Consider the following 54741-nt stretch of genomic DNA (forward strand, 5'->3'; position numbering starts at 1 on the left):
GCTCCTGTGAGGATCGACGGGTCCGATAACGCATGTGCAAGACTAGCAACATTGGAGCGATAGAGTTCGGACAGGTTCGGGTGTAGTCGCATCGGTGAAAACGCAGGCTCGGAGAGCGGCGCGTTCACACCACCCCCGCGGGAAGAGCTCTTCAAGCCTGGCTTGCATCTCCGGGGGTGCGAATGCCCCCTGCGATTGTCTCTTAAAACCCATTCAGTTTACGCGCCGCTTTGTCCCGCTCGGACTGTAGACGGGTCCGGGCTACCTCCGCTGTGCCTGCTTCCGCGTTGGCGGCTTCGCTGAAGGACTTGATAAAAGCTGCCACTGCGTCGGGCTGCATCAGACTCTGACGAAGCAAATCCAGAACGGCGTCTTCCAGGGCATTGCAGCGAATAGATTTCCTATGCGAACAAGTGCCGAGTTTGCGAGCGGGGCCCGGCTGTTAGGGAGATACGCTCATTGATCCTTGTCAAGATAAGCGCGGGGAAGACGTGGTACAGTCAATGGTAATCTAGGGGGAGATTCATGGAAGAGTTAATTGAAATCGGAAGATCGTTCGTCCAGTCCATGCGTGAGCGCAGAGGCCTTGGAAGTGTTGATGAAATGTATGCCGAAAACGCTCAATCGATTGAGGCAGTTGTGCCTCCGGTCAGGCAGTTCCGCGTTTCTAAGGGGCGAGAAGCCATCAAGGGGAAGAGAGAAGATTGGTTGGCCTCGCACGAAATCCAGGAACTCGACGTGGATGGCCCTTATGTCCACCCGCCCAACCGTTTTGGAGTGCGCTTCAGGGCTGAAGTGATTCAGAAGGCTACCGGAGAGCGTATGACCCTGCGCGAGATCGCTGTGTATTCAGTGGCAGAAGGCAAGATTGTGCTGGAAGAGTTCTTCATGCTGCCGAAGTAAGAAGCGCGACCGACAACATTGTCTCTTTGTTGACCTAGTCAGTGCACACGAGTCTTGGACGAAGTGAAATTCCGGACGGAGGCCGGGAATGCAACGCAGAACAGTGGCATATTTTGTAGGAGTTGATGCTGACGACGCGTCGATATTGGAATGCGTGGAAACTGCCCGTAGCCAGAACGTTCACTTGAATTGCGTAGTGATCGCAGCTTTACCTAAATTGCCTTACCTAAAGTATGGATCAAACAGGTTCGTTGAGGCGGGTCTTCCTTCAAACTGGTTGGATGTCCTTAACGCAAGAAATGCTGCCTTGAAGTCCCGCGCCACCGAAGTTGAAGCGCTTCTGGCCGCGCGGGGTGTATCGGCAAATGTAAACGCCTTTATTGGATCTGGAACAGAGTTACAGCATCTTGTGGCAGGCCAAGCCAAATGCTGTGATATCGCCTTTCTCAACGCTGAGTTGCGAAAAGATCCCGATTTGTTTCATAAGGTCGCGTACGGAGTATTGTTCCATTCACCGGTCGCCCTGATGATCAATGGAGACCCGTTTGCCCAACGTGAACGCATTGTTTTGGCATGGAATGATAGCCTGCCTGCGTCCAGGGCTGCGCATTTAGCTTTACCCTTTTTTCTGGCGGCCAAGGAAGTTGTGGTTGGGTGTTTTGATTTGCGGTCGTCTGATGACGTCGAAGGCGAAGAGCCCGGAACTGAGGTTGCTGGATGGCTCCGTCATCACGGTTGCAAAGTGACCGCGTCGCAGTTTCCATGTGGTGGGGACTCGATCGAACACTGCATTCAGGATCGCGCAACAGAATTGGGGGCCGATCTCGTTGTTATGGGCGCATATGGGCATTCCCATCTGCGTGAGTCACTCTTTGGTGGAACGACGCAAGCAATGTTGGAGCAGACAGGATTGCCAGTGCTTTTCGGACACTGATGAAGTGAACCGGCGACTGTGATTTTCTGGTAAGTACGAGAGTAGCCAGCTGTTACTAGGATGTCGCTTGAGATTGATGCTGATTGGCCCGGCCGTTTCCACCAAGGAAATCTATCACAATAGACGTTAATTCGTCCCAATCAGTAAACTCCCGCGCTCCATCTCGTGGATCGATTTTTCGACCCATCAAGACGACGTGTTTTAGGATTTCCCTCTCAAAATATCCGTAGCTTTCGGGCCTCACCGCGCCTGCGATCAATGCCGTCGCATTTGGTTCCAATCCTGTTCGCATAAGCATTTCTTTGAGATAGTCGCGCGCTTCCTCTCGACCTGAAGCAAAAGCTGCCTTTAGACCGACGGAAAGCACGAGAGATTTTCGTTTCATTAAGGCATCTCTATTTGACGCGACATAAGCCTCAAAGGACTCGGGGTGCCTACGCTCGTGGACCGGAGCCAAGAGAATGACCTTGGCCACATCGTCAAGCGACACGCGGTCGTGCATTTCGTCAGTATTGATCAGCCGTGTGTTGAAGCCGGCTTCCTTCACGATATCGCCGATGAAACGCGCAATCTTTGCCGTCTGACCTTCGACTGTAGCGAAGGCGATGAGTACGGTCATTCCGATCCTCCCATAAATCGGTCCGAATAGATTTCCAATTATGAATAAGTGGTGTGTGTTGCCCTTGATCTCCATCAAAGGCGTTACTTGGGAGAGTTGTGGTGCGTCCTGTCTGTCCAAGCAGAGCTTGTTTTTAAGGAAATTCGTAACGGCATGCATCTGCAAGAAAATCTGCCTTTTTTCGGCTGGCAATTACAAGGCTAGCCAAGGCCTAATGGTCTGTCTGGCTACCTTAAGGAAAAGGCCAAGACAGCGACAAAGATTGCAAAGTTGATAAACCACACCGCGAATTTCACCTGTTGGCGTGCGGGCAGGTTTCTAAGCAATCTAATCATAGTCGAACCTTTCAGACAAAATCCGATGGGGCGCAGTGCCCCGCGTGATCAGATGATCTTCGACGGCGTCCATCATGGCAGGCGGGCCGCAGAGAACAAAAAGCCAGCTTTCAAATTGTTCAGAAGACAAATTGCGGTCCAACAGAGGACCGTCGATTAAACCTGTTTCTCCTGACCAATCCTTTGGCGGTTCGGATAGAACAAATACTGTTTCTTCCTTGGACAACTCCCGAGGATAAACAATCTGCTCCTCCACGCGGTTGCCATAGATAAGCTTGAGATCCCGCTGTGTATCACTCAACCGTACCTGTCGCGTGATGCTCAACATCGGCGCGATACCCACACCACCTGCGATCAGAACGATGCCTTTCTCAGAACGGTGGCTGATCGACAAATTTCCGTGTGGGGCATCCAGATAGACCGGGGTGCACGGAGCAATTTGTCCGAGACTGCATGTGAAATCCCCAAGTTCCTTAATCACAAAGGACACTTCGGGGCCTTCAGCTGGTGCTGAACTAATCGAGAATGGGTTTTCGTGCAGCGAGAAAGCACTGTGGCCGACATTTAGCCAAGCAAACTGCCCTGCTTCGAAAGTTAGTCCGGTGTGACCATCGGGCTTGAGGCGCAACTCCCATTGCCTCGGTGTTAGTCGAGACACAGAAGTAACGCGCCACGGCCTTTTCCTCTGACGCAAAGGGTGAACGAGATAGACATACAGCAAGGTCCCTACAGCAATAGTGGTCAGGGCAAGCCAGAGAAACGTCATTAGCGGATGTCCACCGTAGCGCCCAGCATAGACCGTGTGGTGCAACAGCAGGCAGGCAATCACCAAGGCTCCCAGCCCGTGCAAGAGGCGCCATGTCTCGTACTTGTAATCAAGGGATTTTCGGGCAATTGCCGAGGCGACCAGAATGAACAGTAAAAAATATGCGCCGATGCCCGACGTCAGGGCAGAAAAGTCGGTCGAAATAGTAAGTTGACTTGTTTCATCCCACGGGCGGCGTCCGCCAGATGGCGTACCCTGGTACAGCAGCGGGTGTATTAGCGCGAAGCCAAGCGCTGTACGCGCCATCATCTGATGCACCCGCATGGTCACATCCATACCCAGACCGGAAGAGATGAACCTGAACCGCCCAGACAGCAAGAACTCAACTAGTATTATTGAAAAAGCAAGCATTCCAAGCCCGGACGCGAGCTCTTGATGAAATGATCGCGGTTGCCATCCCAGAGACCAGGAAAACCCCAAGGGGGCCAAGATCAGCAAAACGCAGATTAGCGCCAGATAAGGCCATTTCATACGGCTTTGCTCCAAATTTCTAAAGGTAAGCAACCCGGGCTCATTCAGAATAAACGCTAAGCTGACATGGGGCTCCGATCAAGACTACTCAGATTGGTCTGAATTGCAGCAAGACAGGGCAAGTATGTTTGCCGACTGTTCCCGTTTCTGTTCGTCCGGTCGGTACGTGCGATCTGGCTAAAGCTGAGGCTGCATGCTTGCGCAAGATCAAGGTCATTGACCGCTTTTCCTGTCATAATATTGCGCGCGCGAAATCCGACCAAAGGAGGAGGCTCAAAAAATGCTAGAAGACAAAAATTCCCCGCAACTTTTCACTGGAACGCATCCGCTCTCCGACGATTTTCGACGTGAAATGGAAACTCTGATGTCGCGGTTTTTTGGGGGAGGATCGCCTTTCCTACCCATGGAAACGGCTGCGCAACGCACGGGTTTTCCGTCTCTTGATATGACAGGCGCGATTTCTCCGGCAATCGATGTCCAAGAGACGGATTCTGCGATAGTCCTTACGGCTGAATTGCCGGGGCTCGAAGAGGATGATGTGGAAATTGAAATCAAGGATCGCAGGCTAATCCTGCGCGGTCAGAAGAAGATTGCGCATGACGAAACGGGCGATCTGCGTGTCAGCGAAAGAAGCTACGGCAGCTTTTCCAGAGCCATGTCGCTGCCGGATACTGTGGAAGTCGACAAGGTTTCAGCAACATTCGACAAGGGTGTTCTGCGTATTCAAATGCCGAAGAGTGAGCCTCAGGATCCAAGCCGTAAGATCAAGGTATCGTCGAAATAGACAGACTGTTGGCGCGATACGGTGCTTGAAAATGCCAAAGCAGAGGGCCGATCATGGATCGGCCTTCTTCGAACTGTGGTCTGATAGTTGTTTTTGGTTGAATCCGGGCAGACATCGCAGGTGCTTGTTTAAATGAGCTTTTTTCTACATTCGCGTCAAACCATGGGCTTGGTGTTGCTGCGTGGTAGAATGCCCTCACGCGTTTGGATAGGGGGCCACAATGCGCAAACCAAAAGTGAGCGACATGATACCCTCAGTGAATGGTGGTGAAGGCGAGGTGCGGGCCTTTCTGGAGAGCCTTACAGGTCCATCGCGCGGAAACGTGAACTGGCTTGTCGACAATGCCCTGACTGTCTCTGTTAGTGAAGGCAGGGTGCTAAGCCTGCGTCTTAAAGAGGACCTGCCTCCTCATGACAACGATATAGCTACCCTTCAGTGGGCTGACGATCGTTACACGATAACCGCTACAGCGGGACGCAATCTGTGGGTGAACGGGCAAAAAACTTCTTCGACGTCTCTTAATCATGGTGACATGATTGAGTTCGGAGAAAAGGGCCCCATGTCTCGGTACAGGTTGTGCGATCACTCATTTCCCGCGCACCATACAGTCGAGGATATCCTCAGCGACGCATATGCTTATACCCGAACGAGCCGTCGACCCTTCGCCAAAAAGATGTCTGGTGCCCTGCGCGACGGTGGGTGGCGGCTTGCGTCTCAAACCACGGTACTGTTCAGGATCACGGTTCTTGCAACGCTTCTTGTGATCGCGGGGTTTGGGTACCTGCTTTACCAAAACGACCGGCGCTTGGCGGAGAGTATCGAACAGGAATCCCGCAAGATCGAAGCGGTCGCGGTTATGCTCGCTCAGACGCGGGAAGATGCGCTGACACCTGATGACTTGTCTTCGTTGCGTGACGCTTTCAAGAACCAGCTTGTGACGACCGAACAACGTCTTGGAACCTTGGAACAACAGGCAGGAGCGCCCACGCGGGTGATAGCTGCCTCTACCCGATCTGTCGCTTTCCTTCAGGGGGCTTACGGTCTGCGCCACGTTGAAAGCGGGAAGATTCTACGGCACGTTGTGGGGCCAGACGGCGAAAACCTTAAAACCCCGTTTGGCCAGCCTTGGATCGAACCGGATGGGACCGGCGAACCTGCAGAATTTCAGTTCACCGGAACAGGATTTTTGATTGCTGGGGTACCGTTGATGGCCACCAACCGTCATGTTGCGTTGCCGTGGACATCAGGAGACCGAGAGAAGGCGCTGAGAGACGCGGGTCTTGAGCCAGAGATGTTGAGGCTGCTGGCCTATTTGCCTGATCAGACGGAACCAATAGAGGCGCGGCTGCTTCGGTTCAGCGAAGCGGCAGACTTGGCGATTTTGGAAGTTGAGCCAAGCCGCGTTCAGGACCTCGGAATTCCGTTAGCGGATGCCACGTCGCGCGTAGGTGAAGAGCTTTATCTGTTGGGATACCCAACGGGTTTGAAAGCATTGATCGCGCAGGCTGGTCCCGGCTTTTTAGAGGGATTGGAGGCAGACGGGACGTTGAACTTTTGGTCGATCGCGTCCCGGCTTTCCACACAAGGCAAGATTCATCCGCTAGCAAGCCGTGGGATCGTCGCGCGGACAAGTGAGAGCGCCATCGTTTATGACGCTGAGACCACGACCGGTGGGAGCGGAGGACCGGTATTGAACCGGCGTGGTGAGGTCGTTGCCATCAATGCTGCGATCCTGCCCGAGTTCGGTGGTTCCAACATCGGCGTCCCGGTCTCACACCTCAGAGCTCTGCTGGAAGAGGTGGAAAGTCAGTGATCATTCGCTCGTTCGAAAACGCGAGATTTGAACAAAAAACACTGTAGCGAGTGGAACGATCACTGAGATCAGTGCCACGCAGATCAGCAGGTATCCAAGTTGACTGTAGTCCGCGGTTGATGTGATCTCACTGGTCTCAGGGTTGGTAACAGCGCGTGTGACGACAAATGTCTGGTTGAGATACTTGGTGCTGAGGCTGCTGGCCGACAATGCCATGTTGGTAAACGATGCCATCACTGCAAAAAAAGTGGCTTTCAACTGAACGGGTGCATTGCGGGCGATCCAGGCCAACATCGGGACCATGGCGATCTGCCCGAGCGGGGACTCAACAGCGGTGTCGAGAATGGCAATGAACCTTGCATCGACAACTCCGCTGGTACGCGCTGCCGTCCATTCATGCACGCCGTAATATAGGGCGAGGTTGGGCAGGGCGAGTATGCCTGCGGCGATCGTCAACAGTACCACCACATGTGCAATGGAGCGATTGGCCATAAATGGCCGGAGAACGATCAACCCCAATAGTGCCAGCAGCGAAGTTAATAGTGCCAGGATTGCCAGGAACTGTTCATCGAACCTAAGTTCATCGATTTCAAACCAAGTCAGGCCTGGTCCTGGTAGCGGCATGGCACGGAAAACAAAAATGATTGTTGCTGTCCCGATCAGGGCCTTGGCTTGGGCTGGTTCCAGCTCCTTCAGCAGACGCGACATCAGGTACAGAATTACCGTCAAAGAAACTGCAAAAACAGTCTCTTGCGCAAATTCGAAATCTGCGGTCCCCAGCACGATGCTAAGCAAAACGAATGCAAAGCCACCCAGCAAAATGGACCATTTGACTTCTGTGACTTCATCCGGTGTGTGGGGCGGATGACCCCGCCTGGCAAGTTGACGCTGGATCAAGCTGTGAAGAACGACCCCGCTGACCGACAACACCGGGATGGCCAGAGCTATCAGGTACACTTGGCCATAAAGCGCAAGGCGCTCGGATTTTTGCAGACCTTCAGTTCCAGAGAAAATCCAGATGTTCACAGCCGCAACCGCCGCAAACCCGGAAATGATCGAAACTCTGCCCAAGGTTTGCATTGTCGTGTGCTGTGCACGGGTTTCTTCAGGCGTAAACGGGAGGCCGTGCTGGTTAAACTTGGGGACCGCTTCGACCGTCATGGCATCCGCAACTACGTCTTGAATGGCATAGCCTGAAGGCGCCAGCAGCAGGGCTAGGACATACCAGTCTTCCAGTGGCATGAAATTGGACATCACGGCAGGCGCGGTCACGAGACCGTACATTGTGAGCAAAGACAACGTGATCAGGGATGCGCCAAACAGGATCAGCAGGGACTTCCAGCGCCAAAACAGGTCCACGACATGACCAAGCGGCATTTTGAGGATCCAAGGGATGCCGGCCCAAAATGCCAGTCCTGCAACGAAAGAGGCGGATAAATCGAGATAGTCTTTTAGGAAAAAAGCGCCGACGACCGAGGTCAGGCCGGACACGCCGGCCGCGAAATAGACCATTAATGGCGGCAAATAGGACCATTGCAGCTGCTGAACCAGATCCACAAAGGTTCTATGCCACCAGCCCGAGAGTTTTGATCTTATGGAAGTTTGGTCGGTCGTCATATGCCGTGGTAGCTCTTGGAAGCCTTTGGGTCGATGTATTTAGTTAGAGAAATCCAGATCCGAAAAGCAATGCACTGGTGATCACTCCAAGTATCGGTACCACAAGAGGAACGCGGAAGTGCTTGACAGCCTCGTCCGGCCGCATCTTCAGCAGGATCAGAGAAATGTTGACGAGCACAAAGACGCCCAGAACGATCTGGGATGTGCGCTCTGCCAGAGTACCAATCGGCATAGTTTGGGTCAGCAGTACGATGATCGCGACGACCAGCAAAGTAGCGACAACTGGTGTCTGCGTTGCTTTCGGGACAATCGCCAGAACCTTCGGCAGATGGTCACGGTCAGCGAGTCCGTAGATCACCCGCGAGGCCATAATCATCTGGATCAGTACGCCATTGACCGTCGCTACAATCGCGACCGCGGAAAAGCCCTGTTTAATCATCTCAGGGGCGTTTGAGAACACAAGCGCGAGAGGTGCTGCGGACGTCGAAAGAACATCAATCGGAACAACAAGTAGGACCGTCATTGAAGTTCCCAGATACAACACGGTTGCCAGAACGAGCGTTAGCAAAATCGCTTTTGGGATGGTGTGCACTGGGTCTTTCACCTCTTCCGCGACATTGGCCATGTCCTCGAAGCCAACAAATGCAAAGAAGGCGAGAAGCGATGCCGCGAAAATACCTCTCCACGCGTCGAGTTCCAGCGGGGGAAGCATCGAACTTACCCCGTATCCCTGCGGATCCTGAATCGACATGCCCCAGCCGATCACAAAGAGAAGACCTGCGATCTCGATGATCGTGATGACAGCCGCAACAAAGACTGACTCGGTGATCCCCCAAAGCGCGATTAGACCCATGACCAAAACGACGCTGACGGTCAAAACAGGGATCGTAAAACCGGTCAAAGCATGAAGGTATGATGCTGCGCCAATTGCAACGGCAGAGGCGGAGATAACGCCCGAGGCTGCCACCGCAAGCCCAACGAATACTGCCATCCATCTTTTCTGAAATCCCGCTTCAACATAGGCCGCTTCACCTGCGCTCACAGGAAATCGAGTTGCGAGTTCTGCATAGGAAAGCGCAGTGAGTGATACGACGAGCGCGGCTACGACGAACGACAAGGCCGCAAACGGTCCGGCAATGTCTGCTGTTGCACCGACTAAAACGTAAATACCCGCTCCGACCGTTACGCCAAGTCCATAAAGCGTGAGCAACGGGGTAGTAAGAGCCCGTCTGAGTTTCTGTTCGTTTGGATCAACAGAGTTCATAAGTGATTCCAACAACTGCCGATTCAGAACATCGCCAGTGGCGTCCTTCTCGTTTTCGTCCGCGATTAGCGGAACGGATTAATCCGATGGTCAATGCTGCATCGAAGGCCTTGTGTTTCAATGTCTGGGCGCGTTGGGCACCGATCGATTAACTGGGGGCTCGCCACCACTCCTGCCGAGCCCCCTTGGGTGGAGCTTCTGCTCCGACAAAATTCCGTTCACCTTTGTGTTTGCTTGGGGACAGGTCGGTGAACGTAGACACGTTAAAACATTCGTATTTCACTATGTGATTCATTTTGGTGCTTTGATCTATGTCAACCAACTCGGGGGGGCGGGTCTGCGAGGCTGAGTGCAAACCACCTGTCGTTTGCCGTCGGACTTAAAGGCAAAGCAAACACGTTAGGCGGTTTGAGATTTAGGGTGGAAAGCAATTCGTGATGTTCTGGAACCTGTTACCGGCCTTAGGCGGCATCGGCCTGTTCCTTGTCGGCATGCTGTTGATGACCGACGGTTTGAAGACTTTGGCAGGGGCGAAATTGCGAGATATTCTGGGCCGGTTCACGTCGACACCGTTTACCGGGGCTGTAACAGGCGCAGTCACGACAGCTGCAATCCAGTCTTCCAGTGCGACCACCGTTGCGGCCGTTGGATTTGTCGCGTCTGGTCTGCTCACGTTTCCCCAAGCGCTTGGGATCATCTTTGGGGCCAATATCGGAACGACCATGACAGGTTGGCTCGTCGCGCTCTTGGGGTTCAAGCTGGACCTGGGGCAAGTGATGTTGCCAGTTGTTTTTTTTGGGGCTTTGCTGGCGCTTTCAGGAAGAAAAGCGGTTTCCGGCCTTGGGTTGGCATTGGCCGGGTTCAGTCTGATTTTCATTGGGATCGAACAACTCAAATCCGGGTTGGACGCATTTCAGGGCGTAGTTACTCCTGCCGATTTTCCACCAGACACACTGCTGGGCAGGTTGAAGCTTGTACTGATCGGCGTCCTCATCACGATGGTGACGCAGTCTTCGAGTGCTGGCGTTGCAACGGCGTTAGCTGCGTTGAGCGCCGGTGCTGTGAACTTCCCCCAAGCGGCGGCTCTGGTCATTGGAATGGACGTGGGGACAACTTTCACCGCTGTTTTGGCAACCTTTGGCGGTGGGACGATGGCGCGCCGCACCGGTTTTGCTCATGTGATCTACAATGTGATGACAGGGGCACTGGCATTTTTCCTGCTGGGGCCGTTTACTGCAGTCTTTGTAAGCGGGTCGGGGGCTGGAAGCTCTCTGACTGCGCTTGTCGCTTTCCATAGCTTCTTCAACGCCATAGGCGTGGCGCTGATCCTGCCATTCGCGAAACCCTTCGCCAGATTTGTCGAGGCCCTCGTACCCAACAAAGGGGCTGAGTTGACGAGATCTTTGGATCCTCTCGTCCTCGGGATGCCAGAAATAGCTGTGGGCGCAGCAAAAGTTGCAGTCGAACAAATTGTAAGGGCCGAAGTGGCGCACCTTCGGTCATGTATCGGGGCATCTCAGCCAAGCGGACCCGATTATGGACGGGACAGCATTCAGACTGCTGTATCGGAAGCGCGCTCGTACCTAGACAAGATTGAACTGCCCAGCAGGTCCGACGCAGAGATATCCAGCATCAAGGGTATGTACCATGTCCTCGACCATCTTGACCGACTGCTTTACCGGTGTAGGCAAGATGATCGGATAAGCGAGTTACCAAAAGACCAGCGTTTGAAGCGGCTTGCTTCGGTGTTGATTGCAGCAACTGGTAGCTATTTGGAGATCGACAATCCAGTGCAGTGCGAAAACACGCTGAACCGCGTTCGCCGTTTTTTGCGACGACAGAGGAAACTTCGCAGAGACCTGCTCATCTCCGACGCTGCAACTGACAGTCTACCGGACGATGTGGTGTGGGCTCGGCTGGATGCTCTCAGATGGTTGCATCGTGTGTCTTATCACCTCTGGCGAATTCGCTGGCACATGAACGCACTGGAAGGAGTGCCGTCAGGGCGCGATAGTGGTGAGGTCAACGAAGAAATGGCGTAGATCGCGGCTGGCCTGGATTAGACTCGGCGCGTGCAACATGAGCAAGGTCAAAGACGTTCCGTAACTGTGCTGTCTAATAGGATCATCATTTGTGGCAGCGATTTGGAGGAGAATATGCGGTCGTATCGAGGGATTTTACTGGCACTGTTCGCCACGGGGCCTGCACAAGCGCAGGAGGTCAGCGTCAGCGAAGGAAGTGAATTGTACCGAACGTATTGCTGGCAATGTCACGGTTTCGAAGCAACCGGAGACGGGCCAATGGCCGAAATGCTGGCTATTCGAACACCTGACCTTACCAAATTGGCTGGTGAGAACGGCGGTGTGTTTCCGATAGATCGCATAGCTGAACAGATTGATGGCCGTTTACAATTGCTCGCTCATGGCGGCGAAATGCCAATCTTTGGTGCGGTGTTTGAGACAGACCAACAAATTGCGGTGGCTTTGCCTAGTGGGCAACCAATGATGGTAGGTTTGCCGTTGGCGAATTTGCTCGCCTTTCTTGAATCGATCCAGTCTGAATAGTCACGGACCAATCGGTTCATCCGTGTCAGCCGTTCGTCTGATTGACATAAGTGTCAAAGGCGGCCCCAACACCTCGAAGGCAACTGTACTGGCCAGGGTAAAGGCCATGATCGACGCGGCCCAATTCGGAAATTGCTCTCCGGCGACAAGGGCCATTCCGACCGCGACACCGGCCTGTGGTAACAAAGCGGGACCAAACCAACCGGCCTGACGGCTAGGCAGGCCGCCAAGTCTCGCTCCGCAGTAACCTCCGACAAGGCGGGCTACGGCGCGCAAGATCAGGAAAAGTGCACCAGCCCAGCCCATTAAGCCAAAGGCTTCAATATCCAACGTGGCACCCGCCAACAGAAAGAACAGGATCATGAATGGCCACTGAATGTGCTCGATCTCGTGAAAAGCACGGTCGTGATGGCGGGCAAGATTCCCGATCACTGCGCCCGCAACCATGCCTGCTACCAAGAATGAGACCTCCAGCCAAAGCGCGAGGCCCGCTGTCAGAAAGACTATGCCCACTGCTTCTGCCTGCATTGGCTCTCCCGGTTTCAAGCGGCCGGTCAGGTAAGCGGATGGCACGCCTAGTGCGAAACCCAACAGTATCGCCCCTCCGAAATCCCACATCGCGGTGGTCGCGACGGTGGCCCAACCATCCGAATGACCGGCCAGAACCAAGGCGATGCTGAAAACGATCAGACCCCAAGCGTCATCAATTGCGACGACGCCCTTTAATGTCTCGGTAAAGCTGTTGGATACCCTAGATTGTTTGATCACGTCTGTCATGGCAGCCGGAGCTGTAGCCGTAGCAATTGCCGCCAACACCAATGCCAGCCCGAAGGGTACGCCGATTGCGGTCAATCCAGCAGACACAATAACAAGGGTTGCAACCACGATTGAAATAGAAATCGTCAGGATGGCTCGGCCATGCCGGGCCAGGTTCTCGCGGGTCAAAGAACCTCCAAGAAGAAACGCGACCATCGTCAAGGCCACAATAGAAATTTCGTCGAACCACATTGCAATGTCGAGTGGGATCAAACCCATTCCGGCGTTCCCGGCGACCAGACCGAGGAAAAGTAAGGTTGTAACACGAGGAAGATGCGTGGCCCGGCCAAGTTGGTCGGCCGCCAATCCGGCAAGGAAGAGGATGCCAAGGGTAATCAAAAAGCCGGCAATATGCATAGAAAACCAAGCGTTAAGTTCTTGTCTAGACTACTCTAACTCCAACACGGCCTGCTAGGAACCGGTGTCGGAGAGAATGCCAATGTCCCGTCGCAGCCCAAGCCGAAGATCCTAAAAAAATGGGGGATATTGATTTGTATTAAGGCGAAAGCGCGCCGCAGATGGCACAATAGCTCATTCAGGAAATGAGGAGGAACTTTCGATGCCGACAAAGAAATCTAGCACATATAGCCCGACCTCACTTGTGGATGTTTTCAAGCAAATGCAGCCGCCCATGTCTGGCAATCCGGCCTTTGGCGCCCAGATCGAACAATTTTGGGACGCGCAAGAAAAATTGCTCGAAGAAACAGAGGCCTTTGCGCAGCATTGGTTCGAACGGCGTCATGAGGCGGTTCGGACGGCTCTACAAGCTGCACGCAAAGTGTCTTCCGCGAACCCGTCCGATCCAACGAAAGCGCTTCAGAGTATGACGGAATGGCAGCGCCATTCGGCTGAGCGGTTGGTTGCTGACGCGCAGGAATGGTTCGAAACTGTGTCCCGCTGTGCATCTTATGTCACTGAAACCGAAGTTGCAGCTGTTGAGAAAACAGTTGATGACGTTGCAGCCGCTACAAAGAGCGCCGGGAAATCTTCAAAGTCCGAACCTGTTTAGGGTTCGTGCTGCCGAAAAACCAAACTGAAATCATCGGAGCAGTAGATAGGAGGTCAAATGTACAAGAACATCCTGATCCCGGTTGCTCTGGACCAAGAACACGACACACAAGCGTCCTTTGCAGCCGCGCGCCAATTGGCCGATGCAGACGCTGTTTTTACCGTGGTACACGTTCAAGAGCCAATTCCCGCTTATGTGGGATCTCAGATTCCCAGCGAAGTACTCGAAAATACACGGCATGAAATCTTGGAAAACCTGCATCAGACTGCCTCTGAAATTCCAGGCGCGAAGGCTCGGCTCATCTCTGGGCAAGCGGGCAGGGCCATTGTCGACTTTGCAAACGAGTGCGATGCAGATTGCATCGTCTTGGCATCGCACAAGCCTGGTTTTGAGGACATATTCTTGGGTTCCACTGCGAACAGAGTCGTGCATCACGCAAGGTGTTCGGTTCATGTAATTCGTTGATCCAAAGTCAGCGGCGTGACGTCCTTATTGGCTGGCCCAATACTTAGTGAGCCAAATCAGATCGAAAGAATTGGCAGCTGAGCCAAAGAACCCTCGGACTGCAGCGACATGTTTTTTGCAATTTACGTGCGGTTTCGAATTTGTTGGAGCGCTGGATTACTTTATTGCGAAGAGCAGTTGCCGATCGGTCGTTAGGAGACTTTCGACACTTGGGTTGTCTCAGCGCCAAAGACTTCGCCTTTCTTGACGCAAAGCTGTTTGATGAAGGCCAAATCCTGCACCCACTACCAATACTCCAGTTCGAATATCTAACGTTTAGCCTCGTACAGCGCCGGGGCCTTTTACGTTCGCGCCAACACCACCAGAAGAACAGTGGGTCGTGGTTGACGCTAGTGAAGACTGGGCGGTTTACATTCAGTTGCTGACTCGGTCTTTCAAAAAAGACGATATCTACACTGATCTTCTGCAAGTGCAATTTTTTTACTAAGCTTTCAGGCCTTATGCATTGGTCAAGAAGAACGCCGCTTCCGCGCGATTTGGGCAAGGTCCATCCGGGATTCGACATAGTCAATATCCCGACCAGAAAAACGCCCTGCGATCAGAAAACACTAAACCATGCCCCTTCGCCACCGTGCAAAATTTTGCTACACCCAATTTGAGTGTTGAAATTTGCACAATAGGCAAGATGCAATGGAAAACTGGGACGAAGTGAAAACCGCCTATCAGGTGGCGCGAATGGGTACGGTTAGCGGTGCGGCGGACGTGCTGGGCGTGCATCATGCGACGGTGATCCGTCATATTGATGCGATCGAAGCGCGGTTGGGGGTTAAGTTGTTTCAGCGTCACGCGCGGGGCTACACGCCGACCGAAGCGGGTGAGGATCTTTTGCGGGTTGCGCAGGCGACCGAAGATCAGTTCAATCAGTTGGTGGGGCGGATGAAGGGGCGTGGTGACGACGTTTCGGGCGAGTTGGTGGTTACGTCACTGTCGTCGCTGGCGCCGTTGATCGTCCCGGTGCTGAGCGCATTCCAGAGACTGCATCCCGATCTGATTGTCCGCTACCTGACCGGGGATCGCTTGTTCCGACTGGAATATGGCGAGGCGCATGTGGCTATCCGCGCGGGCTCGGCCCCGGATCAACCGGACAACGTGGTGCAGCCCTTCATGCGGCAAGAGGTCGGACTGTACGCGAGCACCTCCTATCTTGAGCAACATGGAAGGCCCGCCGGGATTGAGGATTTCCCTAACCACTATTTCGTCAGCACGGATGATGAAAACAGCCGGGCGCCTTTTTCAAAATGGTTGCGTGAAACCGTGCCCGTCGAACGGATCACATTTCGCTGCACGAATAATTTCTGCATACGCGAGGCAGTTCTGTCCGGTGCCGGGATCGGCTTTATGGCCAGGTGGGAGGCTGCGCGTGATCCAAACCTTGTCGAGGTGATTGAACCGTTGCCCGAGTGGTTCGGCAATCTGTGGCTGGTAACGCATGTGGATTTGCACCGCACCACCAAGGTGCAGGCATTTCTGTCCTACCTGAAAGAGCAGTCCAAGGATTGGCAAACATGAGCCCACAGGCACGGGGCCATCTGGCCATGCTGACATTCTCGGCACTGGTCGCTGGCAGTTTTTCCCTTGGGGCAATGATCGCAAACCAAATCTCGCCTGTCGCGGTTACAGCGGCGCGGTTCGCAATTGCAGCGCTGGTGATTGGTGCCGCTGCGTTGGCCACGACCGGGGTGCCCCGATCTGCTGCGCGGGCCCCGTGGCGGTACCTTGTTTTGGGCGGGTTGTTCGGCACCTATTTCGTATTGATGTTCGTCGGTCTGAAAACTGCACCACCGGTTAGCGCTGCGGCGGTCTTTACGCTGACCCCGGTTCTTTCGGCCTTGGCGGGCTGGGTCTTGTTACAGCAGGTGACGACCCCACGTATGGCACTGGCGCTGGTTATCGGAGCAACAGGAGCGTTGTGGGTGATTTTCCGAGCCGACTGGCAGGCCTTTATGGCGTTTCAGGTCGACCGGGGCGAGATCATCTACTTTTGGGGTTGTGTCGCTCACGCAATCTATACGCCGATGGTGCGAAAGCTGAACCGGGGTGAGCCTGCTGTGGTCTTTTCCTTCGGCACTATGGTCGCGGGTTGCCTCTTGCTGTCGCTATACGGCTGGAAGGACATAGCGGCGACGGATTGGGCAAGCCTGTCTTTGTTCATCTGGTTGGTCATTCTGTATCTGTCTGTCTTTGCCACGGCAGCCAGTTTCGTGCTGGTGCAATATTCGGCGCTGCGTCTGCCCTCGGCCAAGGTAATGGCCTACACCTATCTCGTACCAAGTTGGGTCATCTTGTGGGAGATTGCTTTGGGCCAGAAAGCCCCCGCCTTGCTGGTCGGGGTAGGGGCCGTGCTGACCGTTGTCGCGCTGGTTCTGTTGCTGAAATCCGAAGAAACGCAGGAGGCTGCGCTCGTTACCAAATGACTGTTGTGCTTTGAACAAGATATGAGACTGTAGAGCGGATACAGGTCAGATCAGAGGCACCTTGATGAAAGCGTTTTTCCCGTTCGCTGCAATGGCGATACTGACTGCGTGCACGCCGCCGCAGCCCCCCAGCGGCGTCATCAGCGAAGCCGACCTGCAAGCCAGTTGCGAGGCGCTGGTCGCGGCGGAATCCGGCATACGAGCAAGCGGTATTTCTGCGCGTCCCACTCAGTTTGAGGCGACAGGTTCGATCACCTTGGTAGATGTTCAGGGGGTATCTGCTCCTTGGCTGTGCCTTGCGGATGTGACGGGTGTGGTGACAGGTGTTGAGCCGGGCGCCTAGGCCTGCCGGTGCCCTTTGAGGCAGATCAAAGTTGTTACATTCGAATTTCCCTATGCTTTGAGCAGAGGAGGAATTCACTATGTATGACCACATCATGTTCCCAGTTGATCTGCACCTGCCGCCCACGGTTCAGAAAGCTGCCGAGGTCGCCGCAGCGGTCGCCAAGTGGCAAAGCGCCAAGATTACTGTTGTCAGCGTCACCGGAATTCAACCCGGTGACCCCGTGCAGCCTGACGCGATGGTCAACGAAGATCTGCGCAACTTTGCCGATCAACTTGCTGAAAAGAGCGGAGCCGAAGTTGACTTTCGCAACATCCACTCGGTCGATGTCGGTGCTGAATTGGATGGCGACCTGACGCGCGCAGCGGATGAGATTGGTGCGGACCTAATCGTGGTGGGTACGCATGCGCCACGGATCATGGACTACATCTTTTCCAGCCATGCCGGCTATCTGGCAACGCACGCCTCAATTTCAGTCTTTGTTGTCCGTTAGGCAGTTCAATCCTCGCCCGAGGGAAGTTCGACTTCCAGAAACCGTTCGAACGCGTCCAGATTGACGGGTTCGAACTGCCCAAAGCCTTGCATCCATACCGAAGCCGCCCGCAAGGCATCCGGTTCCAGTTTGCACCATTTCACCCGCCCCCGTTTTTCCTGGCTGATCAATCCCGCCTTGGTCAGGATCCCCAGGTGTTTCGAGATCGCCGCAAGCGACATCTCGAACGGTTCGGCCACGTCGGTCACGGCCATATCGTCCTCCAGCAACATCGCAAGGATGGCGCGGCGGGTCGGGTCGGCGAGGGCTGCGAATACTGTGTCGAGATCGTTGGACATGTCTTCGCTGAACCACAGCGTCAAGGTTTGGTCAACCATTTGGTTAAATATGCGGATTCAGGCGTATCCGTGCCGGACCTTTAACCCACTCCCGTTCTGGGTCTGACGGTGGAAAGATTTTTGCAATAAAAATCTGATAGTTAAGTGAGTTTTGAGTGCGGCCTATACACCGTTGACTCTGTGCCCGCATCGCCTTAGCACCCTACCCAAGACTGTGCGAGGGAAACGCCCGTGACTGATGATGACCAAAAGCAGCGTATGGCGCAGCTGGAGGCCAAGATCGACGCGGCGAAAAAGGCCAAGCAGCCCCCCAAACGCGCAGACAGTGACATATCCGGCGGCGAGCTTGCCTGGAGGATGGTCATCGAAATGGTATCCGGTCTGGGGATCGGATTTGGCATCGGATACGGGCTGGACAGCCTGTTCGGGACGATCCCGATCTTTCTGGTGCTGTTCACATTGCTGGGCCTTGTCGCGGGCGTGAAGGTTATGCTCCGCAGCGCGAAAGAGGTCCAAGAGAAACAAACGGCGGCGGCTGCTGCCGAGAAGGACGAGAGGGACTGAACGTGGCAACCGAGACCACCGCAGCAGAAGGCAGCAGCCTGGTATTCCACCCGATGGACCAGTTCATCGTCAAACCGTTGTTCGGCGACGGCGCAGTGGGCATGTTCACCATTACCAACGTGACGCTGTGGCTGTTCTTTGCGATCGTTGCGATTGTTCTGCTGCTAATCGTGCCGACCTCGAAGCGCGCGATTGTTCCGACCCGGATGCAGTCGGTGGCCGAACTGGCCTATGGCTTCATCTACAAGATGCTGGAAGACATCTGCGGCAAGGAAGGCGTCAAGTTCTTCCCCTATGTCATGACCCTGTTCATGTTCATCGTGACCGCGAACTTCCTGGGCCTGATCCCGACCTCGTTCACAACCACATCGCATTTCGCCGTGACCATCCCGCTGGCGCTGGCTGTCTTCCTGACCGTCACCATTCTGGGCTTTGTCAAGAACGGCGCGGGCTTCCTGAGCCTGTTCTGGGTCTCCAGCGCCCCCATGGCGCTGCGCCCGATCCTGGCGATCATCGAGCTGATCTCGTACTTTGTGCGTCCGGTCAGCCACTCCATTCGTCTGGCCGGTAACGTCATGGCGGGCCACGCGGTGATCAAGGTGTTCGCAGGTTTTGCCGCGATTGCCGTGATCTCGCCCGTGTCGGTTCTGGCGATCACCGCAATGTACGGTCTCGAGGTCTTGGTGGCCTTTATCCAGGCCTACGTATTCACCATTCTGACCTGTGTTTACCTTAAGGACGCTCTGCATCCGCATCACTGATTGGGTATTGCACCCAGCACAGGAACGATAACCCAACATCGAAACTTCCAATTCGTAAGGAGATACATCATGGAAGGCGATCTCGCACACATCGGCGCAGGCCTGGCAGCAATCGGTTCCGGCGCAGCCGCAATCGGGGTGGGCAACGTTGCAGGCAACTTCCTGGCCGGCGCCCTGCGCAACCCTTCGGCGGCTGCTTCGCAGACCGCAACCCTGTTCATCGGTATCGCATTCGCAGAAGCCCTGGGGATCTTCGCATTCCTGGTCTCGCTGCTGCTGATGTTCGCCGTCTAATCTGCGGAACCTGATCCTTACGCGCAGGTGGGTCCAAGCCATAGCGGCCCACCTGTTGTAAAGACAACGTTCCGACGGAGGACATCATGGCGACTGAACCCCTAGCCAAAGAAGTAGCAGGCTCCTGTGTTGACTCGTATGGGTCGGCCATCGGGATGCCGCAGCTCTGCTTTGATTGGTTCCCCAACCAGATTTTCTGGCTGGTCATCACGCTGGTCGTCATCTTTCTGGTCCTGTCCCGCGTGGCTCTGCCCCGCATCGCGGCAATCCTGGCTGAGCGTCAGGGGACCATTACAAATGACCTGGCTGCGGCCGAAGATCTGAAGGCCAAGGCGGTCGAGGCCGAAGAGGCCTATAACAAGGCGCTGGCCGATGCCCGTTCTGAGGCACAGCGTATCGCAGCGGAAGCCCGCGCCGAAATCCAGTCTGGTCTGGATGACGCGATTGCCAAGGCAGATGCGGAAATCGCTGCAAAGGCGGCTGAATCGGAAAAGGCAATTGCCGAAATCCGTGCCGGTGCGCTGGAAAGCATTCAAGTGGTTGCCAAGGATACGGCAGCTGAATTGGTTACAGCACTGGGCGGCGAGGCGGATGCCAAAGCCATCGACGGTGCCGTTGACGCGCAGATGAAAGGATAAGTGACATGCGGAATACTCTTGCCCTTATCCTGACCCTCGGCGCTGCCAGCCCCGCGCTGGCCGCAAGTGGCCCGTTCTTCTCGCTTGGCAATACCGACTTTGTGGTCCTGTTGGGCTTCATCGTCTTCATCGCGGTTCTGTTCTACTTTAAGGTGCCCGGCATGATCGGCGGCGCACTGGACAAGCGGGCCGAGGGCATCCAGTCGGAACTGGACGAAGCCCGTGCCCTGCATGAAGAAGCGCGCAGCCTGCTGGCCTCGTACGAGCGTAAACAGCGCGAAGTGCAGTCTCAGGCGGATGCCATCGTGGCAGCGGCCAAGGACGACGCGGTACTGGCGGCGGAACAAGCCAAGGTCGATCTGGAGAAATCCATCGCTCGCCGTCTGGCGGCTGCGCAAGACCAGATCGCATCGGCTGAGGCTTCGGCCGTGAAAGAAGTGCGCGATCAAGCCATCACTGTTGCTGTTTCTGCAGCAAACGCGGTTCTGGCCAAGCAGATGACGGCTACCCAGGCCAACAAGTTGATCGACGCGGCCATCGCGGATGTAGGCGAAAAGCTGCACTGAAATCTGGACAAAGTTTGAACTTTGACCCGAAAGCTCGCTTTCGGGTCAAAGTGTTTTAGAAGACCTCTTGCCTGAATTGCTGGACTTCTTATGAACATTCTCGGCGTCGTTCGAAATGGTGGAGAATCTCTGACCGAAACGCTCTTGCGTATCGAACAACTACGGGCGCAGCTAGACAGCAGTCGCGTGATTATCGCGACCAACGATAATTCAGACAACACCGATGATATCCTGCAAGACTACGCGGCTATGAGCGCGGGTGTTGATATACTCTTTCTTGATAGTATGGCCGGCCTCTTCGAAGAACGTGTGGAGCGTATTGCTGCAGCCAGAAATACAGTTCTTGAGCACCTTCTAACCAGCAGTCCGATCCATCCACTGACCCTGGTTCTTGATATGGACGGACCCAACACGCAGATGGATCCGAGTCAGGTGTTGAACGCGGCGGTGCGTCAGGTGCCACAGTGGGATGCTGTGTTTGCCAACTCATTGCCCGCCTACTATGACCTATACGCGCTGCGATGCGCAGGCTGGTGCGAACAAGACCCGTGGCGAGAGCTTGCGGCGCTAAAGCGGCCCAGGATGTTTCGCGGTGTCTGGTGGCGACGGATGCAGCGCAAAATCATTTATAGTCGCCAATACTCGATGCCGCCTGATACGCCAATGATTGAAGTGGACAGTGCGTTTGGTGGGTTGGGCCTGTACAAGACCGAAGCTTTGCATGGTGCCACGTACCGGCCACGGGATGAGACCGGCCACGTCACCTGCGAGCACACAACCCTGCATCTTTCGCTGCGCAACGCGGGAAAGCGTCTTTTCATTGACCCCGGTCTTACGACTTTGGCACAAACCGAGCATATGGGCCCCGGCAGCGGAAAGCGCATTCCAAAGAAGCTGTTGCAATGATCAACTTGTCAGTGTTGATGCAACCGGACAGAAACTCTGTTGCTGCGTCAACGCAGCTCGGCCTTGGGTAAAAGGATTATGCATGGCGAAAATGCCCAAGATAAGTCTGGTCATTCCAAACCTGAACTGCGCCGATTTTCTCGAGCAGACCATTACGTCAATTGTCAGCCAATCTTATCCTAATCTTGAGCTGATCTTGTCGGATGGAGGCAGCACAGACGGGTCGCTTGATATTGTCGAAAGATATCGCGGGGCATTCGCACATATCATATCCGAGCCGGATACAGGGCAGGCCAACGCTGTCAACAAAGGGTTTTCACGCGCCACTGGCGAGGTGATGGGGTGGATAAATTCCGATGATGTCCTGATGTCAGGGGGGCTGGGGCTTGTTGGGTCTCTTTTTGCGCTAAAACCAAAGTTGGATTGGGTGACGGGCAAGCTCACGACGATAGATGAAACGGGGCATGTTCTGGCCTCTCGACGCCCAAGGCCGATTTCGTACCAGCGGCTTCTTGCGGGCGACTATCAATGGGTGCAGCAGGAATCGACGTTCTGGCGGCGCAGCTTATGGGATAAAGCCGGTGGACAGCTTGACGAGCGCCTGTCCTTGGCTGTCGATGGTGAGCTTTGGCTGCGGTTTTCGCGCTGCGCCGAACTAATAGCAGTTCACGACAAGATCGGTGCGTTTCGGTTCCGCAAAGGCCAGCGCTCAGAGGCCATGGACGCCTATCATGCAGAAATGCTAGCTGTGATAGCCGCTGAAAAGCAGAAAGCAGACAGCGCGGACGCAGTTACGAAATCCATTGTGGCCGCGCCCACCATACTGCGGAGCCGGTCGGAAGCTGACAGCACCTTTCCCGGACTGATCGACTACGATCCTAAACCGTTGAAGCACTTGAGCCTTTGGAGACACCGGTGTGAACGAGCTATTCGGAAGCTTTGAACCTCGCTGACATTCAGGCGGTCCATCATGTCAGATCAACGCGTTTCATGATCCAGTCGTTGCCGCGCGATTTCTTCGTTCCGTAAAGCCTTTTGGTGATCTTGTGTGCATTGTTGAACGAAGTTCAGGTGTTTCTGAACAGCCTCGCGGGCGCCTTCCGGGTCGCGCGCCTGTAGCGCGGTATTGATTGCACGGTGCTGATCCAAGATGGCTTCTCGGGTTGTGCGTTGATTGAACATCATTTGACGGTTGTAAAAGACGCCTTGGCGCAACAGGTCGAACATCGACCGCATCATATGCAGCATTACGACGTTATGGCTCGCCTCGATAATGGCCATGTGGAATTGCGCGTCCAGATTGGCCTCATCTTTCGGAGCGTTGCGGGCATGGGCGGCCTCCATCTTTTCAAAGATCGTTTGGACCACTTTCAGGTCGCTTTCTGATCCCATTCTCGCTGCACGCTCAGCCGCCAAGCCCTCCATGTCCCGACGGAATGAGAGATAATCGAAAACTGCTTCTGGATGACTGCCAAAAAGGCGGATCAGGGCGGGTGAAAAGGCAGAGCCCAACACCTCGGCCACATAGATCCCGGATCCGGCCTTGGCGGCCAAAAGACCTTGCTCCTGAAGCTCCGAAATCGCCTCGCGCAAGGATGGGCGCGACACGCCCAACCGCTCGGCGAGTTCACGTTCAGCGGGCAAGCGTTCGCCGGGGCGTAGAATGCCGCGCAGGATCAGCAGCTCGATCTGCCGTACCACTGCGATTGAGAGCTTCTCGGTCTGAACTTTTTGGAAGGGCATAGGGATGTCGTCGCTGAAATTGGTCAATTCATATGACCATGGAATGCAGGCGGGTACAAGAATGTCGCGGCCTTGAGGTGAGAATAGGTCAGAATTATTGACTTTAAAAAATTCCTCGATACGCTGCCCATGTCCGAACAGGGAGGGGGCACATGTCGACACAAGCGCTGTTCGCTACGCGTGCATCGCGAATGAAAGCGTCCGAGATCCGCGAGTTGTTGAAACTTCTCGATCAGCCCGGAATCATTTCCTTCGCTGGCGGTATTCCCGACCCGGCCTTGTTCCCGAAAGAAGAATTTGCGCAGGCGTTCCAGACCGCAATGACCGCAGATCACGGTGACCGCGCGCTGCAATATTCGGTCAGTGAGGGCTATGGTCCTCTGCGTGAATGGCTGGTCGATCATATGCGGGGCAACGGCATTGATTGTGGGGCTGAGAACATCCTGATCACCTCGGGGTCACAACAGGCGTTGGACTATCTTGGCAAGCTCTACCTATCGCCCGGGGATACCGCCTTGGTCGGTTGGCCAACCTATCTGGGGGCGATCAACGCGTTTGACGCCTATGAGCCGCGCTTCGACAGGCTGCACCTGAACGGCAACCAAGGAGCGGCGGAGTACGCCGCGGCAGAGGGCGAAGGGCGGGTAAAATTTGCCTATTTGTCACCGGACTTCGCCAACCCGACAGGTGAGACCGTTGACTTGCGCGCACGAGAGGGCCTGCTGGATCTGGCTGATGCGCTGGATATCGCGGTGATCGAGGATGGGGCCTATCAGGCGTTGCGTTACGAGGGTGATGCGATCCCGCCCATTCTGGCACTGGAGCAAAAGCGTAAGGGCTCGATCGAGGCGTGCCGGACGATCTATTGCGGCAGCTTCTCGAAAACCCTTTCGCCGGGCTTGCGTGTGGGTTGGATCGTGGCCGCGCAGCCAGTGATCCAGCAGCTTGTTCTGATCAAGCAGGCGGCTGATCTGCATTCGCCAACACTCAACCAGATGGCGACCGAGCAGGTGGCGCGCACCTGTTTCGATAGCCACATCCCGATGTTGCGCCGAACCTATGGCGCGCGCCGAAACGCGATGTTGCAGGCGTTGGAGGACCATATGCCCGACGGGGTAGAATGGACCCGGCCCGAAGGCGGGATGTTCATCTGGCTGACCTTGCCCGAAGGGGCCGACGGCGCCGCGTTGTTGGCGCGGTCGCTGGAGACAGTCAAGCTGGCCTTTGTACCCGGTCGGGCGTTTTTCCCCGATGGTAGTGGGGCGAATACCGTGCGACTTAGCTTCTCGAACTCTGATGAGGCGACGATCCGCGAAGGGATCGCACGATTGGGGCAGGTCCTGAAAACCCAGATCGGGTAAGGTTTCATTAACGGTTTGCCCGCAACACTGGGCGTATGATCCGGTATCTGTCTCTCCTGGTGCTGGCCGCATGTTCGGCCGGCACGCCCCATTTTCGCGATGTGCCAGCCACGCGCGTGGCGGTGAATGGCAGTGTCTTTGACGTGCGCGTGCGTGGTGAACTGGCCGAGGCGGTGCGGATCAACATGCAATACGCGCCGCGGCTTGGTCCAATCCGCGACCGCGCAGCGTTGGCAATGGCACAGGTGTCGGGGTGTCCGATTCTGGATGTGCTGGGGGATGCCGCAGTCACCGTTGGTGTACTGGGCTGTGATCGAGAAATGGCCGAGCGCCTTTTGCTGACTGCAATTTCGCGCCCGAACTATGAATGCGTAGATACGGGCGTCTTCGACGATATCGGCGGCGATTACGGCTATCAGGTGTTTGAATGCACGCCCTACTGACCTGCGCGTAATCTTGCGTATTTGAGCAAGATGTTGTGGATAACTCGGGTCGAATTCCCATATCCTGCGCAACTGCGTTGACAGGTCCCCAATCCCTTGCGCAGACTTCAAGCATATAGGAATCACGGGACTCATTGCCTTTGCGCTTTAGCAAACTCAAACTCACCGGCTTCAAAAGCTTTGTCGATCCGACCGATTTGATCATCGCGGATGGGCTGACCGGTGTGGTGGGGCCAAATGGTTGCGGCAAGTCCAACCTGCTTGAAGCGTTGCGCTGGGTGATGGGCGAAAACCGTCCCAAATCCATGCGCGGCGGGGCGATGGAAGATGTGATATTCGCGGGGGCGGCCACGCGTCCCGCGCGCAACTTTGCCGAAGTGGTCCTGACTATGGACAATTCGGAACGGTTAGCGCCTTCGGGGTTCAACGACACGGACCAGTTGGAAATCATCCGCCGCATCACCCGCGACGTCGGCAGCGCCTACAAGACCAACGGCAAGGACGTACGCGCGCGCGATGTGCAGATGCTGTTCGCGGATGCCTCAACCGGGGCGCATTCGCCAGCGCTGGTGGGGCAGAACCGTATTGCCGAGCTGATCAACGCCAAACCCCGTGCCCGGCGGCGTATTCTGGAAGAGGCGGCTGGAATATCGGGCCTCTATCAGCGGCGGCATGAGGCCGAGCTGAAACTCAAGGGCACCGAATCCAACCTGACCCGCGTTGATGACGTGTTGGAACAGTTGGGCACGCAGCTGGCGCAACTTGCGCGTCAGGCCCGTCAGGCCGCGCGCTATCGCGAGATCGGTGAACAATTGCGGCAGGCCGAGGGAATGCTGCTCTACCGTCGTTGGAAAGAGGCCGATATGGCCCGCCAACAGGCCGAGGAGAAGCTGCGCGATCGGATCACAGAAGCCTCGCGTGCTGAGGCAGAGGCCCGTGCCGCCGCCGCAAAGCGCGCCGAGATCGAAGAAACCCTGCCGCCGCTGCGTGAGGAAGAGGCCATCGCCGCCGCCGTGTTGCAGCGCCAGCAGGTGCAGCGTGACCAGCTTTCTGATCAGGAAACCCGCGCCCGTCAGACCATCGAAACGCTCACCAACCGTATTCAGCAGTTGAGCAATGATATCGAGCGTGAAACCGGCCTGAACCGCGATGCGGGCCAGATGATCGAACGGCTGGAATGGGAAGCCCGCGAGCTGACAAAGGCCGCGGAAGGTCATGATGACAAGGTGGCCGAGGCGGCCGAAATCGCGCGCGAGGCGGCGTCGGTCTTGCAGGATCGTGAAGATCACCTGTCACAACAGACCGAGGATATGGCTCGTCTGGTCGCCCGTCACCAATCGGCGCAACGTTTGGTCGAAGACAGCCGCAAAACGCTGGCCCGGTCCGAGAGCGAAGAGGAAAAAGCGCGCGGTGCTGTGAATGAGGCGCACGAGGCGCTGACTCGCGCCGCCGAAGCATTCGAAGCCGCGCAAGAAGGCGAGGAAGAAGCACGCGAGGCCGCCGAGGCCGCCGAAGAGGCACTGGCCGCCGCCGATGAGCTGCGCAACGAAACTCAGGCGCGCGAGGCCGAGGCTCGGGCCAAACGCTCCGAGGCTGAAGGTGAATTAGGCGCGATCCGGGCCGAAACCACCGCGCTGGCCAAACTGGTCGAACGCGACACCGCAGAAGGCGGACAGGTGCTGGATCTGCTGCGCGTGGCACCGGGATACGAAAAGGCGTTGGGGGCGGCTTTGGCCGATGACCTGCGCGCGCCTCTGGTTGAAGGCGACGGGCCATCCGGTTGGGTGCAGGTTGCAGGCTATGACGCCGATCAGCCGCTGCCCGAGGGGGCCGAACCGCTGGCGCTGCATGTTTCCGGCCCCGACCGCCTCAGCCGCCGCATTGCGCAGATCGGTCTGGTCGGTTCGGATCAGGGCGCGCGTCTGCAGGCCTCGCTGAAACCCGGTCAGCGCTTGGTCTCGCGCTCGGGCGACCTGTGGCGCTGGGACGGGTTCCGCGCCTGGGCCGAGGATGCCCCAAGCGCCGCCGCCCTGCGCTTGGAACAGCTGAACAAGCTGGAAGCGTTGAAACAGGAACTCACCCGGACCGAGGCGCAGGCAGATGGCGCGCGGGCGGCGCATGAGGCGCTGTCGCAGCAACTGGCCGACGTGACCGAGGCTGACCGCCGTGCGCGCGACGCCCGACGGGCCGCCGATCAACGTATGGCCGAAACTGCACGCGCGCTCAGTCGGGCCGAGGCGGATCGCAATCTCGCGCAGGGCAAGCTGGAAACCCTGACGCTGGCCGTCGACCGCCATAAGGAGGACGCCATGTCCGCCCGCGCCCAACTGCGCGAGGCCGAGGGCGCACTGACCGGGCTGGGGGACCTCGACAGCGCCCGCGCGCAGGTTGAGGACATCAAACAAACGGTCGAAGCTGCGCGGATCACCATGCTGACCCACCGCTCGACCCATGACGAATTGCGCCGCGAGGGCGAGGCGCGGACCCGCCGCAGCCAAGAAGTGACAAAAGACCTCAGTGGCTGGAAGCACCGATTGGAGACGGCGGAAAAGCGCATCTCGGAATTGGTCGAACGCAAGGAAAGCTCGGAGGAGGAGCTTGCCGATGCCATGGCCGCCCCCGGTGAAATCGCCGAGGCGCGCGAAGAACTGAACGAATTGATTGAAGCCGCCGACGCGCGTCGTGCCGAGGCTGCGGACAAGCTGGCCCAAGCCGAGGCTCAGCAGCGCGAATGGGTGATGGCCGAACGTGATGCTGAACGTCTGGCCTCGGAAGCGCGCGAAAGCCGGGCCGCCGCCGAAGCGCGCTCTGACGCCGCCAAAGAAAGCGTAACCGCCGCTGCGGAACGCATCGCCGAGGATCAGCAGCTGACGCCGAACCAGTTGCTGAACCAGCTGGACGTGAACCCCGACCAGATGCCCGCCGCCGACGCGCTTGAGGCCGAGGTCAACCGCCACAAACGTCAGCGCGACGCGATGGGTGCGGTGAACCTGCGGGCCGAAGAGGACAGCAAAGAGGTTCAGGAAGAATTCGACACGTTGAACAGCGAAAAGGCTGATCTGGAAGAGGCGATCAAGGCCCTGCGCAGCGGTATCGCCAGCCTCAACCGCGAAGGGCGGGAACGTCTGTTGACGGCGTTTGAACAGGTGAACTCGAACTTTGCCATGCTGTTCAAGCATCTGTTTGGTGGTGGAGAGGCCAATCTGGTCATGGTTGAAAGCGACGATCCGTTGGACGCGGGTCTCGAGATCATGTGTCAACCGCCGGGCAAGAAACTCTCGACGCTCAGCCTGCTCTCGGGCGGCGAACAGACCCTGACTGCAACCGCGCTGATTTTTGGTGTGTTCCTTGCCAACCCCGCGCCGATTTGTGTGCTGGATGAGGTCGACGCGCCTCTGGACGACGCCAACGTGACGCGGTTCTGCGACCTGCTGGACGAGATGTGCCGCCAGACCGACACGCGGTTCCTGATCATCACCCACCATGCGGTGACGATGGCGCGGATGGACCGGCTGTTCGGCGTGACCATGCAAGAACAGGGCGTCAGCCAGTTGGTTTCAGTCGACCTGAAGAAAGCCGAACAGATGGTCGCCTAACCTTTCACTGCAACGTTATGCCTGTTGCAGAGCAGTTCGGTTTAGACTGTTCCCATGACGCGACTATTGATCCTCGCCTTGCTGACCGCTGGCCCCGCCCTTGCCGCCGAATGGCCCACGAAACCCGGAGACGTCCCCCTGTCGCCCGAAGAACTGGACGCTTTGGCCGGACGCACGCTGACATTTTTTGACGACGGTCAGGCAAAATTCTCGGCCGGAGGGGCCTATTCCTACACCTACGCCAGCGGAGACGCCGCCTTTGGCACCTATTCCATCGCCGAGGACGGCAGCGTCTGCATCGCCTATCGTAATGGGTTCAGCAGGTGCGATCTGTATGTGCGCAGTGGTGAGCGGTTGGTGCTGATTGACGAAAAAGGGGATCGTTATCCGGTGAAGCCAGAGTAACTGATCCATCAGGAAAGCGCGGTCTCCAAAAGTTTTAGCGAACTCGGGGGCCACACTTCATCGAATTTGTAAAACTCCTCAAAGGCGGGAATGTCTTCGCTAAGTGGTACCCAAGCTTGTTTGCTGTTCGTGAAAATCTGCGCATCCGGAGGACACTGATCCGGGTTGTCCAATGTTCCAACACGCACGTACTTTAACTTGCCAAGACGGATCATGTAGCTGCTGAACACGGCGACGCCGCAATTCTTGCAACGCGTGATAATCTGACCTTTGCCGCTTGGGGTGGAAAGTTCATGTTCAGTGGTCGGCCCCTCAAGCTCTACGCGGTCAGCCTCAATAATGGCGTTCAAGACATAAGCCGCTCCGGTTTGTCGCTGGCATTCGCTACAGTGACAGCAATGGACGAACATAGGTGGTGTCGTCATCTGATACGTTACGGCTCCGCAGCCGCATTTCCCCTTGATCATTGCTTCCCCCAAGTTGTCGTTTGAATTCACGCCATCGTCTCTAATCGACCAGCTCATAGTGTTTGATCGAACGCTACTCGACCAATTCGGCCTCCGCGGGGTCGATGTGAGGACTCTGGTAGTCTTCGCCGACAAACGCCTTAAGTGACTCTAATTTTTCCCACACCATGACAAAGCTGAAGTCTCGGGGTGTGTCGGTGCGCGCGGCCCCAGGAAATATTTGAACGATGCCCTTGGTGCCTCTCATCAAGGGGATCGCTGTTTCATGGAAGAACTTGCTGAACTCTTCCTCTTTCCCCGGCCGAGTCACGACCTGAAAAATGCGCATGATCATTCTTCCGTCCTCCGTAAAGTTCGGTTCCTGCATGCACAATCGCCTCTGCTCCTAGGAGCATATCATTTTGCAATGACTTTGTCCGCTTTGGACAAACCAGACGCCGCTTCACAATCGACCCAGCAGCTCCACTGTCGGCCACGCATCTGCTGGCAGACCCAGTCGCTGTTGCTCAGCCTGCACCGCCGCCCGTGTTCCGGCTCCCAGAATGCCATCGATCTTGCCCACATCATGGCCGCGTGCCTGAAGTTTGCTCTGTAGCTGCTTCATCTGCGCGCCCGACAAGCCCTGCGCCGGGTTGCCCGCGTCATAGATCTGTGCGCCCTCAAGTCGGGTGCCGAAATAAGCGGCGGTCAGGACGTAGGTAAAGCTCTGATTCCATTCGAAATAGACGTCGAAATTCGGATATGCCAGAAAGGCGGGCCCTTTATGCCCCTGCGGCAGGATCAGCGAGGCGGGCAGGTTGGACAGCGACCCGCTGCGGGCCTGAACGCCCATCGCTTGCCACTCGGACACCGGGCGCGATTTGCCTGGGCCGGACAGGGACCAATCCATTTCGCTGGGCACAGTGACCTCTTGCAGCCAAGGCTGACCCGGTTGCCAGCCCAGATTCGACAGCATCTTGGCCCCCGACATCAGCGCATCCGGAGCCGAGGTTTTCAGCGAGACCTTACCGTCCCCATCCCCGTCCACGCCGTTCTCAAGAATATCGCGGGGCAGCATCTGGACCATGCCGATTTCTCCGGCCCAAGCCCCGGTGGTGCGGGCGGGGTCGAAATTGCCCTGCTCGTACAATTCGATAGCAGCGAAGATTTGCGGACGGAACAGCTCGGGCCGACGGCAGTCATGGGCCAGCGTCACGAGCGCATTGCGGGTGTTGAAATCACCTTGAAAGGCGCCGTAGTCGGTTTCGAACGCCCAGAAGGCCAGAAGTACGCCGCGTGAGATGCCGTAGTCGCGCGCGATCCGGTCAAACACGGCGTCATATTTGCGCGACATAGCCTGCCCGCGATCAATGCGGTTTTGCGAGATCAGGCGGCGCGAAAACTCGATGAAAGGCTTTTGAAACACGCCCTGCGCACGGTCGGCTTTAAGCACCGCGCCGTCTTGTTGCACGCCTTTGAAGAACGCGTTGACGGTCTCTGTATCGAACCCTTGCTGGACGGCCTCGGATTTCAGTCCTTTGACAAAGGCGTTGAACCCGCCTCCGCATTGGGCAAAGGCGGGTGACACGAAAAGAGCGGCGGCTATAAGGCCAGAGAGCAAACGCATGAAACGGGTCCGTCAGAAAATGAAGCTGACCCCAACCGACACCGACACGAGGCCAAGCGCAAGCCCCCAGACCCGCCAGAGCATGTCGCATGCGCGGAAAACCTCTGACGCGCCAATCTCGCGCGGGGCATCGCCGTTGACCCAAGCCAGATCGCGCAGCTGCCCGTCATAGCTGCGCGGTCCAGCCAGGGCGACGTTCAGGGCGCGGGCCATGGCGGCCTCAGGCCAGCCGGCATTGGGCGAGATATGGCGGCGGGCATCCGCGACCATCTGAGGCCAGCGCGCCCATTGGCCTGACAGAGCCACGATCATCACGCCGGTCAGGCGGGCGGGGATTAGGTTCAGTACATCGTCCAACCGGGCCGAGGCCCAACCGAAGTCGCGGTATTTTTCGCTGCGGTAGCCGATCATGCTGTCGGCGGTGTTTACTGCCTTGTAAACCAGCAGACCGGGCAGGCCACCGACCAGAAACCAGAAAGCGGGCGCGATGACCCCGTCGCTGAGGTTTTCAGCCGCGCTTTCGATCGCTGACCGCGCGACCTGCGCCTGCGTCATGTCGCGTGTATCGCGCGAGACGATCATCGCCACTTTCCCCCGCCCGTCTTCCAGCGAGACGGCCAAACCGGTACCAACATCGCGCACATGGCTGACCAATGACTTCTGAGCCAGCAGAATGGCGCAGGCGATTATTTCGACTACGGGCCCGAGAAGGGTCAGCGCGCGCCCAATGATCAATGCGCCGCACACCAACAAGGCGACAACCGCGACACCTTTCAGAAGCCGTTGCGCACCGTGGTTGAAGCGTTTGTCAAGCCAGCCAATAAGGTTGCCGATCACGACGGCAGGGTGTTTCACCCGCGACCACAACCAGTCGGGTTCGCCCAGGGCCGCATCCAGACAGAGGGCGCAGACCAGAAGGAAGGCGGTGCTCACAATGCCGCCTCAAGCCGGGCCCAACCGTCTGCTGGTGGCAAGCCCAGACGCAGGTAAGTTGTCGAATAGGGAAAGATGCGGCTCCAGATATGGGCGCTGGCCAGACGGTCCTGCCATTCGGCGGCGTCTTCGACGGAGTAAAGGCGAAAGAGCGGTGTACCCCCGACCAAACTGGCACCCTGACCCGTCACGAGGGTATCCAGCCGGTCCGCACCTTGCTGAAGATACCGTCGGGTGGCTGCGGCCCAGCCCGTGTCCTGAAAAGCCCGCGCGCCAATCCGCAAGGCGGGACCCGAGACCGCCCATGGGCCTGTCAGATCGTTCAGCCGCGCGATCAGCTTTGGGTCGCCGACGGCAAAGCCAAGGCGTAATCCGGCCAGCCCCCAGAACTTGCCAAAGCTTTTCAGGACGATAACGCCCGGCCGGTCAGCCAGATGGATCAGCGACGCTTCGGGGGAAACATCGCAGAAACTTTCGTCAATGATAGTCAGCGGCGCATTGGCGTCGGCCTCGGTCCAATAGCGACCATCGGGATTGTTGGGGTGAACGATCACACGCGCGTCGGTTGGACCTTCGGGCTGAACGCTCCAGCCTTGCGCGGAAAAGGCGGCGGCGTGCTCGTTATAGGTTGGCGTCGTGATCTGAACCCGCCCCTGCGGTGCCAAGGCCGGAATGCGGGCGATCAAAGCCGAGGCGCCGGGTGCAGGCAAAATCGCGGTGTTATCAGGTACGGACCAGAATTGGCGGGCCGCGTCGGTCAGACGCTGGAACGTGCCATGGTCGGGCAGGGCGGTCCAATCCTCGGCACTCAGGTCGGACACCGGGTAGGGCTGCGGGTTGATTCCGGTCGACAGGTCCAGCCAGTCTTGCCGCGATCCGCCATAGGCTTGAATGGCGTCATCCAGCCCTCCGCCATGGTCGCGGCGCGCGCGCGGGTTCAAGTTTTTGTCAGAGCTTGTCATTAGGGTCTCGCCGGAATCGCCGATTTCGGCCCGTTTCAAGCGGATTTTCGCCATTTACACAAGCGAATCCGTGCTTCGGCGGCAACCGGAAAACAGCGTTAACCCTTTGTTAAGGAATTGGCGTGATCACAAACTCAGGGGTCGGCACCGTTCACCACTTCATGTGCCGAGGTTGTTACTTATGAATGTTTTGATTGTTGAGAGTAATCCCGACCTAGGTCGGGTCTGGAAGCGGCACCTTGAACGTCAAGGCGCTGAGGTCACGCTTGTCGCCGGGCAAGAGGCCGCGATCCTCGCGCTTTACGGGGTCGCGTTTGACATTATCGTGCTGGATTTGGTGCTGGAGGCAGGCAGCGCGCTGGCCGTGGCTGATTTCGCCAGCTATCGCCGCCCTGAGGCGCGGGTGATCTTCGTCACGAACACCACCTTTTTCTCGGACGGGTCCATCTTTGCCCACAGCCCCAATGCGTGCGCCTATGTGCAAAGCGGAACGCCGCCAGAGGATCTGGCGGCGATGGTCGAACACTACGCGGCGGGTCGCTGACCGCGCCCATGCGGTTCTGCGTAATCCAGCACTGGATTGGTCGGGATGATGCGGTGCGGATTGATGCTTTCATGGCTGTAGTGGTAGTGGCGCACGATGTGCTCAATGTTCACTGTGGGCGCGACGCCCGGCCATTGATACAGCTCGCGCGTATAGGCCCACAGGTTCGGATAGTCGATCAGTCGCCGCCGGTTGCATTTGAAATGCAGGTGATAAACCGGATCGAACCGGATCAGGGTCGTGAACAAGCGCCAATCGGCCTCGGTGATGCGATCCCCCATCAGATAGCGGTTTTGGGACAGGCGATCTTCGAGCCAATCCAGCGTATCGAATAGCGGCCCAACAGCGCTGTCATAGGCGGCCTGGCTGGTGGCGAAGCCGGATTTGTAGACGCCATTGTTCACGTCGGAATAGATCCGGGCGTTGACCGCTTCGATGTCATCGCGCATCGTCTCGGGCCAGTAATCGTCGTTATTGCCCGTGATGCCATCAAAGGCCGAATTGAACATACGGATGATCTCTGAACTTTCGTTCGAGACGATCGTTTCCTGTTCCTTGTCCCAAAGGATCGGCACTGTGACACGGCCGGAATAGGACGGGTCCGCCTTGGTATAGATTTGATGGGCATAGTCCAGCCCGTACAGATCATCCCCGGTTGCGCCTTTGTCGTCTGGCTGAAAGTTCCAGCCCTTGTCCAGCATATCCGGATGCACGACCGAGACAGAGATCAGATTGCTTAGCCTCTTGAGTTCCCGGAAGATCAGGGTGCGATGCGCCCAGGGGCAGGCGTGGCTGACATAGAGGTGATAGCGTCCAGCTTCCGCCTTGAACCCGCCCTTGCCCGAGGGGCCCGCGCTGCCATCGGCGGTCAGCCAGTTGCGGAACTGCGCAGCGCTGCGTTTGAACGCGCCGCCGGTGGATTTGGTGTCATACCAAGTGTCGTGCCATTTGCCGTCGACCAACAGGCCCATCTTTGTCCCTCCGAAATCCGATTTCGGCAAACATAGGGTGTCGCTCGGGTCGGTTCCATGCGAGGGCGCGCGCATCTTGCCTGCGTCATTGCACAGGTCGATCCGGGATTTCCGCGCAACAGATTGAAATCGGTTTGTTTCAGGTTCTCAGCTTCATTGGATTTTTACGAAGAGTTGCTCACAATAGTATGTACTGCGGGGGAAAATTGTTATGACGACCTATGTTTCTAAGGAAATAAGCGCCGAATTGGATGCGGCGCGAATCGCGGGGTTGAAAAAGACCAGCCGCCTTCGTGTCGAAATCGGCGACAATACATATAAAATTCTGAGATTGTGGAAAGACGGCTTCACGGTTGAGGCCGCAACGACGCCGAAATTGCGCGGGTTGGTCGATATCTATGACGGTGCGAACCATCTGTACCAATGCCTGATCATCGCTGACGAAGATGAGGCGGGTGAGATGCGGTATGAGTTCAAGCGTAGCACTGCCGCCTCGGATAAGGCTCCTTTGGATTTCTACCGTGCGCCGGATGCGCCCATCGCGCTGCTAGGCCATAAGGACTAACGGGATGCCCGACGGACAGACCGCCGGGCCTTCCGATCACTGCAAATCTGCAAAAGCACGCTTCAGCCGGGCGCATGCGTCCTCGACACGGCTGCGCTGAGTAGCAAGGTTGAAACGCTCGAAGGTTTCTCCGCCTGCTCCGAAGCCGGGGCCGGGTGAGGTGGCGATTTTGGCATCTTCTCGCAGACGTCGGGTGAACTCGGCATGGTCCATGCCTGTGCCCGAAAAATCGACCCAGGCCAGATAAGTGGATTGCAACGGCATTGACCAAAGGCCGGGGATTTCAGCAATCGTCGCGTCGAACAGTTTGCGGTTTCCGTCCAGATGCGCGACCTGCTGGTCGACCCATGCGGCACCCTCGGGCGTGTATGCGGCGGTGATCATCGCCACACCAAGCGCGCTGGGGTCATAGTCCAGTGCCTGAATGCGATTGCGCATGTCCGCCCGCAGTTTGGGATCGGGGATGATCATATTCCCGGTGCGCTGCCCGGCAATGTTGAAGGTCTTGGAAGCCGCCGTAAGCGTCACCGTCCAAGGGCGCGCATCAGGTGCTGCAACATCCATCGGCACAAAGGTGCTGCCGGGATAGACCAGATCATGATGGATCTCATCCGACACCAGGATCAGCCCGTTCCGTTCGGCAAACGCCGCGACTGCGCGCAGCTCGTCCGGTGTCCAGACCCGGCCCGAGGGGTTCTGCGGTGAGCACCACAGCAGCATCTTTTCCGACCCGTCCAGTCGCGATTGCGCATCCTCGAGGTCAACGGCATAACTTTCACCATCACGCACCAATGGGCATTCGACCACGCGGCGGCCGGATTTGTTCACTTTGTGCGCGAACTCATGGTAAACAGGGGAGAAGATCACAATCCCGTCGCCCGGCTGAGACCAGACATCCAGACACAGGGCGATCGCGTTGCCCAACCCCTGCGACGTCAGGACCCAATCTGTGTCAATCTCCCACCCGTGGCGATTTACCATCCACCACTGGACCGAAGCCAGATAGTCCGGATGCATCCAGGAATAGCCGAACACTCCGTGATCGACGGCCTGTTGCACGGCATCAATCACGCAAGGCGCTGTGCGAAAATCAGAATCCGCGGTCCACATGGCCAGCCCGTCATCTGGCGAAATGCCATAGAGGCGCTCCATCTTGTCCCATTTTGAACTGTTGGTGCCCCGGCGGTCGGTGAGGTCGTTGAACGTCATGTCATCTCCATCTGTCGCGACGAAAGCTAGTTACAATCGCGGCAGGTGCAAGGGGGGCGTTGCGGCGGGTCGCGCGATGGCCTAAATCAACTTCATGAAACGCACTATTCTGATCCATCCCGACCCCCGCCTGAAAAAGGTCTGTGCCCCCGTGGCCGATCTGACGGATGAGCTGCGCAAGCTGGCCGACGACATGCTGGAGACGATGTATGACGCGCCCGGCGTCGGGTTGGCCGCGCCGCAGATCGGTGTGCTGGATCGGTTGATCGTGCTGGATTGCGTCAAGGAAGAGGGCGAGGCCCCGCGCCCGTTGATCATGTTCAACCCCGAGATCATCGCGTCGTCCGACGAAACGAATGTGTACGAGGAAGGTTGCCTGTCGATCCCCGAGCAATATGCCGAGGTCACCCGTCCCAAAGTCGTGGATGTGGCCTGGATCGACCGCGACGGCAACGCGCAGCAGGAAACCTTCGACGGCCTTTGGGCCACCTGCGTTCAACATGAGCTCGACCATCTGAACGGGAAGCTGTTCATCGACTATCTCAAACCTCTGAAGCGCCAGATGATTACGCGGAAGATGCAAAAGCTGAAACGCGAAAAGGCTCGCGCATGACGGTCCGCACCTGTCTGCCGTGGCCTGACAAACGCCTGCGCACCAAGGCGGAAGACGTGGCAGAGATCACCGATGAAATTCGCGCCATCTGGAACGACATGATCGACACGATGGAGGCGATGCCCGGCGTTGGCCTCGCCGCGCCTCAGATCGGGGTGATGTTGCGGCTGGCCGTGGTGGATGGCTCGACCGAGCGAGGCCGGGCCGTGCGTCTGGCGAACCCCGAAATCCTGCACAGTTCGATTGAGCTACGTGAACATGATGAGGCCAGCCCGAACCTGCCCGGCGTCTCGGCCAAGGTGAAACGTCCGCGTGCGGTGACGGTGAAGTTTCTGAATGAACAAGGCATGATCGACCGTCGTGACTTTGTGGGGATCGAAGCCACCAGCGTACAGCATCAGATCGACCATCTGAACGGTCGGATGTATTTCGACCGGCTCAGTAAAATTAAACGTGACATGCTGCTGCGCAAAGCCAAGAAACTCGGGTAGCCCGGGGCGTCTGCCCTGCATCCCCAGCTCCGGAGGACCCTCATGCGTATCATCTTCATGGGAACGCCCGACTTCTCGGTACCGGTGTTGGATGCTCTGGTTGCCGCCGGACATGAGATCGCCGCTGTCTATTGCCAGCCACCACGCCCAGCAGGGCGTGGCAAAAAGGACCGTCCTACCCCGGTTCACGCACGGGCCGAGGTATTGGGGTTCGACGTTCGCCACCCGGTCTCGCTCAAATCGCCCGACGAACAAGCGGCGTTTGCGGCCTTGGACGCAGATGTCGCTGTCGTTGTCGCCTATGGCTTGCTGTTGCCGCAAGCCATCCTGGATGCGCCGAAACATGGCTGTTTGAACATTCACGCCAGCCTGTTACCGCGCTGGCGCGGGGCTGCTCCGCTTCAGCGTGCGATCATGGCGGGCGACGCTCAGACGGGTATCTGTATCATGCAGATGGAGGCCGGACTGGATACCGGCCCGGTCCTGTTGCGTCGGGCTACGGATATTGGGTCGCTGGAAACCACAGCGCAGCTTCATGATCGATTGTCAGAAATGGGCGCTGCGATGGTGGTTGAAGCGTTGGAGGAGCTGCCGAACCTGACCCCTGAGGTTCAGCCTGAAGATGGCGTGACCTATGCTGCGAAGATCGACAAATCCGAGGCGCGCGTCGACTGGGCGCGTCCTGCCGCCGAGGTTGACCGGCAAATCCGGGGCCTGTCCCCGTTCCCCGGCGCCTGGACCGAGATCGAAGGCGAGCGGGTCAAGCTTTTGTCCTCTCGGCTGGCCGCTGGGCAGGGCGCTCCGGGAGAGGTTCTGAATGACACACTCCGCGTGGCCTGTGGCGACGGCGCGGTTGACCTTTTGCGGCTGCAACGGGCAGGGAAAGGGGCGCAGGATGTTGAAACCTTTTTGCGGGGGTGGCCTGTTTCGTCCGGAACGCGGCTCTGTTCGGAGTAAACCAGATGTTCATGATATTGATGGGCACCGTCGTGATTGCCGGGATCGTGGGGTATCTGGCTGAAAAAACCGGATTTACCCACAATGGATACCTGCCCTCGATCATCATTTGCGTGGGCGGCGCGTTCCTGTTCTACTTTGTGCGCATCATGTTTGGCATCAGCTTCGGCCCGCCCGGACTGGACGCGGTCCTGTCATCCATCGGGGCGCTGATCATCGTGCCCACTCATTGGAGGAAATAACTTGCCCGTTATCGCCCTTATCATCATCGGAGCCGCCGCCGGGTTTCTGGCGACACGACTGATGCGGATCGAGGCCGATATTCCCACAACCATGTTGATCGGCATCGTTGGCGCGCTGGTCGGCGGGTTCCTTCTACGTGCATTGATCGCCGTAGCGGGCTGGCTGTCGGGCTTTGTCGGTGCGGTTTTGGGTGCGTTGTTGGTGATCTGGATCTGGCAGACATACCTGCGCCGTTGACCTCTTGACCTTTCGGAATCAATTCGGCCAGATCGCCGCAGAATTTATCTGAAAGGTGTTCCATGCCACAGGATCTGAACCCAGGTGACGTCGCACTTATGGGGGTGCCTCTGGATCTTCATTCCTCGTTTCTGCAAGGGCCCGCCTTTGCCCCTGGTCGTATTCGCGAGGCTCTGCATTCCGGAGCCGCTAACCTGACCGCAGAGGATGGCACAGATCTCGGCGCGACCGACCGCTTCAAGGATACAGGCGACCTGGATGTGTTCGAGATGATCGGACAGGAACCTATCGACCGGATCGAAGCCGGTGCTGCTGCGCGGATTTCAAGCGGTGCGCGACTGTTATCTCTGGGAGGGGACCATTCGGTTGCCTATCCGCTGATCAAGGCGCATTCGGAACGGTATGAGGGGTTGAACATCCTGCATATCGACTCGCATCCCGACTTGTATGACAGTCAGCAAGTCGGTCCGCTGGGCCATGGCTGCCCCTTCGCGCGGGTAATGGAGACCTGCGCAATCAACCGTCTGGTGCAGGTTGGTATCCGTACCATGAACAAGCACCAGCAGGAACAGGCCGACAAGTTCGGCGTCGAAGTGATCGACATGCAAAGCTGGCGCCCCGATCTTGAAATCAGCTTTGATGGCCCTGTTTACCTCTCCCTGGATCTGGATGCGTTGGACCCTGCCTTTGCGCCCGGCGTGTCGCATCATGAACCCGGTGGGTTAAGCACCCGCGAGGTGATCAACCTGATCCGCCGTTTCAAGGGGCAGTTGGTCGGCGCTGACATCGTCGAATTGAATCCTCATCGTGACCCGTATGGGATGACGGCCATGGTGGCTGCGAAATTCGTCAAAGAGATCGGAGCCAGGTTGCTGTCACGCTGAGGTCATCGTGCGTCGCAGGTTGCGGATGATCCAAGTTGCGGCACATTACGGGTCGTGAGGGCGAACCGTTCAACTTCGGTCGCGCTCATCCAGTGCATGTCCTCGGCCGAGGCCGCGTTAAGCGTGTACCAGTAGAAGGCCGGGTCAACACCGATATCGGCATAGTAGTCCAGGTACCGGTCATGCTCTGGGTCGTCTTTGGGGATTTCGGTGGCCACGATGTTCCAGCCGCCCCAGCTGTGCACGCCAACGCAGGCATCAGGTTCCAGAACGCGGCGGTTGCCTGCCAGAAACAGGTCCGTGCCGCCCGACGCCACCATGCCGTCCGACGGAACAATCGTGTCAAACCCCAGTTCCCGCACGACACGCGAGAAGACGACATTTGCGTCATCGTCCACGGAGCCTTCAATATATTGCAGGACAAGGGTTTTAGCCTGCGGATTGCTGCGGATGACCTCCTGAAAGGCATGCAAGGACGTGTGGTCGATAGTGCCCGAGGCGACAATCCGGTCGCTCTGTGCCTCAAACCGCAGGGCGTCGTAGGATGGGGTACACCCGGCCATAAGGGCGAAACTGACTGCAAAGCAGAACTGTGGTTTCATGGCAGGTGTATTCCTTTTGGCGCGCCGTCTAGGCCCTTGCTTTCTTGGGCTTGAACGGGGCCATGCCCGTCCGTGCCAACTCGTCGGCTTTTTCGTTTTCAGGATGGCCCGCGTGACCTTTGACCCATTCCCAGGTCACGTCATGGCGGGTTTGTGCCTCATCCAGCCGCTGCCACAAATCTACATTCTTAACAGGCTTCTTGTTCGAGGTCTTCCAACCGTTCCGCTTCCACCCGAAAATCCACCCCGTGACGCCGTTTTTCACGTAGGCGCTGTCAGTCACAACGGTGATCTTCGAGGCCCGCTCCAATGTTTCTAGCGCGCTGATCGCAGCCAGCAGTTCCATCCGGTTGTTTGTGGTTTCGGCCTCGCCGCCGCTGAGTTCCCGTTCTTTCAGGACATTGTCGCCATCCATCGCGCGCAGCAGAACCCCCCAGCCGCCGGGGCCCGGATTGCCGGAACATGCGCCGTCCGTATAGGCGAACAGCTCAGGCATGGGCCAGCACCAGAATGAAACCGTCATATGAACCCGCAAGGCCGGCACCCACGCCCGTCGTGATCCGGTCGATGGTGAACCCGGACTTTGTCATAGCCTCCTCGATTTCAGTTTGTGAAAAATAGGTGTAGTAGCGATCCAGATCGTCGCGATGTTCACCGGTGCCCAGTTTCAGGCCCAGAAAAAAAACACCGTCGGGTTTCAGCGCTTTGTGGATGGCGGACAGATGACGCGCAAAATCCGCGCGCGGGGCGTGCAGCAGGGAAAAGCTGGCATAGATGCCGTCATATTCAGCCTCTTCCGTCACGTCGTCAAACGTGCCCAGACGCGCGTCAATCCCGTTCTGCTGCGCATGTTCGACAAAGGCGGGCGTGGCATCAAGGGCACGGACACGCAGCCCTTCGCGTTGTAGAAAGGCGCTGTCCGATCCGGGGCCGGAACCGAGATCCAGCACATAACCGCCTTCCGCAACCGCTTCGGCAAAGGCCATGCGGGCTTCGATCTGTTCGGGGGGCAGGGGGATGCTCAGATATTCGGCCACGCGGGCAGTGTAGGCGTCAATCGTTCTCTTGTCGGTCACAGGTACACTCCAACGGCTAAGCAGGCCAGAACAACGGCCGTCAGCATCATGCGCAGACGCATCCACCAGACCGGCGTCAATCGCCAGTATGAGAACACAGCGTCCAGCAAAAGCAACCCGGCAAAACCCCACATCAGGTTGGTGCCTGCAGCGACCGGCCCGCCGCCCGTTTTCGCAAAGGCCCAAAGTGCGGGCAGAACCGAGAGCAGATAGCAGGTCGCCGCCTTGCTACCAGATGTCTTGGTCGAAAAACCCCACAGCACGCCGGACATAAAGCTGAGGATGACTGAGCCGTAGAACAACTGCACGTAAGGCCCCACAAAACGAGCCCCAAGCGCCTGAGTACCCCAAGCGTGCAGATCGTCATTCAGGTAGGTCAGTGCGCCCCAGAGAAAGGGGATCAGCCCGGCCAGCCCCAGAAATAACGGGGCTCTTGGTATGCCGCTCATGCCGGTTCGCGCAGCACGCGCGGGACTTTGAACTCGACGTTCTCAACAGCGGTTTCGACCATCTCGACCGTCACGTCGTAATGGTCGCGGAATGCGTCGATCACCTCGTTGACCAGAACTTCTGGGGCCGAAGCACCGGCGGTGATGGCAACCGAGGAAATCCCTTTCAGCGCCCGCCAGTCGATATCGGTGGACCGTTGCACCAGTTGGGCATAGTCGCACCCAGCACGCGCGGCGACCTCGACCAAGCGGCGTGAGTTTGACGAGTTTGGAGCGCCCACAACCAACAGGGCGTCGGATCTGGGGGCGACGGCTTTGACGGCCTCTTGCCGGTTTGTGGTGGCGTAGCAGATATCTTCTTTATGCGGGCCGACGATGGCGGGAAACCGGGCTTCAAGCGCGGCTATGATATCCTTGGTGTCATCGACTGACAGGGTGGTCTGAGTGACAAAGGCTAACTTTTCGGGGTGGCGCACCTGAACGGTGGCGACATCTTCGACCGTTTCGACTAGCAGAACTTCGCCCTCGGGCAGTTGCCCCATCGTGCCGACGGTTTCGGGATGGCCCTTGTGGCCGATCATGATCATCTGCAACCCGGCCTCAGCATGGCGCTGCGCCTCGACATGGACCTTGGATACCAGCGGGCAGGTGGCGTCGACATAGATCATTTCGCGCTGTGCGGCTGTGGCCGGGACGGATTTTGGCACGCCATGGGCCGAGAAAATCACCGGGCGATCATCGGGGCATTCGTCCAGTTCCTCGACAAACACCGCGCCTTTTTCGCGTAAACCGTCGACCACGAACTTGTTGTGCACGATCTCGTGGCGCACATAAACCGGCGCGCCCCATTTTTGCAGGGCCATCTCAACGATTTTGATCGCCCGGTCCACGCCGGCGCAAAACCCGCGCGGGGCGGCAAGATACAAGGTCAGCGGGGGCTTGTTCATGTCACATACTCCTTACGGCCACAGGTAGGTCTTTTCCTCGCCATGGTCCAGACAGGACTGTGTCATTCAACTGACATGAATCAGTGTTAGCAATCAGATGTTTCAGCACCTGTTCCTAGTTTAAGCAACGCGGTCAGGGCATTTGCCCTGACCGCGTCGATTTTTAAACCGAACTGACGGGGGCGGTGTTACTGCCCACTTGCCGCGACGCTGCGCGGCTCCATCGGGACGTCACGCGGAGGGCGGCCGATTACGTCGCGCAAATCCTCCAGCTCGATGAAGTTGTCGGCTTGGCGGCGGAGCTCGTCCGAGATCATCGGCGGCTGGCTGCGGATGGTCGAGACGACCGAAACGCGCACGCCCTGACGTTGCAGGCTGGCAATCAGCGGGCGGAAATCCCCATCGCCCGAAAACAGCACGATATGATCAACGCGCGGTGCCAGTTCCATGGCATCGACGGTCAGTTCGATATCCATGTTCCCTTTGACTTTCCGACGTCCCATGCTGTCGGTGTATTCCTTGGCGGGTTTCGTCACCATGGTGAAGCCGTTGTAATGCAGCCAGTCCACCAGGGGTCGGATCGGGGAATACTCGTCATTTTCCAGTAGCGCTGTGTAGTAGAAAGCACGAAGCATCTTGCCGCGACGCATGAATTCTTGGCGCAGCAATTTGTAGTCGATGTCAAACCCCAGTGCTTTTGCGGCCGCATAAAGATTCGAGCCGTCGATGAACAGCGCTAGCCGTTCGTCTTTATAAAACATAAATAGGTCCTTCCGGTATCTACCAGAACGCCGGGTGTTACGTGAGTGAGCTTAGGAAATAGGCGGCGCGCTGATACGCCTATAATTAGTGTTTTTAATGTGTATCGCAAGTATGCAATTCACCGAATATAGGGAGTAGAATGCGCAAGATTACGTCAGAATCGGTGATCGCACTGGGTGCAAATCTCAATTTGAGAGGTGATGGGCCCAAGGTGACACTTGAGAAGGCTCTTGACGCACTAAAGCGTCAGGGGGTGGTGATTCGCGCGGTCAGCCGCTTTTTTGAGACACCGTGTTTCCCAGCCGGCGCGGGGCCAGACTATGTTAATGCCGCAGCTTTGATTGAGACAGAAAAGACGCCGTCCGAATTGCTGCATCTGCTGCATGAGGTGGAGAAGGAATTCGGGCGCGAGCGGATTCAGCGCTGGGGGATGCGGACGCTGGATTTGGATCTGGTGTGTTTTGGTGACGGCGTATTGCCCGACCGGACGGAGTACGAACGCTGGAGGACACTGCCGCAAGATGACCAGATGCAACGCGCACCGGACCAGTTGATTCTGCCGCATCCGCGGCTTCAGGATCGCGCATTTGTGCTGGTTCCGATGGCCGATATCGCCCCGGATTGGGAGCATCCAGTCTTGGGTCAGAGCGTTCGGGAAATGCTGGCGCAGCTACCTGCCAATGAAATTGCCTCTGTCACCCCTTTGTGAAGGGTGCATTTGCAGCATTTCTTGCTTGTCAAGGCGGGGATTCGCCCTTAGATAAACCTCTTCCTGACATGGATTCAGAAACGGAGAGCGCCCCATGGCCCGCGTGACGGTAGAAGATTGCGTAGACAAGGTACAAAACCGGTTTGAGCTGGTGATGCTTGCCGCCCATCGTGCGCGTGAGATTTCAGCCGGTGCCGCGATCACCGTGGACCGCGACAACGACAAGAACCCGGTCGTGTCGCTGCGCGAAATCGCCGATGAAACCCAAAGCGCTGATGAGCTGCGCGAGCGCCTGATCGAGGCCAACCAGACCCAGATCGAGGTTGACGAGCCTGAAGAGGATCAGATGGCTCTGCTGATGGGTGCGGAATCCGACAAGCCCGCCGATGACGACATGTCCGAAGAGAAGCTGCTGCGCGCTCTGATGGAGGCTCAAGGCCAGGGGTAATCCCCAAAGACGAAGGTGCGGACCGGATGATTTCTGCTGAAGACCTGATTGCGCTGGTCCGCAACTACAACCCCAAGACAAATGCTGACCGCATAACCCGAGCTTATGAGTTTGGGAAACAGATGCACGAAGGTCAGTTTCGCCACTCGGGCGAGCCCTATTTCACTCATCCCGTTGCCGTTGCCGCCATCCTGACCGAACAGCGTCTGGATGATGCCACGATCATTACCGCGCTGCTGCATGACACGATCGAGGACACAAAAGCCAATTACAGCAAGGTGTCCGAGCTGTTTGGCGATGAAGTGGCCAAGCTGGTCGATGGGGTCACCAAGCTGACCAACCTGCAGCTGTCCAGCCGCGAAACCAAACAGGCCGAGAATTTCCGTAAACTGTTCATGGCCATGTCCAAGGATTTGCGGGTCATTCTGGTCAAGCTGGCCGACCGTCTGCACAATATGCGCACGATCAAGGCGATGCGCCCGGAAAAGCAGATCGTCAAGGCGCGCGAGACAATGGATATCTACGCGCCGCTTGCCGGCCGGATGGGGATGCAATGGATGCGCGAAGAGCTGGAGGACCTGGCCTTCCGCGTGCTGAATCCCGAAGGCCGCCAGTCGATCATCCGGCGGTTCATCACTCTGCAACGTGAAACCGGCGATGTGATCCACCGGATCACGGGCGACATGCGGTTCGAGCTGGAAAAAGCCGGGATCGAAGCCGAGGTCTTTGGCCGCGCAAAGAAACCCTATTCGATCTGGCGCAAGATGCAGGAAAAGGATCAGGGGTTCTCGCGCCTGTCCGACATATACGGGTTCCGCATCATCACCCAGACGGAAGAAGATTGTTACCGGACGTTGGGCGCAATCCACCAACGCTGGCGTGCGGTGCCGGGGCGGTTCAAGGACTATATCAGCCAGCCAAAATCCAACGGATACCGCTCGATTCACACCACAGTGTCGGGGCGCGACGGTAAGCGCGTCGAGGTGCAAATCCGTACCCGTCAGATGCACGACGTGGCTGAGACGGGTGTGGCGGCGCATTGGTCTTATCGGGATGGGGTGCGGTCGGAAAACCCGTTTGCAGTCGATCCAGCCAAGTGGATCGCGAACCTGACCGAGCAGTTTGATAGTGAGGATGACCACGAGGATTTCCTCGAAGCAGTTAAGCTTGAGATGTATTCGGACCAGGTGTTCTGCTTCACACCCAAGGGCGATGTGGTGAAACTGCCGCGTGGGGCGACACCAATAGATTTCGCTTATGCGATCCACACACGGATCGGTCATGCCTGCGTTGGCGCCAAGGTAGATGGTATCAGGGTTCCGCTATGGACCCGGATCAAGAACGGCCAATCGGTTGATGTCATCACCGCGGACGGTCAGACCCCGCAGGTCACTTGGCTTGAGATTGCTGTCACCGGCAAGGCTCGCACCGCCATCCGGCGCGCTCTGCGAGAGGTGGATCGCGAGCGCTTTATCAAGCTGGGCAAAGAACTGGCGCGCTCGGGCTTCGAACATGTGGGGCGCAAGGCCACAGACAAGGCGCTGGAGACGGCCGCTAAACACTTGCGCCTGAAGGATCGAGACGAACTGTTGGCCCGGCTAGGCAGTGCCGAACTGACCGCCCATGATGTGGTCAGCGCCGTTTACCCGGAACTGACGCAGGACGAAGGCGACGCCATCCCGTTGCGCCGTGCCGTAATAGGGCTTGAGCCGGGGCAGAAATTTGACCGCGCGCCGTGCTGTCAGCCTCTACCTGGTGAACGCATCGTCGGCATTACCTATCGCGGCAAAGGCGTGGTGGTTCACGCCATCGACTGTAATCGTCTGACCGAGTTCGAGGGCGAGCCCGAGCGGTGGGTTGACCTGCATTGGCATACCGGAACCCATCCGGCGGTCTACGGTGCAACGCTGGAGTTGACCATCGGGAATGATGCGGGCGTACTGGGGCGTATTTGCACATTGATTGGCGAGAAAAAGGCCAATATCTCAAACTTGGAATTCGTTGATCGCAAACCGGATTTTTACCGATTGTTGATCAGTGTCGAACTGCGTGATCTCGAACAGCTGCATTCGCTGATGCTGATGCTTGAAGCCGAAAGCGACGTAGCGGCGGTTGAACGGTTCAGGGACAGGTCCAAGACCGCCGTGGCGGCTGGCTGAGAAGGGGTGATCAGGAGTGGTATTCAAGCGCCGAGATCGACGCTCGCCTGTCCAGATCGCATCTGAATTCGTCTACCCCCGTGGCGGATGGACCCGAGCCTTTCACTATGTCAAACACCGTGTACGCCGGTTGCCCGATTCCCCGGAACGTATCGCGCGTGGGATCGGGGCAGGGGTGTTTGCTGCCTTCACGCCCTTTTATAGCCTGCACTTTGTGGTTGCCGCCCTTCTGGCGCGGTTGATTAATGGCAATATTCTGGCTGCGCTGAGTGGGACATTCTTTGGTAATCCGTTGACATATGTCCCGATCGGCGTTGTCAGCCTGCAAACCGGCCACTTCATTCTGGGTACCAAATTCGAAGAAGGTGACACCCACGGTCTGATGGGCAAATTCGCTGGTGCGCTAGGCGATCTGAAGAACAATTTTCTGGCGATCTTCACCGACCGCATGGCCGACTGGTACGGGCTAAGGATCTTTTATGATGAGGTGTTTTTTCCCTATCTGGTTGGGGGGATTCTGCCCGGTCTTGTCGCCGGGGCTGTGTGTCACTACCTGAGCCTGCCGTTGATCCGAACCTATCAGCAGCGCCGCCGGGCCAAGATCAAAGCCAAGTTCGACGAAATCCGGCGGTTGGCTGAATCCAAGCCTGCCGTTTCGGTTCCAAAACCACTAGGCTCGGGCCAGAATTCGGCAAAGGAATCAAACGATGTCTGACAATATCCTGCGTCTGGGCGTGAATATCGACCACGTAGCAACCGTGCGCAACGCGCGCGGTGGGGCGTACCCTGACCCTCTGCGCGCCGCCAAGCTGGCGGAAGAGGCCGGGGCTGATGGCATCACGGCCCATCTGCGCGAAGATCGCCGCCATATCTCGGACGCCGATATCGACGGGCTGATGGAGGTTCTGTCGGTCCCGCTGAACTTTGAAATGGCCGCGACGCCCGAGATGCAGCAGATCGCCCTGCGGCACAAACCGCATGCGGTGTGCATCGTTCCCGAAAAGCGCGAGGAACGGACCACCGAAGGCGGTTTGGAAGTCGCGCGCGAGGAAAACAAGCTGGCCCATTTCATCGCTCCCCTGCGCGACGTGGGCTGCCGTGTGTCCATTTTCATCGCCGCCGACCAGCGCCAGATCGAAGCCGCGCACCGTATCGGTGCTGAGGTGATCGAGCTGCACACCGGTGCTTATTGCGACGCCGTCTCCGAGGGCCACACAGACATAGCCACCCGCGAGCTGGACAGCCTGCGCCAAATGTCCACCTTTGCGCATTCCCTGGGCCTAGAGGTCCACGCGGGCCACGGCCTGACCTATGACACGGTGCAGCCTGTCGCGGCTTTCCCCGAGGTGCGCGAGCTGAATATCGGCCACTTCCTGATCGGAGAGGCCATCTTCCGCGGCCTCACACCCGCCATTGCCGAGATGCGCCGCCTGATGGATGAGGCGCGGGCTTGAAACAGTGTCGGGCGAAAACCGTAGCAAAAGGTAGGGTGAAACTTGATTACATTACCTATTCTGCGCTCGTATTTTCGGTGTTGTCCGCACTCTATCTGATCAAACGCACTTTCGATTTGACCGAACCTTCGTTCCCTTTTTCCATGGGATTGGCACTTGTTCTGGCATCACTTTTCTATGGGGCGCGTAAAGGCATACGCGGCAACCGATGTGGGCCGTCTTGGAAGAGTTGGGTGCTTGCTGGAAACATGGTCTTTACCGGGCTGTTAACCATAGCCGGAATTGTTCTTGTCGCTGTTCTAGATCTCGGTTTTCCGGAAATCTCGGTGAATGAAGGCTATCTGACACGTTTTGTTGTTCAGGTGATTCTCGTTGGTGTGGTCTCCTTTATTTTGTGCCGATATGCGTTCATTTTGGGTGTAAAAAGAGGGTATTCGATGTTTTTGAAGAAGATGGGTCGAAACGCATGATCCTCGGCATCGGCACAGACCTCGCGAATATCGAGCGTATTCAGGGCACGCTCGACCGGTTCGGCGACCGGTTCCGCAATCGTGTCTTCACCGACATCGAACAGCGCAAGGCCGAACGTCGCCATGACACGGCTGGCACCTATGCCAAGCGCTGGGCCGCGAAAGAGGCGTGCTCCAAGGCGCTGGGCACCGGTCTGCGCATGGGCATCGCGTGGAAGGACATGGCCGTCACCAACCTGAACACCGGCCAGCCCGTGATGCATGTCACCGGCTGGGCCGCTGAGCGTTTGCGTGAGATGACCCCCGAAGGTCATGAGGCAATCATCCACGTCACCCTGACCGACGACCACCCTTGGGCGCAGGCTTTCGTGGTGATTGAGGCGCGCGCCATCACGAACGCAGCGGCCAGCCTTGACTAACCTCTCTGCGCCCCGCATGTAGCACCCCAACAAACCAAGGACCGGAGAGCAGTATGGCCGAGGACGTCAAAACCGGAAATCCCGTATGGGAGACGATCAAAACCATCGTCTACGCTTTGCTGATCGCAGGCGTATTCCGCACACTGTTCTTTCAACCTTTCTGGATCCCATCGGGGTCGATGAAACAGACCTTGCTGATCGGGGATTTTCTGTTCGTCAACAAGATGGCGTATGGCTATTCCTACGCCTCCTGTCCCAGCCTGATCATTCCCCGCTTTGGCCTCAACATCGATGCCGAGGATATCTGCGGCTGGCTACCGGGCGATGAAGACACGCGTATCTGGGGCGGTGAACCCGAGCGCGGCGATGTGATTGTGTTCCGTCACCCGGTCAATGGTCGCGACTACATCAAACGTCTGATCGGCTTGCCGGGTGACCGAATTCAGATCCGCGGGGGTCAGATCATTCTAAACGGAACGCCGGTTCCGCAACAACCCGATGGTGTGTTCACCGAACTGGCCGAGCCTCAGGGTTCGCAAGGGTTGCGCCCGCGCTGTGAAAATGGCCCGGTCGGGTTTGGCGGTCGCTGCGAAAAATCGCGGATGATCGAAACTCTGCCCAATGGAGTCTCGTATGACGTGCTGAATATCGGCAACCAAGGGTCGGACAATACCGGAATCTACACTGTGCCTGAAGGCCATTATTTCTTCATGGGCGACAACCGTGACAACTCCAGCGACAGCCGCCTGCCGCAATCCGCGGGCGGAGTGGGATTTGTCCCTTATCAGGACTTGATCGGTCGGGCCGACCGGATCATGTTCTCGTCCGCTGGCCGGTCGATGCTCTTCTTCTGGACCTGGCGCGGGGATCGGTTCTTCAAGGCGGTGAATTGAAACTTTCGGCCGAGATAAAAGCGTTTCAGCACCGTTTGGGGTACCAATTTTCCGACCCTGAATTGCTGCTGCGCGCTTTGACCCATGGCTCGGTGTCCTCGCCGACGCGCCCCGATAATCAGAGGCTCGAATTTCTGGGCGACCGTGTGTTGGGTTTGGTCATGGCCACCGCCCTGCTGGAAGCCGACAAAAAGGCATCAGAGGGGCAATTGGCACCCCGTTTTAACGCGCTGGTGCGAAAAGAGGCCTGCGCCGATGTCGCTCGCCAGATCGATTTGGGTGCGGTGCTGAAACTGGGTCGGTCAGAAATGCTGTCCGGTGGCCGCCGCAAACAAGCCCTATTGGGCGACGCGATGGAGGCGGTGATCGCCGCCATATACCGCGATGCCGGGTTCGAGGCCGCCCGCGACGTGATCCTGCGCCTCTGGGGCGACCGGATCCACAAGGTCGAGGCCGACGCGCGCGACGCAAAAACATCACTTCAGGAATGGGCGCAAGCACGCGGCCAAAAGCCGCCCTCTTACGTTGAAATCAAACGCAGCGGCCCCGATCACGCCCCGATCTTCACCATCGCGGCCCGTCTGCAAGACGGTGCCGAAGCGCAGGCAACCGCAGGTTCCAAACGCCAAGCGGAACAAGCAGCGGCCAAGGCCTTGCTGGACAGCCTACCTAAATAGTCCCACTCGTTTCTGCCCGGATCCCCTTCATCTGGCCAAAAATATCCCGGGGGTGAGCCCGGACAAAATCCGGGCGAGGGGGTTGGCCCCCTCCCGGTCGGATTGGCGCAGCCAATTCGAAGCACACAGGCGCGATGATCCACACACGCTCACCTTGACAAAACCCTCTGGCCCGCCGGTGCTTTCTGCTATAGGGGTGCGCACTTGCAAACAGGATCGCAATACACATGACCACACGTGCCGGATTTATCGCCCTGATCGGAGAGCCCAACGCGGGCAAATCCACCCTTCTGAACCGCATGGTCGGGGCCAAGGTCTCGATCGTGACGCATAAGGTACAAACAACCCGCGCCCGCATCCGGGGCGTGGCGATGGAAGGCGACGCACAGTTGGTTTTTGTCGATACGCCTGGCCTGTTCAAACCCCGCCGCCGTCTTGACCGCGCCATGGTCGCCGCAGCCTGGGGCGGGGCAGCTGATGCGGATGTCGTCGTTCTGATGATCGAGGCCCATCGCGGTATCACAGAAGGCGTTGAACGTATCCTCGAAGGGCTCGAGGAAATTGGTCAAAGCCGTACCGTCGCGCTTGCGATCAACAAGATAGACAAAGTGCCTTCGGAAAAACTGCTGGCGCTGACGAGCGACTTGAACGCACGCTATTCTTTTTCCGAGACTTTTATGATTTCCGCAGAAAAATGTCACGGTGTCGACGACCTGCGCCAATGGCTGGCACGCGAACTGCCCGAAGGCCCATGGCTCTACCCCGAAGACCAGATTGCTGATCTGCCGCTGCGCATGATCGCAGCCGAGATGACGCGTGAAAAGCTAACCCTGCGCCTGCATCAGGAACTGCCATACCAACTGACCGTCGAGACTGAGAATTGGGAAGAGCGCAAGGACGGCTCGGCCAAGATTGATCAGGTCATCTACGTCATGCGCGACGGTCACAAGGGCATAGTGCTGGGCAAGCGGGGCGAGACGATTAAAGCCGTCAGTCAGGCTGCCCGCGCTGAACTGGAAGAGTTTCTCGACCGCAAAATCCATCTGTTTCTGCAAGTGAAAGTCCGGCCTAACTGGCTGGAGGAATCCGAGCGGTATTCGGAAATGGGTCTGGATTTCAAAGACGGCAACGCATGACACGGGCTAAGAATGTTCGACGAAAATTCTCGGCGCTTGTCGATGGACGGCGCACATGGCCCGTCTGACCGCAGAGTTTTGGGTTCACGCCTATCTGGCCCGATTGCGGTTTCAGGAAATACCCGCTTTTGTCGTCGCACATGGCGATGATACCGCAGGGGCCGTCCTGATCAAGCTGAACACGCTGGACGGGCAGGCCACAGCTTTTCACCGCAGCTTCGATCTGTTGAGCGGCGAGCGGAAATGGGTCGAGCTAACCTCGGGGTCCGAAAGGGATGTCGATGCTGCCATCGCGAAACAACGTAGTTTTGATCCTGACCTTTGGGTAATCGAGGTCGAGGATCGGCAAGGGCGTCATCTGCTGGGGGAAGAGGGGTTGCTATAGGCCCACGGAGCCAAGCCGTTTTTGTGTTTGGAAAGCAACAATTTCTTGGTTGATTGGTGCTGACCCCGAATGAGTGATTTCTTCTTCACTCAGGCTCGGCATCCTATTTTCTTAGGTGTGTGCGATGCCGCTGCGATAAAAAAATCTATTGGTATTGACGCAGTTTCTCTAAAAAAAAGGAAATCGATTTGAACTTCCTGAAGACCTGCTTTTTGGGTTTAGGCCTTTATTTGATTGTCGCATTGCAATTACCTTCGATAGCGATTGCTCAACAACCCTTGGGGGCGCAAGTGACAGTAGGCCTCAGAAGCAGTTGAGCGCAAACGACGTGCATTTGATGATATTGCACTTCGGATCGGGTCAAATGCCATTTGCCGGTGGCGTGTTTTGTCCTGTTAAGAACGGGACTACAAAAAAGTGCAGGGGGGATAACGGCGGTTACGTAATGGGCCCATTTGGCTTCAACATAAATGCAGAGTGGATATCGCGGAAAAAGAAAAGCGGTGTTCCTGGCGCTATGTTGGATAGTGTTCCTGTTCATTCTGGTGGTCAATTCGCGTTGTTTGAAGGTCAAAGAGGAGGTAACTTCAAAGTGCTGCCGAACGGGGGGACATAAGCATTTGTGGCGAAGCGGGGGGGTGGTGTATGTCATTCCCGCCAGAACGCAGACAATGGAACAGGCTGTAGATTCAGCCCGAGCTATTTTAACTTCTCGATACGGTAAGCAGTCAGACAGACTGCGAGTCGAGCCGATTGCAGCGGTGGAGTACAATTGCTCTAGCAAGCGGCGGAACCGTGTCTGTACCGTGGGAAAACAGCTTGATCCAAGATCGTTGGTGGCGCGTCGAAACTAGAATAATGGTGAGTATCTTTAACAAACGTTTTGGATAATAAATGTACGACGGGCTCAGCCTTTTTCGATTTTTCTCAATCTGCGTTCCTGCCTGGTAGCAAAACAGTGGACTGGCGCGATCACGGCATACTCTTGACCACTCGCCGACATGGTGAGACGGCGGCGATCATTGAGGTATTTACCCAAGCCCATGGTCGGCATGCGGGCGTTGTGCGAGGTGGGACCAGTCGCAAGATCGCGCCAATCCTGCAACCAGGCGCGCAATTGGATGTGTTGTGGCGGGCGCGGCTTGAAGAACATATCGGGACGTTTCAGGTCGAGCCGCTCCGATCTCGCGCGGCCGCGGCGTTTTCAGGGCGTCTGGCGCTGGCCGGGTTGAATTCGGTGGTCGCCTTGCTGTCCTTTTGCCTGCCTGAACGTGAGCCGCATCCGGCGATTTACAAACATTCGGAACAGTTGATGGATTTGCTGGGGCAGGATGAGGTCTGGCCTTTGGCTTATCTGCTCTGGGAATTGGCGTTGCTGGAAGAGCTTGGATTTGGGCTGGATTTGTCTAGTTGCGCTGTGACCGGATCGACCGAGGGGCTGGTCTATGTCTCGCCCAAAACCGGGCGCGCGGTCAGTGCCCAAGGTGCAGGCGAATGGGCGGATCGGCTATTGCCGCTTCCACCTTGTTTACGGGGCGAGGGATCCGCGCCGGATGAGGAGATCGCGCAGGGGCTGCTCACGACAGGCTATTTTCTTGAGAACCATTTGGCCCCGGCGCTAGGGCATAAGCCAGTGCCCGAAGCGCGAACCCGGTTTGTCGAGCGCTTCACTCGGCGGCTGTGAACACCATCTCATGCCCGTCTTCGTTGCGCAGGATCAGCACATTGCCGGAGACCTCAGATTGGGTCATCGCCAGCAGAGCGGCAAAATACATCCCTTCAGCTTCCAGTCCCGCGCAAGCCGCACGTGTTGCGCTCAGGCCCTGGATTTCGAACCACGGGTAGGGGGCGTTCAAGGTGCCGCTATAGCTGTTGCAGGGCGCGTGACCGCTGATCTTGCCATCCCCATGGAACTGCAACTGCGCGCTCGCGGCAAAGGGTTGGCTGTCGATTTCCTTTAAGGTCCAGATTTGATCCGCTGCACCATAGCTGGCGACAGTTTCATCTGTGCCGCATTGAAACAGAGCCAGCAGAGGAAATGTCAGGATCAATCTTACCATGAGAGGTTTCTGCCTCGCTGTTGCCGCCGTGGGAAGCCGGGTTCAATAGGGGTTCTCGCCACTGATCA

Annotated in this window: 65 protein-coding genes (1 of these 65 only partly in view); 43 read left to right on the forward strand and 22 right to left on the reverse strand. The window is 57.2% G+C overall.

Annotated elements, in window-relative coordinates; all coding sequences use genetic code 11:
• Positions 1-525 precede the first annotated feature (525 nt).
• Together ACR0CA_RS18665 and ACR0CA_RS18670 are read left to right on the forward strand one after the other, a co-directional pair.
• Positions 526-903, forward strand: coding sequence for a SnoaL-like domain-containing protein (locus ACR0CA_RS18665; RefSeq protein ID WP_480552690.1), 378 nt, complete (start codon positions 526-528; stop codon positions 901-903).
• 88 nt (positions 904-991) lie between these two features.
• Positions 992-1837: a universal stress protein gene (locus tag ACR0CA_RS18670; protein ID WP_480900646.1), complete on the forward strand. Its 846-nt coding sequence runs from the start codon at positions 992-994 to the stop codon at positions 1835-1837.
• A 55-nt stretch (positions 1838-1892) separates the two neighbouring features.
• Here the strand turns inward: ACR0CA_RS18670 and ACR0CA_RS18675 are convergent, their stop codons facing one another.
• Together ACR0CA_RS18675 and ACR0CA_RS18680 are read right to left on the reverse strand one after the other, a co-directional pair.
• On the reverse strand, positions 1893-2456 hold the full coding sequence (locus ACR0CA_RS18675; RefSeq protein WP_480900648.1) for a flavodoxin domain-containing protein: 564 nt from the start codon (positions 2454-2456) through the stop codon (positions 1893-1895).
• A gap of 327 nt (positions 2457-2783) precedes the next feature.
• Positions 2784-4088 carry a ferredoxin reductase family protein gene (locus ACR0CA_RS18680; RefSeq protein WP_480900650.1) on the reverse strand — a complete coding sequence of 435 codons (1305 nt, stop codon included), beginning with the start codon at positions 4086-4088 and terminating at the stop codon, positions 2784-2786.
• 280 nt (positions 4089-4368) lie between these two features.
• Here ACR0CA_RS18680 and ACR0CA_RS18685 point away from each other — a divergent pair, with 280 nt between their 5' ends.
• A complete protein-coding gene (locus ACR0CA_RS18685) occupies positions 4369-4872 on the forward strand; it encodes an Hsp20/alpha crystallin family protein (protein ID WP_480900652.1) in 504 nt (167 codons plus the stop codon).
• A gap of 673 nt (positions 4873-5545) precedes the next feature.
• Positions 5546-6685: a S1 family peptidase gene (locus ACR0CA_RS18690; protein ID WP_480900654.1), complete on the forward strand. Its 1140-nt coding sequence runs from the start codon at positions 5546-5548 to the stop codon at positions 6683-6685.
• Here ACR0CA_RS18690 and ACR0CA_RS18695 read toward each other — a convergent pair whose 3' ends face one another.
• Positions 6686-8302 (reverse strand): MFS transporter, encoded by a 1617-nt coding sequence (locus tag ACR0CA_RS18695; protein ID WP_480900656.1) that lies wholly within the window; start codon positions 8300-8302, stop codon positions 6686-6688. It lies immediately after the preceding gene.
• A gap of 43 nt (positions 8303-8345) precedes the next feature.
• A complete protein-coding gene (locus tag ACR0CA_RS18700) occupies positions 8346-9566 on the reverse strand; it encodes an APC family permease (protein WP_480505683.1) in 1221 nt (406 codons plus the stop codon).
• Positions 9567-10003: 437 nt separating this feature from the next.
• Between ACR0CA_RS18700 and ACR0CA_RS18705 the strand changes: the two genes are divergently transcribed.
• Both ACR0CA_RS18705 and ACR0CA_RS18710 read left to right on the forward strand, forming a co-directional pair.
• Positions 10004-11608, forward strand: a complete 1605-nt coding sequence (locus ACR0CA_RS18705; protein WP_480900658.1) for a Na/Pi cotransporter family protein — start codon at positions 10004-10006, stop codon at positions 11606-11608.
• A 114-nt stretch (positions 11609-11722) separates the two neighbouring features.
• Positions 11723-12130, forward strand: coding sequence for a c-type cytochrome (locus tag ACR0CA_RS18710; protein ID WP_480900723.1), 408 nt, complete (start codon positions 11723-11725; stop codon positions 12128-12130).
• Here ACR0CA_RS18710 and ACR0CA_RS18715 read toward each other — a convergent pair whose 3' ends face one another.
• Positions 12131-13303, reverse strand: coding sequence for a cation:proton antiporter (locus ACR0CA_RS18715; RefSeq protein WP_480900660.1), 1173 nt, complete (start codon positions 13301-13303; stop codon positions 12131-12133).
• 202 nt (positions 13304-13505) lie between these two features.
• On the opposite strand from ACR0CA_RS18715, the gene ACR0CA_RS18720 reads away from it, so the two are divergent.
• From ACR0CA_RS18720 to ACR0CA_RS18745, 6 genes are all read left to right on the forward strand, one after another.
• Positions 13506-13955 carry a phasin family protein gene (locus tag ACR0CA_RS18720; RefSeq protein WP_480900661.1) on the forward strand — a complete coding sequence of 150 codons (450 nt, stop codon included), beginning with the start codon at positions 13506-13508 and terminating at the stop codon, positions 13953-13955.
• A gap of 57 nt (positions 13956-14012) precedes the next feature.
• Entirely contained in the window at positions 14013-14420 is a 408-nt protein-coding gene (locus ACR0CA_RS18725; RefSeq protein WP_480900663.1) for a universal stress protein, read from the forward strand.
• 690 nt (positions 14421-15110) lie between these two features.
• The gene (locus tag ACR0CA_RS18730) at positions 15111-15989 is read left to right on the forward strand and encodes a LysR family transcriptional regulator (RefSeq protein ID WP_170787338.1); all 879 of its coding nucleotides are present in this window, start codon (positions 15111-15113) and stop codon (positions 15987-15989) included.
• Positions 15986-16894, forward strand: coding sequence for a DMT family transporter (locus ACR0CA_RS18735; protein ID WP_170787336.1), 909 nt, complete (start codon positions 15986-15988; stop codon positions 16892-16894). The genes ACR0CA_RS18730 and ACR0CA_RS18735 overlap by 4 nt, the downstream gene beginning before the upstream one ends.
• 64 nt (positions 16895-16958) lie before the next feature.
• Positions 16959-17237, forward strand: a complete 279-nt coding sequence (locus ACR0CA_RS18740) for a hypothetical protein (protein WP_480900664.1) — start codon at positions 16959-16961, stop codon at positions 17235-17237.
• Positions 17238-17316: 79 nt separating this feature from the next.
• Positions 17317-17730, forward strand: a complete 414-nt coding sequence (locus ACR0CA_RS18745) for a universal stress protein (RefSeq protein WP_170775255.1) — start codon at positions 17317-17319, stop codon at positions 17728-17730.
• A 5-nt stretch (positions 17731-17735) separates the two neighbouring features.
• Here ACR0CA_RS18745 and ACR0CA_RS18750 read toward each other — a convergent pair whose 3' ends face one another.
• Positions 17736-18068 (reverse strand): ArsR/SmtB family transcription factor, encoded by a 333-nt coding sequence (locus tag ACR0CA_RS18750; protein WP_170787361.1) that lies wholly within the window; start codon positions 18066-18068, stop codon positions 17736-17738.
• 231 nt (positions 18069-18299) lie between these two features.
• Between ACR0CA_RS18750 and ACR0CA_RS18755 the strand changes: the two genes are divergently transcribed.
• The 7 genes from ACR0CA_RS18755 (at position 18300) to ACR0CA_RS18785 (ending at position 22740) form a co-directional block, all read left to right on the forward strand.
• Complete coding sequence (locus tag ACR0CA_RS18755) at positions 18300-18632, forward strand: AtpZ/AtpI family protein (protein ID WP_170787330.1); 333 nt, start codon at positions 18300-18302, stop codon at positions 18630-18632.
• Positions 18633-18634: 2 nt separating this feature from the next.
• A complete protein-coding gene (locus ACR0CA_RS18760) occupies positions 18635-19393 on the forward strand; it encodes a F0F1 ATP synthase subunit A (protein WP_170356118.1) in 759 nt (252 codons plus the stop codon).
• A 69-nt stretch (positions 19394-19462) separates the two neighbouring features.
• Positions 19463-19687, forward strand: a complete 225-nt coding sequence (locus ACR0CA_RS18765) for a F0F1 ATP synthase subunit C (RefSeq protein ID WP_005981269.1) — start codon at positions 19463-19465, stop codon at positions 19685-19687.
• Positions 19688-19773: 86 nt separating this feature from the next.
• On the forward strand, positions 19774-20325 hold the full coding sequence (locus tag ACR0CA_RS18770) for a F0F1 ATP synthase subunit B' (RefSeq protein ID WP_480552668.1): 552 nt from the start codon (positions 19774-19776) through the stop codon (positions 20323-20325).
• Positions 20326-20330: 5 nt separating this feature from the next.
• The gene (locus tag ACR0CA_RS18775) at positions 20331-20891 is read left to right on the forward strand and encodes a F0F1 ATP synthase subunit B (RefSeq protein WP_480900665.1); all 561 of its coding nucleotides are present in this window, start codon (positions 20331-20333) and stop codon (positions 20889-20891) included.
• Between the two features lie 90 nt (positions 20892-20981).
• Positions 20982-21797, forward strand: a complete 816-nt coding sequence (locus tag ACR0CA_RS18780; RefSeq protein WP_480900667.1) for a hypothetical protein — start codon at positions 20982-20984, stop codon at positions 21795-21797.
• Positions 21798-21888: 91 nt separating this feature from the next.
• A complete protein-coding gene (locus ACR0CA_RS18785) occupies positions 21889-22740 on the forward strand; it encodes a glycosyltransferase family 2 protein (protein ID WP_170775267.1) in 852 nt (283 codons plus the stop codon).
• Positions 22741-22775: 35 nt separating this feature from the next.
• On the opposite strand, the gene ACR0CA_RS18790 is transcribed toward ACR0CA_RS18785, so the two are convergent.
• Positions 22776-23540, reverse strand: coding sequence for an FCD domain-containing protein (locus ACR0CA_RS18790; RefSeq protein WP_170787321.1), 765 nt, complete (start codon positions 23538-23540; stop codon positions 22776-22778).
• 152 nt (positions 23541-23692) lie between these two features.
• On the opposite strand from ACR0CA_RS18790, the gene ACR0CA_RS18795 reads away from it, so the two are divergent.
• The 4 genes from ACR0CA_RS18795 to ACR0CA_RS18810 all read left to right on the forward strand — a co-directional run bounded on the left by ACR0CA_RS18795 (position 23693) and on the right by ACR0CA_RS18810 (position 29345).
• Complete coding sequence (locus ACR0CA_RS18795; protein WP_480900670.1) at positions 23693-24901, forward strand: aminotransferase-like domain-containing protein; 1209 nt, start codon at positions 23693-23695, stop codon at positions 24899-24901.
• A gap of 35 nt (positions 24902-24936) precedes the next feature.
• Positions 24937-25344, forward strand: coding sequence for a hypothetical protein (locus ACR0CA_RS18800; RefSeq protein ID WP_170775274.1), 408 nt, complete (start codon positions 24937-24939; stop codon positions 25342-25344).
• Between the two features lie 140 nt (positions 25345-25484).
• A complete protein-coding gene (locus ACR0CA_RS18805) occupies positions 25485-28940 on the forward strand; it encodes a chromosome segregation SMC family protein (protein WP_480860733.1) in 3456 nt (1151 codons plus the stop codon).
• A gap of 54 nt (positions 28941-28994) precedes the next feature.
• Positions 28995-29345: a hypothetical protein gene (locus tag ACR0CA_RS18810; RefSeq protein ID WP_480900671.1), complete on the forward strand. Its 351-nt coding sequence runs from the start codon at positions 28995-28997 to the stop codon at positions 29343-29345.
• 8 nt (positions 29346-29353) lie between these two features.
• Here ACR0CA_RS18810 and ACR0CA_RS18815 read toward each other — a convergent pair whose 3' ends face one another.
• From ACR0CA_RS18815 to cobD, 5 genes are all read right to left on the reverse strand, one after another.
• Complete coding sequence (locus tag ACR0CA_RS18815; RefSeq protein ID WP_480900672.1) at positions 29354-29869, reverse strand: GFA family protein; 516 nt, start codon at positions 29867-29869, stop codon at positions 29354-29356.
• A 16-nt stretch (positions 29870-29885) separates the two neighbouring features.
• Positions 29886-30146 carry a hypothetical protein gene (locus ACR0CA_RS18820; RefSeq protein ID WP_170791629.1) on the reverse strand — a complete coding sequence of 87 codons (261 nt, stop codon included), beginning with the start codon at positions 30144-30146 and terminating at the stop codon, positions 29886-29888.
• 108 nt (positions 30147-30254) lie between these two features.
• A complete protein-coding gene (locus tag ACR0CA_RS18825; RefSeq protein ID WP_480900674.1) occupies positions 30255-31418 on the reverse strand; it encodes a lytic murein transglycosylase in 1164 nt (387 codons plus the stop codon).
• Between the two features lie 12 nt (positions 31419-31430).
• Entirely contained in the window at positions 31431-32351 is a 921-nt protein-coding gene (gene cbiB / locus ACR0CA_RS18830) for an adenosylcobinamide-phosphate synthase CbiB (protein ID WP_480900676.1), read from the reverse strand.
• Complete coding sequence (gene cobD, locus ACR0CA_RS18835; RefSeq protein WP_480900725.1) at positions 32348-33313, reverse strand: threonine-phosphate decarboxylase CobD; 966 nt, start codon at positions 33311-33313, stop codon at positions 32348-32350. The genes cbiB and cobD overlap by 4 nt, the downstream gene beginning before the upstream one ends.
• A gap of 181 nt (positions 33314-33494) precedes the next feature.
• Between cobD and ACR0CA_RS18840 the strand changes: the two genes are divergently transcribed.
• Positions 33495-33857 (forward strand): response regulator transcription factor, encoded by a 363-nt coding sequence (locus ACR0CA_RS18840; protein ID WP_170775286.1) that lies wholly within the window; start codon positions 33495-33497, stop codon positions 33855-33857.
• Here ACR0CA_RS18840 and ACR0CA_RS18845 read toward each other — a convergent pair.
• Positions 33839-34828 carry a glutathione S-transferase family protein gene (locus ACR0CA_RS18845; RefSeq protein WP_480900678.1) on the reverse strand — a complete coding sequence of 330 codons (990 nt, stop codon included), beginning with the start codon at positions 34826-34828 and terminating at the stop codon, positions 33839-33841. The two genes, ACR0CA_RS18840 and ACR0CA_RS18845, sit on opposite strands and share 19 nt — an antisense overlap.
• A 211-nt stretch (positions 34829-35039) precedes the next feature.
• Between ACR0CA_RS18845 and ACR0CA_RS18850 the strand changes: the two genes are divergently transcribed.
• Positions 35040-35393, forward strand: a complete 354-nt coding sequence (locus tag ACR0CA_RS18850; protein ID WP_170775290.1) for a hypothetical protein — start codon at positions 35040-35042, stop codon at positions 35391-35393.
• A 36-nt stretch (positions 35394-35429) separates the two neighbouring features.
• On the opposite strand, the gene ACR0CA_RS18855 is transcribed toward ACR0CA_RS18850, so the two are convergent.
• Positions 35430-36602: a MalY/PatB family protein gene (locus tag ACR0CA_RS18855; RefSeq protein ID WP_480900680.1), complete on the reverse strand. Its 1173-nt coding sequence runs from the start codon at positions 36600-36602 to the stop codon at positions 35430-35432.
• A 94-nt stretch (positions 36603-36696) separates the two neighbouring features.
• Here ACR0CA_RS18855 and def (ACR0CA_RS18860) point away from each other — a divergent pair, with 94 nt between their 5' ends.
• The 6 genes from def (ACR0CA_RS18860) to speB all read left to right on the forward strand — a co-directional run bounded on the left by def (ACR0CA_RS18860) (position 36697) and on the right by speB (position 40027).
• Positions 36697-37215, forward strand: a complete 519-nt coding sequence (def, locus tag ACR0CA_RS18860; protein WP_480900682.1) for a peptide deformylase — start codon at positions 36697-36699, stop codon at positions 37213-37215.
• The gene (gene def / locus ACR0CA_RS18865) at positions 37212-37706 is read left to right on the forward strand and encodes a peptide deformylase (protein ID WP_480900684.1); all 495 of its coding nucleotides are present in this window, start codon (positions 37212-37214) and stop codon (positions 37704-37706) included. The genes def (ACR0CA_RS18860) and def (ACR0CA_RS18865) overlap by 4 nt, the downstream gene beginning before the upstream one ends.
• A gap of 42 nt (positions 37707-37748) precedes the next feature.
• A complete protein-coding gene (gene fmt / locus ACR0CA_RS18870; protein WP_480900686.1) occupies positions 37749-38663 on the forward strand; it encodes a methionyl-tRNA formyltransferase in 915 nt (304 codons plus the stop codon).
• A gap of 5 nt (positions 38664-38668) precedes the next feature.
• The gene (locus ACR0CA_RS18875) at positions 38669-38905 is read left to right on the forward strand and encodes a hypothetical protein (RefSeq protein ID WP_170775300.1); all 237 of its coding nucleotides are present in this window, start codon (positions 38669-38671) and stop codon (positions 38903-38905) included.
• Between the two features lies 1 nt (position 38906).
• Complete coding sequence (locus ACR0CA_RS18880; RefSeq protein ID WP_170787301.1) at positions 38907-39143, forward strand: GlsB/YeaQ/YmgE family stress response membrane protein; 237 nt, start codon at positions 38907-38909, stop codon at positions 39141-39143.
• Between the two features lie 62 nt (positions 39144-39205).
• Positions 39206-40027: an agmatinase gene (speB, locus tag ACR0CA_RS18885; protein WP_170787299.1), complete on the forward strand. Its 822-nt coding sequence runs from the start codon at positions 39206-39208 to the stop codon at positions 40025-40027.
• Between the two features lie 2 nt (positions 40028-40029).
• On the opposite strand, the gene ACR0CA_RS18890 is transcribed toward speB, so the two are convergent.
• The 6 genes from ACR0CA_RS18890 to ACR0CA_RS18915 all read right to left on the reverse strand — a co-directional run bounded on the left by ACR0CA_RS18890 (position 40030) and on the right by ACR0CA_RS18915 (position 43862).
• Positions 40030-40629: a COG3904 family protein gene (locus tag ACR0CA_RS18890; protein WP_480900688.1), complete on the reverse strand. Its 600-nt coding sequence runs from the start codon at positions 40627-40629 to the stop codon at positions 40030-40032.
• Positions 40630-40657: 28 nt separating this feature from the next.
• On the reverse strand, positions 40658-41125 hold the full coding sequence (gene rnhA, locus ACR0CA_RS18895; RefSeq protein ID WP_480860714.1) for a ribonuclease HI: 468 nt from the start codon (positions 41123-41125) through the stop codon (positions 40658-40660).
• Positions 41118-41705: a class I SAM-dependent methyltransferase gene (locus ACR0CA_RS18900; protein ID WP_480900690.1), complete on the reverse strand. Its 588-nt coding sequence runs from the start codon at positions 41703-41705 to the stop codon at positions 41118-41120. The genes rnhA and ACR0CA_RS18900 overlap by 8 nt, the downstream gene beginning before the upstream one ends.
• On the reverse strand, positions 41702-42154 hold the full coding sequence (locus tag ACR0CA_RS18905; RefSeq protein WP_170775309.1) for a DUF3429 domain-containing protein: 453 nt from the start codon (positions 42152-42154) through the stop codon (positions 41702-41704). The genes ACR0CA_RS18900 and ACR0CA_RS18905 overlap by 4 nt, the downstream gene beginning before the upstream one ends.
• A complete protein-coding gene (ispH, locus tag ACR0CA_RS18910) occupies positions 42151-43101 on the reverse strand; it encodes a 4-hydroxy-3-methylbut-2-enyl diphosphate reductase (RefSeq protein ID WP_480900691.1) in 951 nt (316 codons plus the stop codon). The genes ACR0CA_RS18905 and ispH overlap by 4 nt, the downstream gene beginning before the upstream one ends.
• A gap of 188 nt (positions 43102-43289) precedes the next feature.
• Entirely contained in the window at positions 43290-43862 is a 573-nt protein-coding gene (locus tag ACR0CA_RS18915) for a LabA-like NYN domain-containing protein (RefSeq protein WP_170775314.1), read from the reverse strand.
• Between the two features lie 140 nt (positions 43863-44002).
• Between ACR0CA_RS18915 and folK the strand changes: the two genes are divergently transcribed.
• The 12 genes from folK (at position 44003) to recO (ending at position 54297) form a co-directional block, all read left to right on the forward strand.
• On the forward strand, positions 44003-44572 hold the full coding sequence (gene folK, locus ACR0CA_RS18920; protein ID WP_170791615.1) for a 2-amino-4-hydroxy-6-hydroxymethyldihydropteridine diphosphokinase: 570 nt from the start codon (positions 44003-44005) through the stop codon (positions 44570-44572).
• A 94-nt stretch (positions 44573-44666) separates the two neighbouring features.
• Positions 44667-45020 (forward strand): DNA-directed RNA polymerase subunit omega, encoded by a 354-nt coding sequence (gene rpoZ / locus ACR0CA_RS18925; protein ID WP_170356736.1) that lies wholly within the window; start codon positions 44667-44669, stop codon positions 45018-45020.
• A gap of 26 nt (positions 45021-45046) precedes the next feature.
• Positions 45047-47179 (forward strand): RelA/SpoT family protein, encoded by a 2133-nt coding sequence (locus ACR0CA_RS18930; RefSeq protein WP_170775318.1) that lies wholly within the window; start codon positions 45047-45049, stop codon positions 47177-47179.
• A 16-nt stretch (positions 47180-47195) separates the two neighbouring features.
• Positions 47196-47894 (forward strand): DUF2062 domain-containing protein, encoded by a 699-nt coding sequence (locus ACR0CA_RS18935; RefSeq protein ID WP_170775320.1) that lies wholly within the window; start codon positions 47196-47198, stop codon positions 47892-47894.
• Positions 47887-48633, forward strand: coding sequence for a pyridoxine 5'-phosphate synthase (locus ACR0CA_RS18940; protein WP_170787287.1), 747 nt, complete (start codon positions 47887-47889; stop codon positions 48631-48633). The genes ACR0CA_RS18935 and ACR0CA_RS18940 overlap by 8 nt, the downstream gene beginning before the upstream one ends.
• A 35-nt stretch (positions 48634-48668) precedes the next feature.
• Positions 48669-49103, forward strand: a complete 435-nt coding sequence (locus ACR0CA_RS18945) for a hypothetical protein (protein ID WP_170787285.1) — start codon at positions 48669-48671, stop codon at positions 49101-49103.
• On the forward strand, positions 49100-49522 hold the full coding sequence (gene acpS / locus ACR0CA_RS18950) for a holo-ACP synthase (RefSeq protein WP_170787283.1): 423 nt from the start codon (positions 49100-49102) through the stop codon (positions 49520-49522). Before ACR0CA_RS18945 ends, acpS begins: the two co-directional genes overlap by 4 nt.
• A 53-nt stretch (positions 49523-49575) precedes the next feature.
• Positions 49576-50415: a signal peptidase I gene (gene lepB / locus ACR0CA_RS18955; RefSeq protein WP_170791612.1), complete on the forward strand. Its 840-nt coding sequence runs from the start codon at positions 49576-49578 to the stop codon at positions 50413-50415.
• Positions 50412-51092, forward strand: a complete 681-nt coding sequence (gene rnc / locus ACR0CA_RS18960; protein WP_480900694.1) for a ribonuclease III — start codon at positions 50412-50414, stop codon at positions 51090-51092. The genes lepB and rnc overlap by 4 nt, the downstream gene beginning before the upstream one ends.
• Before the next feature lie 227 nt (positions 51093-51319).
• Positions 51320-52228, forward strand: a complete 909-nt coding sequence (gene era, locus ACR0CA_RS18965) for a GTPase Era (protein ID WP_480900696.1) — start codon at positions 51320-51322, stop codon at positions 52226-52228.
• A gap of 55 nt (positions 52229-52283) precedes the next feature.
• A complete protein-coding gene (locus ACR0CA_RS18970; RefSeq protein ID WP_170775332.1) occupies positions 52284-52613 on the forward strand; it encodes a DUF1491 family protein in 330 nt (109 codons plus the stop codon).
• Positions 52614-53571: 958 nt separating this feature from the next.
• Positions 53572-54297, forward strand: coding sequence for a DNA repair protein RecO (recO, locus tag ACR0CA_RS18975; RefSeq protein ID WP_170791610.1), 726 nt, complete (start codon positions 53572-53574; stop codon positions 54295-54297).
• On the opposite strand, the gene ACR0CA_RS18980 is transcribed toward recO, so the two are convergent.
• Entirely contained in the window at positions 54281-54673 is a 393-nt protein-coding gene (locus tag ACR0CA_RS18980; protein WP_480900697.1) for an META domain-containing protein, read from the reverse strand. The genes recO and ACR0CA_RS18980 overlap by 17 nt on opposite strands.
• 42 nt (positions 54674-54715) lie before the next feature.
• Positions 54716-54741, reverse strand: the 3' end of a protein-coding gene (locus tag ACR0CA_RS18985; RefSeq protein WP_480900699.1) for a hypothetical protein. It continues 529 nt past the right edge of the window; the window shows 26 of its 555 coding nt (coding positions 530-555); its start codon lies off the right edge, out of view — the gene reads right to left on this strand; its stop codon occupies positions 54716-54718.

This window comes from Ruegeria sp. F12, assembly GCF_056533885.1.

Excerpts from the sequence above, each read along its gene's own strand:
- ACR0CA_RS18665 (WP_480552690.1), top strand. The coding sequence starts at position 526 with ATGGAAGAGTTAATTGAAATCGGAAGATCGTTCGTCCAGTCCATGCGT.
- ACR0CA_RS18670 (WP_480900646.1), top strand. The coding sequence starts at position 992 with ATGCAACGCAGAACAGTGGCATATTTTGTAGGAGTTGATGCTGACGAC.
- ACR0CA_RS18675 (WP_480900648.1), bottom strand. The coding sequence starts at position 2,456 with ATGACCGTACTCATCGCCTTCGCTACAGTCGAAGGTCAGACGGCAAAG.
- ACR0CA_RS18680 (WP_480900650.1), bottom strand. The coding sequence starts at position 4,088 with ATGAAATGGCCTTATCTGGCGCTAATCTGCGTTTTGCTGATCTTGGCC.
- ACR0CA_RS18685 (WP_480900652.1), top strand. The coding sequence starts at position 4,369 with ATGCTAGAAGACAAAAATTCCCCGCAACTTTTCACTGGAACGCATCCG.
- ACR0CA_RS18690 (WP_480900654.1), top strand. The coding sequence starts at position 5,546 with ATGTCTGGTGCCCTGCGCGACGGTGGGTGGCGGCTTGCGTCTCAAACC.
- ACR0CA_RS18695 (WP_480900656.1), bottom strand. The coding sequence starts at position 8,302 with ATGACGACCGACCAAACTTCCATAAGATCAAAACTCTCGGGCTGGTGG.
- ACR0CA_RS18700 (WP_480505683.1), bottom strand. The coding sequence starts at position 9,566 with ATGAACTCTGTTGATCCAAACGAACAGAAACTCAGACGGGCTCTTACT.
- ACR0CA_RS18705 (WP_480900658.1), top strand. The coding sequence starts at position 10,004 with ATGTTCTGGAACCTGTTACCGGCCTTAGGCGGCATCGGCCTGTTCCTT.
- ACR0CA_RS18710 (WP_480900723.1), top strand. The coding sequence starts at position 11,723 with ATGCGGTCGTATCGAGGGATTTTACTGGCACTGTTCGCCACGGGGCCT.
- ACR0CA_RS18715 (WP_480900660.1), bottom strand. The coding sequence starts at position 13,303 with ATGCATATTGCCGGCTTTTTGATTACCCTTGGCATCCTCTTCCTTGCC.
- ACR0CA_RS18720 (WP_480900661.1), top strand. The coding sequence starts at position 13,506 with ATGCCGACAAAGAAATCTAGCACATATAGCCCGACCTCACTTGTGGAT.
- ACR0CA_RS18725 (WP_480900663.1), top strand. The coding sequence starts at position 14,013 with ATGTACAAGAACATCCTGATCCCGGTTGCTCTGGACCAAGAACACGAC.
- ACR0CA_RS18730 (WP_170787338.1), top strand. The coding sequence starts at position 15,111 with ATGGAAAACTGGGACGAAGTGAAAACCGCCTATCAGGTGGCGCGAATG.
- ACR0CA_RS18735 (WP_170787336.1), top strand. The coding sequence starts at position 15,986 with ATGAGCCCACAGGCACGGGGCCATCTGGCCATGCTGACATTCTCGGCA.
- ACR0CA_RS18740 (WP_480900664.1), top strand. The coding sequence starts at position 16,959 with ATGAAAGCGTTTTTCCCGTTCGCTGCAATGGCGATACTGACTGCGTGC.
- ACR0CA_RS18745 (WP_170775255.1), top strand. The coding sequence starts at position 17,317 with ATGTATGACCACATCATGTTCCCAGTTGATCTGCACCTGCCGCCCACG.
- ACR0CA_RS18750 (WP_170787361.1), bottom strand. The coding sequence starts at position 18,068 with ATGTCCAACGATCTCGACACAGTATTCGCAGCCCTCGCCGACCCGACC.
- ACR0CA_RS18765 (WP_005981269.1), top strand. The coding sequence starts at position 19,463 with ATGGAAGGCGATCTCGCACACATCGGCGCAGGCCTGGCAGCAATCGGT.
- ACR0CA_RS18770 (WP_480552668.1), top strand. The coding sequence starts at position 19,774 with ATGGCGACTGAACCCCTAGCCAAAGAAGTAGCAGGCTCCTGTGTTGAC.
- ACR0CA_RS18775 (WP_480900665.1), top strand. The coding sequence starts at position 20,331 with ATGCGGAATACTCTTGCCCTTATCCTGACCCTCGGCGCTGCCAGCCCC.
- ACR0CA_RS18780 (WP_480900667.1), top strand. The coding sequence starts at position 20,982 with ATGAACATTCTCGGCGTCGTTCGAAATGGTGGAGAATCTCTGACCGAA.
- ACR0CA_RS18785 (WP_170775267.1), top strand. The coding sequence starts at position 21,889 with ATGCCCAAGATAAGTCTGGTCATTCCAAACCTGAACTGCGCCGATTTT.
- ACR0CA_RS18790 (WP_170787321.1), bottom strand. The coding sequence starts at position 23,540 with ATGCCCTTCCAAAAAGTTCAGACCGAGAAGCTCTCAATCGCAGTGGTA.
- ACR0CA_RS18795 (WP_480900670.1), top strand. The coding sequence starts at position 23,693 with ATGTCGACACAAGCGCTGTTCGCTACGCGTGCATCGCGAATGAAAGCG.
- ACR0CA_RS18800 (WP_170775274.1), top strand. The coding sequence starts at position 24,937 with ATGATCCGGTATCTGTCTCTCCTGGTGCTGGCCGCATGTTCGGCCGGC.
- ACR0CA_RS18810 (WP_480900671.1), top strand. The coding sequence starts at position 28,995 with ATGACGCGACTATTGATCCTCGCCTTGCTGACCGCTGGCCCCGCCCTT.
- ACR0CA_RS18815 (WP_480900672.1), bottom strand. The coding sequence starts at position 29,869 with ATGAGCTGGTCGATTAGAGACGATGGCGTGAATTCAAACGACAACTTG.
- ACR0CA_RS18820 (WP_170791629.1), bottom strand. The coding sequence starts at position 30,146 with ATGATCATGCGCATTTTTCAGGTCGTGACTCGGCCGGGGAAAGAGGAA.
- ACR0CA_RS18825 (WP_480900674.1), bottom strand. The coding sequence starts at position 31,418 with ATGCGTTTGCTCTCTGGCCTTATAGCCGCCGCTCTTTTCGTGTCACCC.
- cobD (WP_480900725.1), bottom strand. The coding sequence starts at position 33,313 with ATGACAAGCTCTGACAAAAACTTGAACCCGCGCGCGCGCCGCGACCAT.
- ACR0CA_RS18840 (WP_170775286.1), top strand. The coding sequence starts at position 33,495 with ATGAATGTTTTGATTGTTGAGAGTAATCCCGACCTAGGTCGGGTCTGG.
- ACR0CA_RS18845 (WP_480900678.1), bottom strand. The coding sequence starts at position 34,828 with ATGGGCCTGTTGGTCGACGGCAAATGGCACGACACTTGGTATGACACC.
- ACR0CA_RS18850 (WP_170775290.1), top strand. The coding sequence starts at position 35,040 with ATGACGACCTATGTTTCTAAGGAAATAAGCGCCGAATTGGATGCGGCG.
- ACR0CA_RS18855 (WP_480900680.1), bottom strand. The coding sequence starts at position 36,602 with ATGACGTTCAACGACCTCACCGACCGCCGGGGCACCAACAGTTCAAAA.
- def (WP_480900682.1), top strand. The coding sequence starts at position 36,697 with ATGAAACGCACTATTCTGATCCATCCCGACCCCCGCCTGAAAAAGGTC.
- def (WP_480900684.1), top strand. The coding sequence starts at position 37,212 with ATGACGGTCCGCACCTGTCTGCCGTGGCCTGACAAACGCCTGCGCACC.
- fmt (WP_480900686.1), top strand. The coding sequence starts at position 37,749 with ATGCGTATCATCTTCATGGGAACGCCCGACTTCTCGGTACCGGTGTTG.
- ACR0CA_RS18875 (WP_170775300.1), top strand. The coding sequence starts at position 38,669 with ATGTTCATGATATTGATGGGCACCGTCGTGATTGCCGGGATCGTGGGG.
- speB (WP_170787299.1), top strand. The coding sequence starts at position 39,206 with ATGCCACAGGATCTGAACCCAGGTGACGTCGCACTTATGGGGGTGCCT.
- ACR0CA_RS18890 (WP_480900688.1), bottom strand. The coding sequence starts at position 40,629 with ATGAAACCACAGTTCTGCTTTGCAGTCAGTTTCGCCCTTATGGCCGGG.
- rnhA (WP_480860714.1), bottom strand. The coding sequence starts at position 41,125 with ATGCCTGAGCTGTTCGCCTATACGGACGGCGCATGTTCCGGCAATCCG.
- ACR0CA_RS18905 (WP_170775309.1), bottom strand. The coding sequence starts at position 42,154 with ATGAGCGGCATACCAAGAGCCCCGTTATTTCTGGGGCTGGCCGGGCTG.
- ispH (WP_480900691.1), bottom strand. The coding sequence starts at position 43,101 with ATGAACAAGCCCCCGCTGACCTTGTATCTTGCCGCCCCGCGCGGGTTT.
- ACR0CA_RS18915 (WP_170775314.1), bottom strand. The coding sequence starts at position 43,862 with ATGTTTTATAAAGACGAACGGCTAGCGCTGTTCATCGACGGCTCGAAT.
- folK (WP_170791615.1), top strand. The coding sequence starts at position 44,003 with ATGCGCAAGATTACGTCAGAATCGGTGATCGCACTGGGTGCAAATCTC.
- rpoZ (WP_170356736.1), top strand. The coding sequence starts at position 44,667 with ATGGCCCGCGTGACGGTAGAAGATTGCGTAGACAAGGTACAAAACCGG.
- ACR0CA_RS18930 (WP_170775318.1), top strand. The coding sequence starts at position 45,047 with ATGATTTCTGCTGAAGACCTGATTGCGCTGGTCCGCAACTACAACCCC.
- ACR0CA_RS18940 (WP_170787287.1), top strand. The coding sequence starts at position 47,887 with ATGTCTGACAATATCCTGCGTCTGGGCGTGAATATCGACCACGTAGCA.
- acpS (WP_170787283.1), top strand. The coding sequence starts at position 49,100 with ATGATCCTCGGCATCGGCACAGACCTCGCGAATATCGAGCGTATTCAG.
- lepB (WP_170791612.1), top strand. The coding sequence starts at position 49,576 with ATGGCCGAGGACGTCAAAACCGGAAATCCCGTATGGGAGACGATCAAA.
- era (WP_480900696.1), top strand. The coding sequence starts at position 51,320 with ATGACCACACGTGCCGGATTTATCGCCCTGATCGGAGAGCCCAACGCG.
- ACR0CA_RS18970 (WP_170775332.1), top strand. The coding sequence starts at position 52,284 with ATGGCCCGTCTGACCGCAGAGTTTTGGGTTCACGCCTATCTGGCCCGA.
- ACR0CA_RS18980 (WP_480900697.1), bottom strand. The coding sequence starts at position 54,673 with ATGGTAAGATTGATCCTGACATTTCCTCTGCTGGCTCTGTTTCAATGC.